Origin of the sequence: Devosia sp. Root105, assembly GCF_001424865.1 — a bacterium.
GTDB lineage: Bacteria > Pseudomonadota > Alphaproteobacteria > Rhizobiales > Devosiaceae > Devosia_A.
On record NZ_LMCR01000020.1, the window covers coordinates 118,443 to 172,028 of the forward strand.

At 65.8% G+C, this 53,586-nt stretch carries 66 protein-coding genes (2 of these 66 running past the window's edge); 28 read left to right on the forward strand and 38 right to left on the reverse strand.

The window, feature by feature from the left end; all coding sequences use genetic code 11:
• The 5 genes from ASC68_RS26075 to ASC68_RS26095 form a co-directional block, all read right to left on the reverse strand.
• Positions 1-343, reverse strand: partial view of a metalloregulator ArsR/SmtB family transcription factor gene (locus tag ASC68_RS26075; protein ID WP_055886630.1) — the 5' portion only. 5 nt of this gene lie to the left of the window's left edge; the window shows 343 of its 348 coding nt (coding positions 1-343); its start codon is at positions 341-343; its stop codon lies beyond the left edge, outside the window.
• 352 nt (positions 344-695) lie between these two features.
• A complete protein-coding gene (locus ASC68_RS26080; protein WP_055886634.1) occupies positions 696-980 on the reverse strand; it encodes a type II toxin-antitoxin system ParD family antitoxin in 285 nt (94 codons plus the stop codon).
• Between the two features lie 57 nt (positions 981-1,037).
• Positions 1,038-1,595, reverse strand: coding sequence for an HNH endonuclease (locus ASC68_RS26085; protein WP_055886637.1), 558 nt, complete (start codon positions 1,593-1,595; stop codon positions 1,038-1,040).
• Positions 1,596-1,690: 95 nt separating this feature from the next.
• On the reverse strand, positions 1,691-2,335 hold the full coding sequence (locus ASC68_RS26090) for a dienelactone hydrolase family protein (protein ID WP_055886641.1): 645 nt from the start codon (positions 2,333-2,335) through the stop codon (positions 1,691-1,693).
• On the reverse strand, positions 2,335-2,985 hold the full coding sequence (locus ASC68_RS26095) for a DNA-3-methyladenine glycosylase (protein WP_055887153.1): 651 nt from the start codon (positions 2,983-2,985) through the stop codon (positions 2,335-2,337). Before ASC68_RS26095 ends, ASC68_RS26090 begins: the two co-directional genes overlap by 1 nt.
• A 24-nt stretch (positions 2,986-3,009) precedes the next feature.
• Between ASC68_RS26095 and gluQRS the strand changes: the two genes are divergently transcribed.
• A complete protein-coding gene (gene gluQRS / locus ASC68_RS26100) occupies positions 3,010-3,855 on the forward strand; it encodes a tRNA glutamyl-Q(34) synthetase GluQRS (RefSeq protein ID WP_055886645.1) in 846 nt (281 codons plus the stop codon).
• Positions 3,856-4,001: 146 nt separating this feature from the next.
• Here gluQRS and ASC68_RS26105 read toward each other — a convergent pair whose 3' ends face one another.
• On the reverse strand, positions 4,002-4,952 hold the full coding sequence (locus ASC68_RS26105) for an NAD-dependent epimerase/dehydratase family protein (RefSeq protein ID WP_055886648.1): 951 nt from the start codon (positions 4,950-4,952) through the stop codon (positions 4,002-4,004).
• Positions 4,953-5,065: 113 nt separating this feature from the next.
• Here ASC68_RS26105 and ASC68_RS26110 point away from each other — a divergent pair, with 113 nt between their 5' ends.
• From ASC68_RS26110 to ASC68_RS26140, 7 genes are all read left to right on the forward strand, one after another.
• Positions 5,066-5,959 (forward strand): LysR family transcriptional regulator, encoded by an 894-nt coding sequence (locus tag ASC68_RS26110; protein WP_055886652.1) that lies wholly within the window; start codon positions 5,066-5,068, stop codon positions 5,957-5,959.
• A complete protein-coding gene (locus tag ASC68_RS26115) occupies positions 5,956-6,150 on the forward strand; it encodes a twin transmembrane helix small protein (protein ID WP_156384780.1) in 195 nt (64 codons plus the stop codon). The genes ASC68_RS26110 and ASC68_RS26115 overlap by 4 nt, the downstream gene beginning before the upstream one ends.
• Positions 6,151-6,217: 67 nt before the next feature.
• Positions 6,218-6,814 (forward strand): cob(I)yrinic acid a,c-diamide adenosyltransferase, encoded by a 597-nt coding sequence (locus tag ASC68_RS26120; protein WP_055886660.1) that lies wholly within the window; start codon positions 6,218-6,220, stop codon positions 6,812-6,814.
• A complete protein-coding gene (locus ASC68_RS26125; protein ID WP_055886662.1) occupies positions 6,814-7,503 on the forward strand; it encodes a rhomboid family intramembrane serine protease in 690 nt (229 codons plus the stop codon). The genes ASC68_RS26120 and ASC68_RS26125 overlap by 1 nt, the downstream gene beginning before the upstream one ends.
• A 91-nt stretch (positions 7,504-7,594) precedes the next feature.
• On the forward strand, positions 7,595-7,771 hold the full coding sequence (locus tag ASC68_RS26130) for a hypothetical protein (protein WP_156384781.1): 177 nt from the start codon (positions 7,595-7,597) through the stop codon (positions 7,769-7,771).
• Positions 7,772-7,788: 17 nt separating this feature from the next.
• Positions 7,789-8,016, forward strand: coding sequence for a hypothetical protein (locus ASC68_RS26135; RefSeq protein WP_055886668.1), 228 nt, complete (start codon positions 7,789-7,791; stop codon positions 8,014-8,016).
• Positions 8,017-8,185: 169 nt separating this feature from the next.
• Positions 8,186-8,797 carry a sugar O-acetyltransferase gene (locus ASC68_RS26140; protein WP_055886672.1) on the forward strand — a complete coding sequence of 204 codons (612 nt, stop codon included), beginning with the start codon at positions 8,186-8,188 and terminating at the stop codon, positions 8,795-8,797.
• A 108-nt stretch (positions 8,798-8,905) separates the two neighbouring features.
• Here ASC68_RS26140 and ASC68_RS26145 read toward each other — a convergent pair whose 3' ends face one another.
• Both ASC68_RS26145 and ASC68_RS26150 read right to left on the reverse strand, forming a co-directional pair.
• Positions 8,906-9,793, reverse strand: a complete 888-nt coding sequence (locus ASC68_RS26145) for a PfkB family carbohydrate kinase (protein ID WP_055886676.1) — start codon at positions 9,791-9,793, stop codon at positions 8,906-8,908.
• A 5-nt stretch (positions 9,794-9,798) separates the two neighbouring features.
• On the reverse strand, positions 9,799-10,458 hold the full coding sequence (locus tag ASC68_RS26150; protein ID WP_055886679.1) for a TlpA disulfide reductase family protein: 660 nt from the start codon (positions 10,456-10,458) through the stop codon (positions 9,799-9,801).
• Between the two features lie 21 nt (positions 10,459-10,479).
• Here ASC68_RS26150 and argH point away from each other — a divergent pair, with 21 nt between their 5' ends.
• From argH to lysA, 3 genes are all read left to right on the forward strand, one after another.
• A complete protein-coding gene (argH, locus tag ASC68_RS26155; RefSeq protein ID WP_055886682.1) occupies positions 10,480-11,922 on the forward strand; it encodes an argininosuccinate lyase in 1,443 nt (480 codons plus the stop codon).
• Between the two features lie 9 nt (positions 11,923-11,931).
• Entirely contained in the window at positions 11,932-12,660 is a 729-nt protein-coding gene (locus ASC68_RS26160) for a gamma-glutamylcyclotransferase (protein WP_055886686.1), read from the forward strand.
• A gap of 86 nt (positions 12,661-12,746) precedes the next feature.
• Entirely contained in the window at positions 12,747-14,003 is a 1,257-nt protein-coding gene (gene lysA / locus ASC68_RS26165; protein ID WP_055887157.1) for a diaminopimelate decarboxylase, read from the forward strand.
• 164 nt (positions 14,004-14,167) lie between these two features.
• Here lysA and ASC68_RS26170 read toward each other — a convergent pair whose 3' ends face one another.
• Together ASC68_RS26170 and ASC68_RS26175 are read right to left on the reverse strand one after the other, a co-directional pair.
• Complete coding sequence (locus ASC68_RS26170; RefSeq protein ID WP_055886689.1) at positions 14,168-14,884, reverse strand: LrgB family protein; 717 nt, start codon at positions 14,882-14,884, stop codon at positions 14,168-14,170.
• Complete coding sequence (locus tag ASC68_RS26175; RefSeq protein ID WP_055886692.1) at positions 14,881-15,246, reverse strand: CidA/LrgA family protein; 366 nt, start codon at positions 15,244-15,246, stop codon at positions 14,881-14,883. The genes ASC68_RS26170 and ASC68_RS26175 overlap by 4 nt, the downstream gene beginning before the upstream one ends.
• Positions 15,247-15,343: 97 nt before the next feature.
• On the opposite strand from ASC68_RS26175, the gene ASC68_RS26180 reads away from it, so the two are divergent.
• A complete protein-coding gene (locus ASC68_RS26180) occupies positions 15,344-16,447 on the forward strand; it encodes a winged helix DNA-binding domain-containing protein (protein ID WP_055886697.1) in 1,104 nt (367 codons plus the stop codon).
• Between the two features lie 4 nt (positions 16,448-16,451).
• Here ASC68_RS26180 and ASC68_RS26185 read toward each other — a convergent pair whose 3' ends face one another.
• Positions 16,452-16,862: a response regulator gene (locus ASC68_RS26185; RefSeq protein WP_055886701.1), complete on the reverse strand. Its 411-nt coding sequence runs from the start codon at positions 16,860-16,862 to the stop codon at positions 16,452-16,454.
• On the reverse strand, positions 16,862-17,806 hold the full coding sequence (locus ASC68_RS26190; RefSeq protein WP_055886705.1) for an MJ0042-type zinc finger domain-containing protein: 945 nt from the start codon (positions 17,804-17,806) through the stop codon (positions 16,862-16,864). Before ASC68_RS26190 ends, ASC68_RS26185 begins: the two co-directional genes overlap by 1 nt.
• A gap of 169 nt (positions 17,807-17,975) precedes the next feature.
• Between ASC68_RS26190 and ftsE the strand changes: the two genes are divergently transcribed.
• From ftsE to ASC68_RS26210, 4 genes are all read left to right on the forward strand, one after another.
• Positions 17,976-18,635: a cell division ATP-binding protein FtsE gene (gene ftsE / locus ASC68_RS26195; RefSeq protein WP_055886709.1), complete on the forward strand. Its 660-nt coding sequence runs from the start codon at positions 17,976-17,978 to the stop codon at positions 18,633-18,635.
• Positions 18,625-19,566: an ABC transporter permease gene (locus ASC68_RS26200; RefSeq protein ID WP_248310607.1), complete on the forward strand. Its 942-nt coding sequence runs from the start codon at positions 18,625-18,627 to the stop codon at positions 19,564-19,566. Before ftsE ends, ASC68_RS26200 begins: the two co-directional genes overlap by 11 nt.
• Before the next feature lie 197 nt (positions 19,567-19,763).
• The gene (locus tag ASC68_RS26205; protein ID WP_055886713.1) at positions 19,764-20,585 is read left to right on the forward strand and encodes a lysophospholipid acyltransferase family protein; all 822 of its coding nucleotides are present in this window, start codon (positions 19,764-19,766) and stop codon (positions 20,583-20,585) included.
• 115 nt (positions 20,586-20,700) lie between these two features.
• Entirely contained in the window at positions 20,701-21,045 is a 345-nt protein-coding gene (locus ASC68_RS26210; RefSeq protein WP_055886718.1) for a hypothetical protein, read from the forward strand.
• Between the two features lie 156 nt (positions 21,046-21,201).
• On the opposite strand, the gene ASC68_RS26215 is transcribed toward ASC68_RS26210, so the two are convergent.
• Positions 21,202-21,756: a gamma-glutamylcyclotransferase gene (locus ASC68_RS26215; RefSeq protein ID WP_055886722.1), complete on the reverse strand. Its 555-nt coding sequence runs from the start codon at positions 21,754-21,756 to the stop codon at positions 21,202-21,204.
• Between the two features lie 72 nt (positions 21,757-21,828).
• On the opposite strand from ASC68_RS26215, the gene ASC68_RS26220 reads away from it, so the two are divergent.
• A complete protein-coding gene (locus tag ASC68_RS26220; RefSeq protein WP_082528502.1) occupies positions 21,829-22,851 on the forward strand; it encodes a DUF2125 domain-containing protein in 1,023 nt (340 codons plus the stop codon).
• A 137-nt stretch (positions 22,852-22,988) separates the two neighbouring features.
• Here ASC68_RS26220 and ASC68_RS26225 read toward each other — a convergent pair whose 3' ends face one another.
• On the reverse strand, positions 22,989-23,972 hold the full coding sequence (locus tag ASC68_RS26225) for a prephenate/arogenate dehydrogenase family protein (RefSeq protein ID WP_055886728.1): 984 nt from the start codon (positions 23,970-23,972) through the stop codon (positions 22,989-22,991).
• On the reverse strand, positions 23,972-25,078 hold the full coding sequence (locus ASC68_RS26230; protein WP_055886731.1) for a histidinol-phosphate transaminase: 1,107 nt from the start codon (positions 25,076-25,078) through the stop codon (positions 23,972-23,974). The genes ASC68_RS26225 and ASC68_RS26230 overlap by 1 nt, the downstream gene beginning before the upstream one ends.
• Positions 25,079-25,218: 140 nt before the next feature.
• On the opposite strand from ASC68_RS26230, the gene ASC68_RS26235 reads away from it, so the two are divergent.
• A complete protein-coding gene (locus tag ASC68_RS26235; RefSeq protein WP_055886735.1) occupies positions 25,219-25,545 on the forward strand; it encodes a hypothetical protein in 327 nt (108 codons plus the stop codon).
• 21 nt (positions 25,546-25,566) lie between these two features.
• Here ASC68_RS26235 and ASC68_RS26240 read toward each other — a convergent pair whose 3' ends face one another.
• Positions 25,567-26,310 (reverse strand): class I SAM-dependent methyltransferase, encoded by a 744-nt coding sequence (locus ASC68_RS26240; protein ID WP_055886738.1) that lies wholly within the window; start codon positions 26,308-26,310, stop codon positions 25,567-25,569.
• Positions 26,311-26,401: 91 nt separating this feature from the next.
• On the opposite strand from ASC68_RS26240, the gene gloB reads away from it, so the two are divergent.
• The 3 genes from gloB to ASC68_RS26255 all read left to right on the forward strand — a co-directional run bounded on the left by gloB (position 26,402) and on the right by ASC68_RS26255 (position 28,112).
• Positions 26,402-27,178, forward strand: a complete 777-nt coding sequence (gene gloB / locus ASC68_RS26245; protein ID WP_055886742.1) for a hydroxyacylglutathione hydrolase — start codon at positions 26,402-26,404, stop codon at positions 27,176-27,178.
• Between the two features lie 3 nt (positions 27,179-27,181).
• Positions 27,182-27,730, forward strand: a complete 549-nt coding sequence (locus ASC68_RS26250; protein ID WP_055886746.1) for a GNAT family N-acetyltransferase — start codon at positions 27,182-27,184, stop codon at positions 27,728-27,730.
• 124 nt (positions 27,731-27,854) lie between these two features.
• Entirely contained in the window at positions 27,855-28,112 is a 258-nt protein-coding gene (locus ASC68_RS26255; protein ID WP_055886749.1) for a hypothetical protein, read from the forward strand.
• A 230-nt stretch (positions 28,113-28,342) separates the two neighbouring features.
• On the opposite strand, the gene ASC68_RS26260 is transcribed toward ASC68_RS26255, so the two are convergent.
• The 3 genes from ASC68_RS26260 to rpmF all read right to left on the reverse strand — a co-directional run bounded on the left by ASC68_RS26260 (position 28,343) and on the right by rpmF (position 30,590).
• Positions 28,343-28,798 carry a hypothetical protein gene (locus ASC68_RS26260; protein ID WP_244488559.1) on the reverse strand — a complete coding sequence of 152 codons (456 nt, stop codon included), beginning with the start codon at positions 28,796-28,798 and terminating at the stop codon, positions 28,343-28,345.
• Positions 28,799-28,906: 108 nt separating this feature from the next.
• Positions 28,907-30,301, reverse strand: a complete 1,395-nt coding sequence (gene fumC / locus ASC68_RS26265) for a class II fumarate hydratase (protein WP_055886753.1) — start codon at positions 30,299-30,301, stop codon at positions 28,907-28,909.
• Positions 30,302-30,407: 106 nt separating this feature from the next.
• Positions 30,408-30,590, reverse strand: coding sequence for a 50S ribosomal protein L32 (rpmF, locus tag ASC68_RS26270; protein WP_055886755.1), 183 nt, complete (start codon positions 30,588-30,590; stop codon positions 30,408-30,410).
• 202 nt (positions 30,591-30,792) lie between these two features.
• Here rpmF and ASC68_RS26275 point away from each other — a divergent pair, with 202 nt between their 5' ends.
• Positions 30,793-31,698 (forward strand): polyprenyl synthetase family protein, encoded by a 906-nt coding sequence (locus tag ASC68_RS26275; RefSeq protein ID WP_055886760.1) that lies wholly within the window; start codon positions 30,793-30,795, stop codon positions 31,696-31,698.
• Between the two features lie 199 nt (positions 31,699-31,897).
• Here ASC68_RS26275 and ASC68_RS29415 read toward each other — a convergent pair whose 3' ends face one another.
• Together ASC68_RS29415 and ispG are read right to left on the reverse strand one after the other, a co-directional pair.
• The gene (locus ASC68_RS29415; RefSeq protein WP_282569976.1) at positions 31,898-32,020 is read right to left on the reverse strand and encodes a hypothetical protein; all 123 of its coding nucleotides are present in this window, start codon (positions 32,018-32,020) and stop codon (positions 31,898-31,900) included.
• The gene (gene ispG / locus ASC68_RS26280) at positions 32,017-33,255 is read right to left on the reverse strand and encodes a flavodoxin-dependent (E)-4-hydroxy-3-methylbut-2-enyl-diphosphate synthase (RefSeq protein WP_055886763.1); all 1,239 of its coding nucleotides are present in this window, start codon (positions 33,253-33,255) and stop codon (positions 32,017-32,019) included. Before ispG ends, ASC68_RS29415 begins: the two co-directional genes overlap by 4 nt.
• A 146-nt stretch (positions 33,256-33,401) precedes the next feature.
• On the opposite strand from ispG, the gene ASC68_RS26285 reads away from it, so the two are divergent.
• The gene (locus tag ASC68_RS26285; RefSeq protein WP_055886766.1) at positions 33,402-33,611 is read left to right on the forward strand and encodes a DUF4287 domain-containing protein; all 210 of its coding nucleotides are present in this window, start codon (positions 33,402-33,404) and stop codon (positions 33,609-33,611) included.
• 7 nt (positions 33,612-33,618) lie between these two features.
• On the opposite strand, the gene ASC68_RS26290 is transcribed toward ASC68_RS26285, so the two are convergent.
• Both ASC68_RS26290 and ASC68_RS26295 read right to left on the reverse strand, forming a co-directional pair.
• Positions 33,619-33,999, reverse strand: coding sequence for a RidA family protein (locus tag ASC68_RS26290; protein ID WP_055886769.1), 381 nt, complete (start codon positions 33,997-33,999; stop codon positions 33,619-33,621).
• A gap of 11 nt (positions 34,000-34,010) precedes the next feature.
• Entirely contained in the window at positions 34,011-34,598 is a 588-nt protein-coding gene (locus tag ASC68_RS26295; protein ID WP_197421419.1) for a TetR/AcrR family transcriptional regulator, read from the reverse strand.
• Positions 34,599-34,710: 112 nt separating this feature from the next.
• Here ASC68_RS26295 and ASC68_RS26300 point away from each other — a divergent pair, with 112 nt between their 5' ends.
• Both ASC68_RS26300 and ASC68_RS26305 read left to right on the forward strand, forming a co-directional pair.
• Positions 34,711-35,019, forward strand: coding sequence for a YkvA family protein (locus ASC68_RS26300; RefSeq protein ID WP_055886775.1), 309 nt, complete (start codon positions 34,711-34,713; stop codon positions 35,017-35,019).
• Between the two features lie 209 nt (positions 35,020-35,228).
• Positions 35,229-35,648, forward strand: a complete 420-nt coding sequence (locus ASC68_RS26305; RefSeq protein ID WP_055886780.1) for an EVE domain-containing protein — start codon at positions 35,229-35,231, stop codon at positions 35,646-35,648.
• Between the two features lie 3 nt (positions 35,649-35,651).
• On the opposite strand, the gene pyc is transcribed toward ASC68_RS26305, so the two are convergent.
• From pyc to ASC68_RS26330, 5 genes are all read right to left on the reverse strand, one after another.
• Positions 35,652-39,092, reverse strand: a complete 3,441-nt coding sequence (pyc, locus tag ASC68_RS26310) for a pyruvate carboxylase (protein ID WP_055886784.1) — start codon at positions 39,090-39,092, stop codon at positions 35,652-35,654.
• An 82-nt stretch (positions 39,093-39,174) separates the two neighbouring features.
• Complete coding sequence (locus ASC68_RS26315) at positions 39,175-39,585, reverse strand: TIGR01244 family sulfur transferase (protein WP_244488567.1); 411 nt, start codon at positions 39,583-39,585, stop codon at positions 39,175-39,177.
• A 116-nt stretch (positions 39,586-39,701) separates the two neighbouring features.
• A complete protein-coding gene (locus ASC68_RS26320) occupies positions 39,702-40,172 on the reverse strand; it encodes a GNAT family N-acetyltransferase (RefSeq protein WP_055886790.1) in 471 nt (156 codons plus the stop codon).
• A 17-nt stretch (positions 40,173-40,189) separates the two neighbouring features.
• Complete coding sequence (locus tag ASC68_RS26325) at positions 40,190-41,689, reverse strand: GGDEF domain-containing phosphodiesterase (RefSeq protein WP_055886795.1); 1,500 nt, start codon at positions 41,687-41,689, stop codon at positions 40,190-40,192.
• 281 nt (positions 41,690-41,970) lie between these two features.
• Positions 41,971-43,056 carry a glycine betaine ABC transporter substrate-binding protein gene (locus ASC68_RS26330; protein WP_055886798.1) on the reverse strand — a complete coding sequence of 362 codons (1,086 nt, stop codon included), beginning with the start codon at positions 43,054-43,056 and terminating at the stop codon, positions 41,971-41,973.
• Positions 43,057-43,339: 283 nt separating this feature from the next.
• Here ASC68_RS26330 and ASC68_RS26335 point away from each other — a divergent pair, with 283 nt between their 5' ends.
• The 3 genes from ASC68_RS26335 (at position 43,340) to ASC68_RS26345 (ending at position 46,306) form a co-directional block, all read left to right on the forward strand.
• Positions 43,340-44,548, forward strand: coding sequence for an ABC transporter substrate-binding protein (locus ASC68_RS26335; RefSeq protein WP_197421420.1), 1,209 nt, complete (start codon positions 43,340-43,342; stop codon positions 44,546-44,548).
• A 137-nt stretch (positions 44,549-44,685) separates the two neighbouring features.
• The gene (locus ASC68_RS26340; protein WP_055886804.1) at positions 44,686-45,624 is read left to right on the forward strand and encodes an SDR family oxidoreductase; all 939 of its coding nucleotides are present in this window, start codon (positions 44,686-44,688) and stop codon (positions 45,622-45,624) included.
• A gap of 34 nt (positions 45,625-45,658) precedes the next feature.
• Positions 45,659-46,306: a TetR family transcriptional regulator gene (locus tag ASC68_RS26345; RefSeq protein WP_055886807.1), complete on the forward strand. Its 648-nt coding sequence runs from the start codon at positions 45,659-45,661 to the stop codon at positions 46,304-46,306.
• A 166-nt stretch (positions 46,307-46,472) separates the two neighbouring features.
• Here ASC68_RS26345 and ASC68_RS26350 read toward each other — a convergent pair whose 3' ends face one another.
• From ASC68_RS26350 to ASC68_RS26395, 10 genes are all read right to left on the reverse strand, one after another.
• Positions 46,473-47,129: an RES family NAD+ phosphorylase gene (locus tag ASC68_RS26350; RefSeq protein ID WP_055886811.1), complete on the reverse strand. Its 657-nt coding sequence runs from the start codon at positions 47,127-47,129 to the stop codon at positions 46,473-46,475.
• Entirely contained in the window at positions 47,126-47,665 is a 540-nt protein-coding gene (locus ASC68_RS26355; RefSeq protein ID WP_082528506.1) for an MbcA/ParS/Xre antitoxin family protein, read from the reverse strand. Before ASC68_RS26355 ends, ASC68_RS26350 begins: the two co-directional genes overlap by 4 nt.
• A gap of 84 nt (positions 47,666-47,749) precedes the next feature.
• A complete protein-coding gene (locus ASC68_RS26360; protein WP_055886814.1) occupies positions 47,750-49,039 on the reverse strand; it encodes a branched-chain amino acid ABC transporter permease in 1,290 nt (429 codons plus the stop codon).
• Positions 49,036-50,037, reverse strand: a complete 1,002-nt coding sequence (locus ASC68_RS26365; RefSeq protein WP_055886816.1) for a branched-chain amino acid ABC transporter permease — start codon at positions 50,035-50,037, stop codon at positions 49,036-49,038. The genes ASC68_RS26360 and ASC68_RS26365 overlap by 4 nt, the downstream gene beginning before the upstream one ends.
• A gap of 5 nt (positions 50,038-50,042) precedes the next feature.
• Positions 50,043-50,747, reverse strand: a complete 705-nt coding sequence (locus tag ASC68_RS26370) for an ABC transporter ATP-binding protein (RefSeq protein ID WP_055886819.1) — start codon at positions 50,745-50,747, stop codon at positions 50,043-50,045.
• A complete protein-coding gene (locus ASC68_RS26375; RefSeq protein ID WP_055886822.1) occupies positions 50,747-51,529 on the reverse strand; it encodes an ABC transporter ATP-binding protein in 783 nt (260 codons plus the stop codon). Before ASC68_RS26375 ends, ASC68_RS26370 begins: the two co-directional genes overlap by 1 nt.
• 148 nt (positions 51,530-51,677) lie before the next feature.
• On the reverse strand, positions 51,678-52,040 hold the full coding sequence (locus ASC68_RS26380; RefSeq protein ID WP_082528507.1) for a methylglyoxal synthase: 363 nt from the start codon (positions 52,038-52,040) through the stop codon (positions 51,678-51,680).
• 42 nt (positions 52,041-52,082) lie between these two features.
• Complete coding sequence (locus tag ASC68_RS26385) at positions 52,083-52,460, reverse strand: DUF1801 domain-containing protein (protein WP_082528508.1); 378 nt, start codon at positions 52,458-52,460, stop codon at positions 52,083-52,085.
• On the reverse strand, positions 52,432-52,731 hold the full coding sequence (locus ASC68_RS26390; RefSeq protein WP_156384782.1) for an antibiotic biosynthesis monooxygenase: 300 nt from the start codon (positions 52,729-52,731) through the stop codon (positions 52,432-52,434). Before ASC68_RS26390 ends, ASC68_RS26385 begins: the two co-directional genes overlap by 29 nt.
• A 130-nt stretch (positions 52,732-52,861) precedes the next feature.
• A protein-coding gene (locus ASC68_RS26395) for a methyl-accepting chemotaxis protein (RefSeq protein ID WP_055886837.1) crosses the window boundary here: on the reverse strand, positions 52,862-53,586 show its 3' end. Its footprint extends 1,696 nt past the window's final position; the window shows 725 of its 2,421 coding nt (coding positions 1,697-2,421); its start codon lies beyond the right edge, outside the window; the stop codon is at positions 52,862-52,864.

Consider the following 53,586-nt stretch of genomic DNA (forward strand, 5'->3'; position numbering starts at 1 on the left):
TCTTCTTGCCCGTAGGGTCGGTCGCCTGCAGCCGCTCGAGCAGCCCGTCGAGCCGGTTGAGGCTCGTATCCCAGAAGCTCGAGAACTCCTCGATCCAGCCGACGGCTTCGCGCAGCGGCTGCGCTTCGAGCCGACAGGGCCGCAGCTGGGCGTTGCGCCCGCGGCTGATCAGGCCCGCGCCTTCCAACACCTTGAGATGCTTGCAGATCGCCGGGATGCTCATCTCGAACGGCGCCGCGATCTCCTTTACCGACGCCTCCCCATCCATCAGCCGCGTCAGGATGGCCCGGCGGGTGGGATCGGCGATGGCGGAAAGGGTGAGACTGAGCTGGTCCGGCTGCACGTCCGTTCCTAACTGATCAGTTAGCTAACTATATGGTTAGATACAGCTAGGCAAGAGTGAGTGTCAACCACGCTCGCGTGCCCATCCCGGGCGTCGCCGCGCTGATCTCGGCGGCGTTCGCCCTGATGCTCGGCACAGCGCTGGCAAGGGGCCGGAAGGCCTAGTCTTCGGGAAAAGGAGCTGCTCGTGGTCGCGGGCATGATGAAGTACGTGCAGCACCTCCACCCGATCTCCGACGACGCGATAGAAAATGAGCTCTGCTGAGGAGAGACGAAGTTTCCGAACTATCGGAGGGCCAGTGCCGGACTTTCTTCGCGCAGGTGTCCGGCGATCTCACGAAAGTCGGCGCGCCCTAGCCGTGACGGCGACGCGATACTGGCTGGTCGGCATCGATCATCGCCTGCAATTCGCCTTCGATCTCGTCGAAGACCTCGTCCAACGAATGGACACGCCCCGCCTCTGCGTCCGCCAGCCCCCGCGCCAGCGCAGCATCAAGCCGCCGGAGCGCCGCCTCGCGCTCCTGCACCAGGCGAACGCCTTCGCGCAGCACTTCGCTCTTGGAGTTGTAGCGGCCGTTCTTGACCAGGACCTCGACCACGGCCTCGAGGTTCGGCCCCAGATCTGCGCTGATTGCCATATCGGCCTCCGTCGGTACCCAACCAATAACAGTTATTGGCGCTACCGGCGTCCAGGCTCACGGCTCCAGTTCGATGTCCCAGTAGAGGTAGTCGAGCCAGCTCGTGTGCAGGTGGTTGGGCGGGAAAGCCCGGCCGTTATTGTGCAGGTCGTGCACGGTCGGCTGGAACGGCTCCTGCATCGGGAACATCTTGATCTCGCGCGGCAGCCGGTTGGCCTTCCTGAGATTGCACGGCGCGCAGGCTGCGACGACGTTCTCCCAGGTGGTACGGCCACCCTTGGAACGCGGGATCACGTGGTCGAAGGTGAGTTCGTCCCGGGCGCCGCAATACTGGCACTGGAATTTGTCGCGCAGGAACACGTTGAAGCGGGTGAACGCAGGATGCCGCGCCGGCCGCACGTAATCCTTGAGCGAGACGACACTGGGCAGCAGCATCTCGAAGCTCGGCGACTTGATCACCCGGTCGTAGTTGGAGACGACGTGGACTCGATCAAGAAAAATCGCCTTGATCGCGTCCTGCCAGGACCAAAGCGACAAGGGATAATAGCTGAGGGGCCTGAAATCGGCGTTCAGCACCAGTGCGGGGCTATTCTCAAGCGACACATGTACCGTCACTTGTCGCCCCCAGATCGGGAATCGCGGCCAGTCATGATCAGCAATATTCTATGCCGACTGTGACACCCCTGTGAAGCGCGATTCGATCAGTCGATTCAGGCGGTTTGCGCCAGCATGAAGGAGGTGGCGAAATCGAGCCCGTCCGGCGCGATGCCATGCGCCGTGCCCGACGAAATGTGCAGCGTTACATCGAATCCGGCGGCCGTCAGCTCGGTCGCCGCCTGCCGGCTGAGCCCGGGATCGACCACCTGGTCGAGATCGCCATGGATCAGCGCCACCGGCGCTTTGTCGATCGCCGGGAACCCCTCGGCAGGAACGAAAGCGCCGGAGAACGCCACGATACCCTTGATCGGACGCGGCAACGCCGTGCCGACATGCAGCGCCATCATCGCCCCTTGCGAAAAGCCGACGAGGAAGGTGTCGGCCGGCTTGATGTCGGTCTGCGTCCAGAGATCGGTGAGAAACTCGATGATCACGGGCGCGGCGTTCTTGGCGCCCTCGATGCGGCCGGCGATCCGATCCACCGCCAGCGGGAACCACTCGAAACCGAATGGGTTGCCGGCACAGGGCGTCGGCGCGTTCGGCGCGATGAACAATGCATCGGGCAGCAGCGGCCCCCAGTGGTGGCCGAGCCCGATCAGGTCGCTGCCGTCGGCGCCATAGCCGTGCAGCAAAATCACTGCCTGCTTCGGGGCGCCGCCGCTTTTGGGCGGCAGCATCGGGCCGGAGAGCTTGGCCATCAGATCGACAATCCTTCCTTGTTCCGCACGGCGCGATAGTAGCGCCAGAGCAGCAATGCGGCGGTGGACCGATAGGGCGACCAGCGCCGCGCCATCTCGATCAAGTCCTTCACCGGCGGCTTGCCGTCAAGCCCGAACGCCCACTCGGCCGCTCGCTGCAACGCGACATCGCCGGCGGGAAAGATGTCCGGATGGGCCGCCGAAAACATCAGATAAATCTCGGCAGTCCACGGGCCGATGCCCTTGAGTTTGGTCAGCGCGGCGATCGCCGCGTCGGCCGGCAGTTCGGCGAGATGTGCGAAGTCGACACTGCCCGCCGCGATCGCCTCGGCCAGCCCGCGCAGCGTCCGGTACTTGCCGCCCGACTGCCCGGCGCCCCGGACGGCTTCCTCACTGAGCTTCAGATAACCGACCGGGTCGAGCGCCCCTTCGAGTTGGGCGAAGCGGCCCCAGATCGCATCGGCGCTGGCGGTCGAAACCTGCTGGCCGGTGACGATCCGCGCCAACCCTTCGAAGCCGCCGGGCGAGCGGCGGATTTCGAATGCGCCGGCGCGCTCGGCAACGCCTGCGAGGCGGGGATCGAGCTCAATCAGGGCGCCCAGCTGGCGCTGCAGCGCCTCCGGCGTATCGAGACGGTCTGTCAAAGAAATATCCTTACGTGCTAGCAGTTTGTCATGCTCAGACCCGTCCTCCGCTTCGCCCCGAGCCCCAATGGCTTGCTGCATCTGGGGCACGCCTATTCGGCGCTGTTCACCTCGGTATGGGCCGAAGCCCTCGGTGGCCGGTTCCTCCTGCGCATCGAAGACACCGACATAACCCGAAGCAAGCCGGAATTCACCGCGGCGATCTTCGAGGACCTCGCCTGGCTCGGCCTCGCCTGGGAACAGCCGGTGCTGCGGCAGTCCGACCGCTTCGCCGTCTATGCCGCTGCGGCCGACCGGCTCAGGGCGCGCGACCTGCTCTATCCCTGCTTCTGCTCGCGCACCGAGCTGGCCGCACAGTCGAGCGGCACCGACCCCGATGGCGCGCCGCTTTATCCCGGCACCTGCCGTCACCTGTCGGCAGCCGAAGTGAAACAGCGTTTTGCCGAAGGGCGTACGGCGAACTGGCGGCTGAGGACCGACGACGCCATGGCGCTCACCGGCATGCTGACCTACAGCGTCGCCGGCCCCACCCCGGCGGATCGGCCGCAGATCCGCTATGCCCGGCCGGAGCGCTGGGGCGATGTGGTGCTGCAGCGCAAAGGCACGCCGACCAGTTATCACCTGAGCGTGGTGATCGACGACGACGCGCAGGGCGTTACCCATGTCACCCGTGGTCGCGACATGGAGCCCTCGACCGATATCCACGTGCTCCTGCAGATGCTGCTCGGCCTCACCTCGCCGCTCTATACTTTCCACAAGCTGATCCTCGACACCGAAGGTAAAAAGCTCAGCAAATCGAAAGGCTCCACATCGCTGCGGAGCCTCCGTGAGGCGGGTCGGACGGCGGACGAAATTCGGCGCGAGCTGGGCTTCTAGGGTGCCGGGCCGGTGCGCTTGACTACCCCTCACCCTAACCCTCTCCCTGGCGGGGAGAGGGGACGCACTTTGCACCGGCCGTGCCACAACGCCCCCTCTCCCCTCTGGGGAGAGGGCCGGGGTGAGGGGCGCCAAGCACACCTGAACTAGGCCGCCAGCTTCTCCGCCGCAAAGAATGGCGCCACCGTCGCCGCCACCGCCGCGTCGAACGGCGTAGCAAAATCCGGGCCGAGGATGGCGTCGAGGCGCGCGTCCTTGAGCTCCATCGGGTTCTCCCACAGGTAGCTCATCTTGCTGACCGCCCGCATCAGCGGATCGACGAGACCCACGACGTTGAACAGCACGCGCGGGAACGTGCCGACCTTGAGCTTCACCGGCGCCGCGGCCACGGCGGCTGCAGCCATCTGCTCGGGCGTCACATAGTTGCCGGCGAAATGGAAATTCTCGAAGGCGCCGAACTCCTTACGGTGCCAGGCGAGCTTCTCGAAGGCCCGGCCGACATCCGGCAGATAGGCCCAGGAGTGGCCGACGCTGGGCACGCCCATCATCGCGAACTTGCCCTTCTTCGCCTCGCGCAGCATGGCGAGATCGAACCAGTCGAACGAACTCTCTGGCCCATAGAAATCCCCGGCGCGGAGGATGATTGCCTGGATGTCGCCGCGCTTCGCCGCCGCTTCATAGAGTGCCTCGACCCGCACCCGGATCTCGCCGCGCGGCGTCTGCGGGCGCTGCTTGAGCTGGGGCGTCACCGTACGGTCGGTGGCGGCGTAGTTGTAGATATTCCCGGGGAACAGCAGGGTCTTGCCGCTCTTGCCGAGCGCGGTGATCACCCGCTGGTTCTGTGCTTCCATCCGGCCCTGGTCCCACTGGTGGTAGGGCAGGTTCAGCGCGTTGACCACCACCTCGGTATCACCGATCGCCGCCCGCATCGCTTCCACATCCTCGGCATCGCCCTTGATGAAGCGCACCCCTGCTATCGGCTGCTTGTTGGACCGCCCGAACCCGGCGACGTCCCACCCGGCGGCGACGAAGGCCTTGGCAATGTGGTGGCCGACATGACCGTTGATGCCGATAACGATGACTTTCTGCGTGCTCATTTGCCTGGCTCCTTGCTGGTGAGGAACAAGGTAGGCGCAACATCAGCGTTGATGAATTGGACAAGATCGTTACCTTGCCATACAGAATTGAATAGCCTGGAGACACCTAGACCATGCCCGATCCCGACTGGTCGCTGTGGCGCAGCTTTGGCGCCGTCGTCGAGCACGGCTCGCTCTCGGCCGCCGCGCGCGCCCTCGGCCTCAGCCAGCCGACGCTGGGCCGCCATGTCGAGGCGCTGGAGCAGGCATTGGGGATGAGCCTGTTCGAGCGGACGCTCACTGGCTTTCACGCCACCGATACGGCGCTGAAGCTCTACGAGCCGGTGCTGGCGGCGCAACAGGCGCTGGCCGAGGCGGCGCTGATCGCGGAGGGGGCGAGCGCCGCGCTCACTGGCTCGGTCCGCATCACCTCGAGCACCGTGATGTGCCACTATGTCTTGCCGCCCTTCCTCAACGACCTGCGCCAAAACTTCCCGCAGGTGGCGATCGAGCTGGTGCCGTCGGATTCGGCCGAGAACCTGCTGCTGCGCGAGGCCGATATCGCCGTCCGCATGTTCCGCCCCACCCAGCTCGAGCTGATCACCCGCAAGCTCGGCGAGAGCCCGATCGTCACCTGCGCCCACGAAAGCTACATCCTGAGGCGCGGACGCCCGGAACGGCCCGAGCAATTGGTCGAGCACGACCTGATCGGCTTTGATCGCTCCGAGCTGTTGATCGGCGCCGCCCGGCGCATGGGGTTCGAACTGAAGCGCAGCGATTTCATCGTCCGCACCGACAGCCAGACCAATGCCTGGGAACTGATCAAGGCCGGCCTCGGCGTCGGTTTCGCCCAGCAGCTGCTGGTGGCCGAGACGCGCGGCATGGTGCCGCTCTTGCCCGATTTCCGCCCGCCGCCCTTGGAAGTGTGGTTGACCACGCATCGCGAACTGTTCACCAGCCGTCGCATTCGTGCCATCTATGACCGACTGGGCGAGGGCCTCAGCCGCTTCCTCGCGAGGACATTATGAACATCACCGGCATCATCACCATCGTCGCGCTCGGCGCGGTCGCCATCATCCTGTTCATGGGGCTGTGGAACATGTTCCGCGGCGGCGACCACAATCTCAGCCAGAAGCTGATGCGTGCCCGCGTCATCGCCCAGGCCGTGGCCATCGTGGTGATCCTGGGGGCCCTCTACTTCTTCGGTCGGGGGAGCTGACCGAAAGCGCTTCGCGCGCCATTCCCGCTGAGCTAGTTTCGACGCCACTGACTCGCGGCGGAACGACATGGTCAAGCTCAACAAGATCTACACCAAAACTGGCGATGACGGCACCACCGGCCTGGTGCGCGGGCCGCGCCGCTCCAAGGCGGACCTCCGCGTCGAGTGCTTCGGCACCGTCGACGAGGCCAACAGCTTCATCGGCATGGCGCGGCTCCATACCGGCTCGATGCCCAAGCTCGACCGGCTGCTGGCGCGCGTGCAGAACGACCTGTTCGACCTCGGCTCCGACCTCGCCACCCCAGGCGCCGATCCGGCCGGGGCACCGCCCTCATTGCGCATCACCGCGCAGCAGGCGGCATGGATCGAAGAGCAGATCGACCACTACAATGAAGGCCTGAAGCCGCTCACGAGCTTCGTCCTCCCCGGTGGCACGCCGCTCGCCGTCGCGCTGCATCTGGGCCGCACCGTCACCCGTCGCGCCGAACGCCTGGTGGTCGAGTTGATTGCGGCCGAACCCGACGTCAACAACGCCGTCATGGTCTATCTCAACCGCCTGTCGGACCTGCTGTTCGTCATGGCCCGGGTGGCCAACGCCAACGGCGACAGCGACGTGCTGTGGGCGCCTGGCAAGTTCGGCCACGAGGGGCAGTCGCGCGGCTGATGTTCATTCCGCTGCACGACCGCAACCCAGTCCGGCACATCAGGTTCCCCTATGTCACCTATGGCATCATCGGGTTGAACGTCCTGGTGTTCCTGATCCAGCTGGCGCATGGCAGCGGGCTCAGTTTCGACCAGTTCGCGCTGAGCTATGCGGCCGTGCCGGCCTATTTCCTGCAGCCTGAGGCGCCGGACCGGCTGGCCTACCTGCCCGACGGGCTGACGCTCATCACCTATGCCTTCTTTCATGCCGACTGGCTGCACCTGGGCAGCAACATGCTGTTCCTCTGGGTGTTCGGCGACAATATCGAGGATGCGCTGGGGCATGTGAAGTTCGCGGCGTTCTACCTCGCCTGTGCCGCGCTCTCCGGCCTGATCTATATCCTCTTCGCCATGGGCACCTACACCTGGCTGATCGGCGCCTCGGGCGCCGTTGCCGGCGTCATGGGCGCCTATATCGTCCTCTACCCGCATGCCCGGGTCTATGTGCTGCTGGGCCTCACCATCCCGATCCCGCTGCCGCTGCCGGCGCTCTGGATGCTCGGCGCCTGGGCGGCGGTGCAGCTGTTCTACCTGTTCTTCGGCGGCAGCAGCCCGGTCGCCTGGTCCGCCCATGTCGGCGGATTGATCGTCGGCGCGGCGCTCTGCGTGCCGCTGAAGCGACGCGACGTAGTGCTGTTCGGCGGGCGCTGATCCGTAAACGATTGATTCACGATCGCACCATTCCGACACAGCTTCGGGAAGGTTTCGTTTACGCCCCGGTCATAAAACCCCGGGGATGGACATGGATCTGACATCGCAGCTGCTTGCCGCGCGCTCCGCCGGGACGCAGCAATCCATTGCCATCGCCGTGCTGAAGAAGTCTCACGAGATGGAGATGTCGCTGATCCAGATGGTCGACAGCGTGGCGCGCTCTGCTCCACCGCCCGGCCAGGGGACCAAGGTCGACAAAACAGCCTGACCAGCCGGAGGGGTGTGATGAACCTCGACACATCGATCTATCGCATGGCCTTCCGCGAGGCCGACACCCTCGGCGTGGCGCAGGTGCTCGTCGCCAAGAAGCGCGCCGATCTCGAACACCACATGCTGCTCAAGCAGATCAACGAAGGCTCCGCCTCCACCGGCGCCGACCTCGAGCGGGCGCTCACCGATATGGAGCAGCGCTCCGACGCGTTTGTCGGCCGCATCATCGACCGCACCGCCTGAACGACTGTTCAGCACCCCGCCTCCCGCCATCCGATCCCTGAACCCCGTCTGAACGGACGGGGCGAAGCGGCGCGCAATTCTGCAAACTGTGCGCTTGCGGGGTCTGTCCCATCGGGGCAGAAGCGACCGCTTTCAGCGGGGGGACACGCTGAACAGGAGATTGGCCCCAATGAGCAAGACGGGCTACGAGAAGATGGTATCGGGCGAGCTCTATGAAGGGCCGGACTGGGACCTGATCGAAATGCAGGTCGAAGCAAGGAAGAAACTCGACCGCCTCAACGCCGTCCCGAACTGGGACATGGCCAACCGCACCGCGATGTTCCGCGACCAGCTCGGCAGCTTCGGCGACAGTTTCGTGTTGAGCCCCATCACCTGGGAATACGGCAAGCACATCCATATCGGCGAGGGTGTGTTCATCAACTTCGAATGCGTCTTCCTCGACGGCGCCGAAGTGCGCATCGGCGACGGCACCGCCATTGCGCCGCGCGTGATGTTTTTGACCGCCGGTCACCCGGTTGACCCGCACGAGCGCGAGCGCCGCGATCCCAAGACCGGCAAGCTGATCGGCGCCCAGTGCATCAACAAGCCGATCAGCATCGGCAAGCACTGCTGGATCGGCGCCGGCACCATCATCGTCGGCGGCGTCAGCATCGGCGACGGCACCACCATCGGCGCCGGCAGCGTCGTCACCCGCGACATCCCCGCCGGCGTGCTGGCCGCGGGTAACCCCTGCCGGGTGATCCGCAAAGCCGACGCCAAGCCGATGCGGCAGGCGGCGTAATCGGGTGCTTGCCGCAGGGCATCGGCAGTCGGCAGCAGGCAATCGGCAGTCGCGGCCCGCCACCGGCCGGCCCTTTCCGACTGCCTACTGCCTACTGCCGACTGCCCCCTACCGAACCAGAAACGCCTCGACCTCGGCGCGCGACGGCGCGCCGAGCCGGCCGCCGAACCGGGTGCACTTGATCGCCGCGGCCGCCGAAGCAAAGGCGATGACGTTGCGCATCGGCCAGCCCTCGAGCAGCCCGACCGCAAACCCGGCATGGAACACATCGCCCGCCGCCAGCGTATCGATCGCTTCGATTTTCGGGGCCGGCGAATGGCGGATCCCGTCCCCCTCGCTCCACCAGCAGCCATCGGCGCCGGCGGTAACCGCAACGAAGCCGCCATGGCTGACTGCGAGCCACCCGGCCGCCTGCTCTGCGGTGTCCGCCCCGGTCACCAGCTTTGCCGCGCTCTCTGATGCCACCACATGCGTCGCCAGCGGCAACAAGCCGTCGAGCACGTCGCGCGCCGCCATATCGGCATCGAGGATCGCCGGAATGCCCGCCGCCTTCGCCGCACCTAGCGCCAGCGCCGCCGCACCCGGCCAGCGCACATCGGTCATCACCGCGTCGATACCACGAAGATCAGGGGCGGCCTCGGGCGGCGCCATCAGCGTCGGATCGTAGCGCGGCACGATCATCGTACTGCCGCTGCGATCCATGAAGATCGAGGAAAAGCCCGAGCGCGAACCGGCGACCCGCCGCACCCGCGAGCAGTCGACGCCTTCGCCCGAAATCTGCTGCACCAGCCGATCGCCCGTCGCATCGTCGCCGGCCGAGGCCCAGAGCGCCGCCTTGCCACCGAGCCGCACGATGCTCGCCGCCTGGGCCGCCGCCATGCCTTCGGCGACTTCGACCGCATCGAGCGGTATGATCTTGCCCGGCCCATCCGGCAGGCGGTCCAGCCGGAAGATGGTGTCCATGGTCAGGGCACCGACGCAGAGGATCCGGCGCATGCGGGTCAGGTCCCGATCAGCGTGTCGATGACGTTGTGACCGTCAGGCGAATCCCACTCGGCCGGCCCCTGCAGCACTGCCAGTTCGCAGCCCTTTTCGTCGAGCAGGAGCGTTGCCGGCAGCCCGATCGCCACCGCCTGCTGCTGCAGCCGCTTGAACGCATCGAAAGTGGAATCCGCATAGAGCGGCAGGTTCTTGAGCCCCTCGTCGGCGAGGAATTTCTTCGCCTTCTCGAGCCCGCTCTCGCCGACATCGAGGTTGATCGGCAGCACCATGAACTGCTCTGAATTGTACTTGGTCGCGATGGCGTCGAGCGCGGGCATTTCCTCGCGGCACGGCACGCACCAGCTGGCCCAGAAATTCACCAGCAGCTTCTTGCCGGCAAAGCTGCCGATCGTGGTCGGCGCACCCGCTGCATCCTTGAACGCCATGTCGGCATAGCCGCGCCCTTCGCCGGTGCCGTTGAGCGCTGCCAGCATGCCGATCGCCGCCGCGTCGATCTTCTGCCCCTTGATCACCTGCGGATCGCACTGCGTCGCCTGCGCCGGCATGAAGTTGCCAACCACGAGGGTAAGGACTAGTGCTACCGCCGCACTGATCAGGGCGACGAGCAGCACCCGCCTGGGGCGCAATCTCCGGGTCGGGGCGGGGCTTTGGTCGGTCATAGGTCTACCGTTGGAGTTGAGATGAGCAATCGCATGTGGGGCGGCCGTTTTGCGACCGGGCCCGACGCCATCATGGAAGAGATCAACGCCTCCATCGGCTTCGATCAGCGACTCTACAAGCAGGACATCGCCGGCTCTATCGCACACGCCACCATGCTGGCGGAAGTGGGCATCCTGACCCAGGCGGATCGCGACGCGATCATCACCGGCCTAAAGACCGTGCTCGACGAGATCGAGACAAACAAATTCACGTTCTCGCGTTCGCTCGAGGACATTCACATGAATGTCGAGAGCCGCCTGAAGGACGTGATCGGCGATGCCGCGGGGCGCCTCCACACCGCCCGCTCGCGTAACGACCAGGTAGCCACCGATTTCCGCCTCTATGTCCGCGACGCCATCGACACGCTGCTGGCGCAGGTCAAAACCCTGCAGCTGGCACTGGTGAAGCGGGCCGAGGAAGAAGTCGCGACCATCATGCCCGGCTTCACCCACCTGCAGAACGCCCAGCCGGTGACGTTCGGCCATCACCTGCTTGCCTATGTGGAAATGCTCGGCCGCGACTACGGCCGCTTCGAGGATGCGCGCAAGCGCCTCAACGAGAGCCCGCTCGGCTCGGCCGCCCTCGCCGGCACCCCCTACCCGATCGATCGCGACATGACCGCCAGGGCGCTCGGCTTCGATCGCCCCACCGCCAACTCGCTCGACGCCGTTTCCGATCGCGATTTCATCCTCGAAACGCTCTCGGCCGCCAGCCTCTGCGCCATGCACCTCAGCCGCTTCGCCGAGGAACTGGTGATCTGGTCGTCGTCGCAGTTCGGCTTCGTCAAGCTCAGTGACAAGTTCACCACCGGCTCCTCGATCATGCCGCAGAAGCGCAACCCCGACGCGGCCGAGCTGATCCGCGCCAAGGTCGGCCGCATCATGGGCGCGCTGACCTCGCTGCTGATCGTCATGAAGGGCCTGCCGCTCGCTTATTCCAAGGACATGCAGGAAGACAAGGAAGTCGCCTTCGACGCGCTCGACTCGCTGTCGCTGTCGCTCGCCGCGATGACCGGCATGGTCGAGGATCTGAAGGCCAACCGCGAGAAGATGCGCGCCTCGGCCAATGCCGGCTTCTCCACCGCCACCGATATCGCCGACTGGCTGGTCAAGCAGGCCAATATCCCGTTCCGCGAGGCCCATCATATCACCGGGCAGATCGTGGCGCTGGCCGAGCAGAAGGGCATGACGCTGGATGGCCTCACCATCGAGGATTTCAAGTTCATCGACCACCGCATCGACAGCCGCATCCATAAGGTGCTGAGCGTCGAAAGCTCGGTCGCGGCCCGCAAGAGTTATGGCGGCACCGCGCCGGAAAACGTCGCGCTGCAGGCCGCCCGCTGGAAGGAAATCCTCACCGGCGTGAAGTCCGAACCGGTCAGTGTGAAGAAATCGGGGGGTCACGGCGATGGCGGAGTGGAGTAGGCTCCGGCAATGCCGCGCCAGCCACGCCCCCTGCACCTCACCGCTGACCATGTCGCCCGCATCCCGGTGATCGAGGATCCGGGCCAGCCGACCTACCCGGGCATTCGCCCAGCGACCGAGGTCGACTACGATGCGGAAGTCGCGCGCATCATCGACACGGCGCCGGAAGGCGAGTTCTGGATCTTCGCGCTGAGCTCGCTGATCTGGAACCCGGCCACCGAGTTCGACCAACAGCGTATCGCCGTCGCCAGCGGCTGGCACCGCAGCTTTTGCCTGTTCGACCAGCGCTGGCGAGGCAACCCCAAACAGCCGGGCCTGATGATGTGCCTTGATCGCGGCGGCAGCTGCCGCAGCGTTGCCTTCCGCATTCCGGCCGGTACCATCAAAGCCAACATGGACAAGCTGGTGCGCCGCGAAATGAGCATGGTGCCTAACGCCTTCCCTGGCCGCTGGATCAAGGTCGCCACCGCCGAAGGTCCGCTCACCGCCCTCGCCTTTGCCATCAACCGCAACAGCACCCGCTATGTCGGCGGCCTCACCTTGGCGGAGCGTGCCGACCGGCTGGCGCAGGCGCATGGCTGGAAGGGCTCGATGGCCGAGTATGTGCTCTCGACAGTGCAGAAGCTCGCCGAATACGGCATCCACGACCGCAACCTGTGGGCCCTGCAGCGGCTGATCGCAGAACGGATCGACCACCACTGGCCCGCGCCGGCCGGTGCGGCGCATCGCGCTTCTTGATCGGCCCTATAGAGAAGTCTCGCTTCCGCTGCCCGGTGTTTTCGCCTAGAGCTTCCGCCCGGATTTCGTAGGGGCGCAAGACCTTGGTGCATCACTTCCAGTATCGCGACGACCGGCTGTTCGCCGAGGAGGTCGACCTCACCGCCCTCGCCGGCAAGGTGGGCACGCCGTTCTATGTCTATTCGGCCGCGACGCTCCGTCGCCACGTGCAGGTGATGCGCGATGCCTTCAAGGGCATCGACACGCTGGTCGCCTATGCCATGAAGGCGAACTCCAACCAGGCGGTGATCAAGCTCATCGCCAAGGAGGGCGCCGGCGCCGACGTGGTCTCGGGCGGCGAACTCGAGCGCGCCATTGCCGCCGGAGTGCCGGCCAACCGCATCGTTTTCTCCGGCGTCGGCAAGACCTTCGCCGAGATGCGCCGGGCACTGGAAGTCGGCATCAAGTGCTTCAACCTCGAGAGCGAACCTGAGCTCGAGCGGCTGAGCGATGTCGCCGTCTCCATGGGGATGACGGCGCCCGTTTCGGTGCGCATCAACCCCGATGTCGATGCCGGCACGCACAAGAAGATCTCGACCGGCAAGGCCGAAAACAAGTTCGGTATCCCGTTCGCGCGGGCCCGCGAGGTCTATGCCCGCATCGCCGCGCTGCCGGGCGTGCGCGCCGTCGGCGTCGATATGCATATTGGCAGCCAGATCACCGACATGACGCCGTTCGATAACGCCTTCGCGCTGCTCGCCGAACTGGTGCGCAACCTGAAGGCCGCCGGCCACGATATCCGCCATGCCGATGTCGGCGGCGGCCTCGGCATCCCCTACCACCACGACGAAGACGCCCCGCCGGCCCCGCCCGCCTATGCCGAGATCGTCAGGAAGCATATCGGCCCGCTCGGCGTGTCGCTGGTGCTGGAGCCCGGCCGGCTGATCGTTGGCAATGCCGGCATCCTCGTCACCAAGGTCGAGTACGTGAAGGAAGGCGGCAAGACCTTCGTCATCGTCGATGCGGCGATGAACGATCTGATCCGCCCCACCCTCTATGAGGCGCATCACGACATCCAGCCGGTGGTGCATTCCAACCTGGCGCAGATCACCGCCGATGTGGTCGGCCCGGTCTGCGAAACCGGCGATTTCATCGCCCAGGATAGGAAGATGGAGGGCGTCAAGGAAGGCGACCTGCTCGCTGTGATGTCGGCCGGCGCCTATGGCGCGGTGATGGCCTCGACCTACAATTCGCGCCCGCTGGTGCCCGAAGTGCTGGTCGACGGCGACAAGTGGCACGTCATCCGCCCACGCAAGTCGATCGCCGAACTGATCGCCCTGGACAGCGTCCCCGACTGGGTGTGAGCCCCGGGGGCGCTGCCCGATCGGGTTGCACCGTCTTCTCCACCCACTCGGTGTCATCCCAGCGAAAGCTGGGACCCAACTCACAGCCCGCGCCAGCGGGTGGATGGATCCCAGCTTTCGCTGGGATGACACCCGGTGAGGGAGGCAAGACCCCGGGCCAATAGCTAAACCAGCCACGCCGCCAGTATCGGCGCCAGCACCGAGGTCAACACGGCGTTGAGCCCCATGGCGATGCCTGCAAACGTGCCCGCCACCGGATCGACCGCAAAGGCGCGCGCCGTGCCGATGCCGTGCGAGGCGAGCCCGACCGAAAAGCCGCGCGCCGCGTAGTCGGTGATCTCTAGGGCGTTCATGATCGGGGTCACCAGCACGGCGCCGGTGACCCCGGTCAGCACCACCAGCACGGCGGTGAGCGAGGGTGAGCCGCCGATCTGCTCGGCAATGCCCATGGCGACGCCTGCCGTCACCGATTTCGGCACCATGGCCAGCAGCACATCCGGCGGCAGCCCGAACAGCCGGCCCAGGAGTACGACCGAGACGATCGCCGTTACCGAGCCTGCCAGCAGCGCGCCGAGCAGCGGCAACAGGTTCTCCATCACGATCTTGCGGTTGGTGACCAGCGGTACGGCGATGGCGACGATCGCCGGGCCGAGCAGGAAATGCACGAACTGCGCGCCCTCGAAATAGCGCCCATACGGCGTGCCGGTGGCGAGCAGCACGGCGCCGACCGCGATGATCGACAGCAGCACCGGATTGACCAGCGGGTTGCGGCCCGATTTCAGCGCCAGCCAATCCGCCCCGACCCAGACGCACAGCGTCACCGTCAGCCACAGCAGCGGCGTCGAGCTGAGATAGACCCAGAGCGCGAACGGATCGTTCATGGCCGCTTCCCGGTCCAGTGCTTTACCGCGAGGAACGCCCCGACCGTCGCCAGCATGGTGAGCACCGCCGAGATGATCAGCGTCAGGACGATCCCCACGCCATAGTCGCCGAGCAGCCCCAGTTGCTGCACCACGCCGATACCGGTTGGCACGAACAGCAGCCCCAGCCCCCCAACGAGGAAAGTGGTGACCTTGTCGAGCAGCGTGCCCTTGAGGTCGGGCCGCCGCTGTACCCACGCCAGCAGCACGATGGCGAGGAGAATCAGCCCGACCACCGGGCCCGGCATCGGCAGAGCCAGCGAGCGCGCCAGGATTTCACCGGCCAATTGGCAGGCGAGCAGCAATGCGAGAATGGCAATCATGCCCGCGACTATCGGAGCGCTCGCCTGCCGGTGCAAGCTGCTGACAAGCCCTGTCAGTACGCTCCGGCTAGTTTATGCCCATACCGAGGAGGTGCAGATGACGAACGCCCTGACCGACCGCCAGCTCAACCGCGCCACCCTGGCGCGTCAGATGCTGCTCGAGCGCAGCGACATGGGTATCACCGACACCATTGCCTGGCTGCTCGGCATGCAGGCGCAGCAGACCCACGATCCCTATATCGGGCTGTGGTCGCGGCTCGAGGGCTTTACCCACCAGGCGCTGACCGCGCTGATCGTCGATCGCACCCTGGCCCGCGCCACCACCATGCGCGGCACGCTCCATCTCCACACCGTCGACGACCTGATCGGCATCCGGGCAGAGATGCAGCCTTTCCTCCGCTCCGTCTGGCTCAGCAATTTCAAGAAGCGTTTCGGCGGCAATGACGAAGCCGCGGTACTGGAACTGGCGCGAAAACTGCTCGACGCCGAGCCGATGACCGCCGGCCAGCTCGGCAAGCGCCTCAGCGAGCGCTTCCCCGTTGGCGAACCGCTGGCCATGACCATGCTGCTGCAATCGACCGACACGCTGATCCAGATTCCGCCGACCCGCATCTGGGGTTCCGGCCATTCGCCGGTCATCACCCGCATCGGCAACTGGCTGCCGGCCCCGTATGAACGCCCGATCGCCCGCGAAGCGCTGGTCCGCCGCTACCTCGCCGCCTATGGGCCGGCCAGCGTCGCCGACATGCAGGGCTGGTCGCGCCTCACCAAGCTCGGCGAAGTGTTCGAAGCGCTGCGCCCCGAGCTGGTCAGCTTCACCGCCCCCGATGGCCGCGAACTGTTCGACCTGCCCGACGCGCCGCGTCCTGATGCCGATACCCTCGCCCCGGTTCGGTTCCTGCCGCTCTACGAAAACGCCATCCTCGGCTACGACAACCGCCGCCGCTTCCTCGTCGCAGGCGACGAACTGCGCGGCGATTTCGTCAACAACGTCAAGCCGGGCGTCTTGGTCGACGGCCTGATGTCGGCCGGCTGGTCAATCGACAGCAAGAAGGGCGCGGCGGTGCTCACCGTCACGCCCTACCACCAGCTCAGGAAAAAGGACGTCGCCGAGATCGAGCGCGAGGGCCTGAAGTTCCTGCGCTTCATGGAGGAGACGGCAGAGACCTTCGACGTTCGCGTGCTGGAGCTCGCGGACTAGCCGTTCACCCCATCATCGCCTGACGTGCCAAAGAGATAATCTCCGGCGGCCGGCCGGCAAGGGCGTCGTCGACTTTTTCGAGCACCTGCGCCAGCGTGAACGGCTTTGGGATCACGTCGTAGATCAGCTGGTCGAGACCGTGCGCGCGCTCGCGCTGGTCGGCAAAGCCGGTCATCAGCATGATGGTGACCTCGGGCCAGGCCGAGGCGACGTTAAGCGCCAGCGCGATCCCATCCATCACCGGCATCTTGATGTCGGAGAGCAACAGGTCGAAGCGCCCCTGCTCTTCCTGCATGACCTCGGCGGCGAGGCCGCCATCCTCGGCTTCCACCACATCGTGGCCCATGTGAGCGAGGGCGCGCGAGACGAACGCCCGCACTCCGTCATCGTCTTCGGCAAGCAGGATTCTGGCCATCAGTGTACCGTCTCTTCAATAATTTCCTTGGTCGCCACGGGCGGGATCGCCGCGACGTTCTGCCGGCTCGAGGCAAAGCCCAGGCGCAGCTGCGTCGCGCCTTTGGGCGGCGACGCCAGTTCGGCGGAAAAGGCCACGGCCTCGCCCGGCTCGACATCCGGAGCCGGTGGCATGACGCTCCACTGGTAGAGCGGCGCGCCATGCGCATCGAGTAGGCTTACCACCACCGGCGGCACCACCACGCCGCGCGCTTCGACGCCGCGGATAGTGGCGGTGACGCTGATCACGTCACTGTCGCCGCGCCGGCTCATCACCGTCGAGACGTCTGAAAACTCCAGGCCGACCACGTTCACGCCCATGCCGAGCGCCGAGTAGACCCCGGCCATCGACGGCGCCAGCCTGACGATCTCGGTCCGGAACAGCAGCCCACCGGCGAGAACCGCCACCAGCAGGCAGACCGCGCCGATGCGGATCATCCGGAACAACTTCGCCGCCGGCAGCCGGCGCGCCACTGCGCGCTGCCGCTTCTCCAGTTTGCCGTTGGCCGCCCGTTCGGCCGCCGTGGGCTTTGCTGCAGGTTCGGGGGCCGGAGTTGGTTCGCCCGCTTTCGGGGCGATGGCAGCTTTGATCTCGGCGATCGAGCGCACCACTTCGGGCGGCGGCGCTCCATCCGGCATCACGCCACGCAGCGAAGCGGGGATTTCGGCGATGCCGGTGCGATGCTCGATCGCCTTGAACTCGCGGTCGAGCGCCTCTTCCTCGGTCGGGGTGAACAGCTTGTCGTCGTCCGGCGGCGCCATCTGGGCTTCCGCCATCCAGGCCTTGCCGCAATGCGCGCAGCTGACCTGCCGGCCGCGCGGCCCGAGCGTCTCGGGCGGCACCTGGTAACGCGTGCCGCAATGCGGGCAGGCGATGACGACCGTCGCTGGCTGGGGTGAGCGCATGGGCGAAAGCTAGCGGCGCCGGGTTAAGTTTCCTCAAACCCGAACGTCGAAACTGCCGCGGCCGAGGCTTCGGCCGACCAAGATTTGGGCTGAATTATGGGTGAGAACCCCGCCCCGGCGGGATGCCGCTGTTATGATGCCTCTCAACTGATTCGGAGCGGATGGCCCGGTGATCGAGTTCTCCAATGTCGGCCTGCGCTATGGGCAGGGGCCCGAGATCCTCCGCGATCTCAATTTCCGCATCGAACCCGGCACGTTCCATTTCCTCACCGGCCCCTCGGGGTCGGGCAAGACCTCGCTGCTGAAACTGCTGCTGTTGTCACTGCGGCCGACCCGCGGGCGGGTCACCCTGTTCGGCAAGGACACCTCCTCGCTCGACCAGGATGCGCTCTTACAGATGCGCCGCCATATCGGCATCGTGTTCCAGGAATTCCGCCTGCTCGACCATCTCACCACCTTCGAGAACGTGGCGCTGCCGTTGCGCGTGCTCGGCGAGCCCGAGTCGAGCTACCGCGCCAACGTCACCGAGCTGCTCGAATGGGTCGGCCTCGGCCAGCGCCTCGATGCGCTGCCGGCGGTGCTGTCGGGTGGCGAGAAGCAGCGCGCCGCCATCGCCCGCGCGGTGATCGGCCGCCCGGACATCCTATTGGCGGACGAGCCCACCGGTAACGTCGACCCTGAACTGTCCTTGCGGCTGGTGCGGCTGTTCGCCGAACTCAACAAGATGGGAACGACCATCATCCTCGCCACGCACGAGCTGCCGCTGCTCGATGCCTTCCCCTTCCCGCGCATGATCCTCAACGAGGGGGAGATCGTCTTTGCCGATTGAGCTGAGGCTCCCCCGTTTCGTCGGGATCGAGAACCGCGAGCGCGCTGCCGCCATCGTGCCGGAGCGCTCGGTCTCCGGCCGCACCCTGGTGCTGCTGATCGCCATCATGACGTTCCTCTCGGGCGTAACGCTCGGCGGCGTGGTGCTGGTGCAGAAATCCGCCATCGCCTGGTCCTCCGATGTCGGCCGCGAGATGACCATCCAGATACGCCCGGTCGAGGGCGAGGTGATGGACTCGAACCTGCGCACCGCGGTGGCGCTGGCCGAAGCCACGCCCGGTGTCGCCTCGGCGCGCGCCTTGACGCTCGAAGAGAGCCAGAAACTGCTGGAGCCCTGGCTCGGCGCCGGCCTCGATCTCACCGCCATCGATATCCCCCGGCTGGTCGTCGTGCAGCTTGCCGACCCCGCCGAGGCCGACGTGGACAAGCTGCAGCGCGACCTCGCCGCAGTGAAGGGCGCCAGCCTCGATACCCACGCTGCCTGGCGCCAGCAGCTCAACGTCATGGCCGGCACCATCGTCGCCTCGGGCCTCCTGGTGCTGACGCTGATCGTCGTCGCCACCGTGCTCGCCATCATCTTCGCCACGCGCGGCACCATGGCGTCGAACCGCGAGATCGTCGACGTGCTGCACTTCATCGGCGCCTCGAACAGCTTTATCGCCGGCGAGTTCCAGGGCCGCTTCCTCACCATCGGCTTCCGCGGCGGCATCTTCGGCGGCCTCGCGGCTTTGCTGTTCTTCCTGCTGGTCGGCGTCGCTGCCGGCTCGATGGTGCCGCAGGAGGCCGGCCAGCAACTGGGCATCCTGTTCGGCCGCTTCGCCCTCGGCATCGACGGCATGTTCGGCATTCTCGCCGTGGTGCCGGTAATCGCCGCGCTGACCGCCATCACCTCGCGCATGACGGTGCGCCGCTTCCTGCAGAAGACATCCTGAGCCTGGTGGCTGCTGCCACCCCCACCCTCAGTTCCTCCCCACAGGGGGGAGGCGATAGGTGCACGGTATAGGTGAGAGTGTCTCCTTCCCCCTTGTGGGGAGGGATCAAGGGTGGGGGTGGCCCCACGCGCCGATTTCTCGCTTGTTCGCCAGCGTCGTAGCAGGCACCCTCCGGCGCAAAACGGGGAGGATCGACTTTGCTCGGCCAGGCGTTGCGCTCGCTGCTGTTCTACGCGGTGTTCTACCTGCAGACCGTGGTGCTGGCGATCGTCGTCGGCATCAGCGCGCTCTGGGGCCGCACCAGGTTTGGCTGGACGCTGGCGCTCTACTGGATCCACTCGCACATCCTGGCGCTGCGGCTCATCGCCGGCATCAAGACCGACGTCGAGGGGATCGAGAACATCCCGGATGGGCCCTGCATTATTGCCAGTAAGCACATGAGCGACTGGGACATCTTCGCGCTCTTGCCCGGGGCGCGGCGTCCCGCCTTCATTGCCAAGAAGGAGCTGATGGACATCCCGTTCTTCGGCCAGGCGGCAATGGCCTTCGACACCATCCGCGTCGATCGCTCGAAAGGCGGCGACGCCATCGCGCTGATGCTCTCCGACGCCCGCCGCTCGCTCGCCAACGGCGCCCGCATCATCATCTTCCCCGAAGGCACGCGCAAAGCGCCGCTCGAGCCCTACGACTATCGCTACGGCGTGGTCCGGCTCTATGAGGGCCTGAACATTCCGGTGGTGCCGGTGGCGCTCAACTCCGGCCTGTTCTGGGGCCGCAACAGCCTGCTGCTCTGGCCCGGCACCGCCCGCGCCCGGTTTCTCCCCGCCATCCCGCCCGGCCTCGCGGTCGAGGAGTTTCGCGGCCGCCTGATCGCGGCGATCGAAGGTGAAACCAACCGATTGATCCTTCAGGCCTATGATGAGGGCCTGAGCCGCCCGATCAGCCCCGAGCTGCGCGACCGGCTCGAGAAGCTGAAGCAAGGGATAGCGCCCGGACCGCTCGAGACCACTACATCTTGACGGAATCAGCGACGCAGCCCATAGGTGTAGATGTCACGCCGGGCGGTGCTTGACATTTAGCTCAAATTTGTTCTATATTCGTTCTCTTTCGCCTTGTATCGAAGGAGCCGGGGGCATGGTGCCGACACTCGATCGTACGCTGCTGCAGCATGCCACCGCGCATCCGGTGAACTGGCGCGGCCGCTCTGGCCGTTTCTACGCGCTCGAGCCGCTGCGCTTCGACGATTTCAGCTTCAAGGCCGATGAGCTTTACCTGATCGCGCTCGGCCCGCACGTCATGTGGGCGGGCGGCGCTGCCGATCTCGTCGAAGACCCGGTAAGCCGCGCCCGCTTCCGCCTCGCCATGGATTGCGCCGACCGCGTCTTCCACGTCGAAACCAGCGCCGACGCCATCGAACGGCTCACCGTGGTGTGGGATCTCGAAGGCGCCGAACCGATCATCGGGCTAAGCGCTGCCTGAGGGCAACCGAGAGAGACGGCCCCCTCCCATCCTCCCCCATGAAGGGGGAGGTGCCGCACCTGTGCGTGGGGCACGATTTCGTCGAAAGCACCAGCCTTCCTTCACCTCCCCCTTTATGGGGGAGGCCGGGAGGGGGCCGTCTGCTGCAGTCAGCCCCTACGCCCCCGCCACCACCGGCACATCCGTGCCGTTCAGCGCCGCCACCACCTCGTCGAGATAGCGGTCGGTGATCCCGAGCTCATGCAGCTTGCGTGCTGTTTCCAGCACATATTCCGGGTTGGCGCCGGACTCGCCCACCCCGGCGCGCACGATCCGCACCTGCTCGGCGATGGCGAGCTTGCCCGCATATTGCAGGTGCCGCGTGTCAGCGAGGAAGGCCAGCGACGGCACCAGACCGCCATCGGCGAGTTCGATCTGCCGCGTCGCCTCGCGGTAGACGCCGCGATCCATCTCGCGCTCGCTGAGATAGGCGTGCACCCCGTCCCATGCTGCATCATCAACCTCGAACGCCATGCCACGGCACGAGCCGCCCGGCATCAGTCCGAACACCAGCCCCGGCTGCGCCTCGGTGCCGCGATGCCGGTAGGAGTAGACGCAGAGCCGGCGATGCACGCCGCGCAGCAGCGCCGGCATCTGCCGGAGGAAGGCAAAGCCCGGCCGCCAGATCAACGAGCCGTAGCCGAACACCCAATGCGTTGAATTCTGCTGCACGAAACGTCCACTCGCCTTGCCGCGGTCACGTTCCTACCGATACGGTCCGCGCCGCGCAATCGGTGCGCCGGAATGGGAGACCTGACGTTGCGGAAGTTCATGTGGCTCGCCATCGCGGTGGTCGTCCTGGTCGGGCTGTGGACCGCCGGCTGGCTCTGGGCCGCCGGTGAGGCAACGCGGCAAATCAGGCTCCTGGCTGAAGCCGACGGCGAAACCGCGCCGAAGCTCACCTGCGGCACCTTCGATGTCTCCGGCTTCCCGTTCCGCTTCGACCTCGAATGCCTCGACGCCACCCTGGTCGATCAGGACCTCACGGCCAGTTTCGCCGGTCTCAAAGGTTCGGTGCTGGTCTACGCGCCATCGCACCTGATCTTCACTGCCAAGGCGCCGTTCAGCCTTGCCGACGCCTTTTCGGGCAGCCAGCGCCGGCTCGATTTCGGCGCCATGGAAGGCAGCCTGCGGCTCACCTCAACCGACCTGATGCGCGGCCTCAGCGGCGAAGGCTGGCGCATCGCCCGCTTCTCACTGGTGGCCGATGATCTGGTGCTGACCGATACCGTCGCCGGCGAGATCGTCGAGGCGCGCAGCAAGCACCTCGAAGCGCACCTGCTCGATGTCCCCGAACTGCACGACAAGGCCGCCGGCACTGCAGCGCTTCGCGGCTACCTCTCGACCACGGCGCTGGACCTGCCAGGGCTGCAGGTCGCAGCCGCCGACACCAGCGCCGAAGTCGAGCTCACCGCCATACCTGACGATCTTCGTGCCTTCGGTGAGCCCGACGCGCTGCGTCGCTGGCAAGCGGCCGGCGGGGCGCTGACCCTGACCAAACTGGCCGGCAGCCAGCCACAGCCCGACGAGCGCTTCGAGATCTCAGGCACGCTGAAGCTCAATGGCGGCGGCTACCCGGAGGGCGAGATCAGCTACACCACCAAGGGTGTGCTCGATCGCTTCGCCCAGTTCCTGCCGGTGATGCAGCTCGCCATGCTGCGCGGCGCCCCCAATGCCGATGGCAGCTTCCGCAACAGCCTCACCATCACCGATGGCCAGGTGAAACTGCTCGCCGTGCCTTTTGCACAGTTGCTGCCGCTGTTCTAGGGCGCGAGAGCTGCCCCCCTGCACGGAGTCATTCCCGCGAAAGCGGGAATCTCTGTTTTCGATCGTGCGGCAGACACCGCAAACGGAGTTTCCCGCTTTCGCGGGAATGACCCGGTGGTTGGTTCAACCAATCCGGATCAGGCGTCCTCGCCGCCGCCATGCTCGCGCACCATCACTGGCGACACGTCGGTCGGCGGAACCACGGCGGCTTCCGGCGTGCCGTGCGGGCGGCCAAAATCCGGCGCCGCGGTTTCCTGGCCAGCGGTGATGATCGAGCGGCGGATGGCGCGGGTGCGGGTGAACAGCGCCTGCATGCCTTCGCCATCGCCGACCCGCACCATGCGCTGCAGGCTCGACAGATCCTCGAGGAAACGCCCGAGCATTTCCAGTACCGCCTCGCGGTTGGTGAGGAACACGTCGCGCCACATCACCGGGTCACTGGCGGCAATACGGGTGAAATCTCTGAATCCCGAGGCCGAGAACTTGATCACCTCTGATTGCGTTGCCGCTTCCAGATCCGCGACCGTGCCGACAATATTGTAGGCGATGAGGTGCGGCACATGGCTGGTGATCGCCAGCACCAGGTCGTGGTGCGCGGCATCCATCACTTCGACGTTCGAGCCGAGCGCCCCCCAGAACGACACCAGCCGGTCGACCGCCACCGCATCCACCTCCGGCTTCGGCGTCAGCACGCACCAGCGCCCGACGAACAGGTCAGGGAAGCCGGCGGATGGGCCGGAATGCTCGGTACCGGCAATCGGGTGGCCGGGGATGAAGTGCACGCCCGCCGGAACCATCGGCTCCAGCGCCTTCATCACCTGGCCCTTCACCGAACCGACATCGGAGAGAATGGCGCCAGGCGCCAGGCGCCCGCTGATCTGCTGCATCACGTCGGCATAGACGCCGACCGGAGTGCACAGGATGACGAGATCGGCGCCCTCGACCGCCTCGGCGGCGTCGAGCGTATAGATGTCGCCCAGCCCCAGCGCCCGCGCCTCCTCGAGCGTCGCCGACTTGCGCGTGGTGATGGCGATGGTTTTGGCGAGGCCCTTGAGCTTCACCGCCCGGGCGATGGACGAGCCGATCAGGCCGATGCCGATAAGCGTCAGTTTTTCGAACATCAGTTGCTTGCCCCCGGCGCCCCGAACGCCTTCAGAATTTCCACCACGGCGCGCATATGCTCCTCGAGCCCGATGGAGATGCGTAAGCCGTCGGGTATGCCATAGCCATGCATTTCGCGCACCAACAGGCCCTTATCGCGCAGCGCGGCGAACGCCGCCTTCGCCGTCGCCACGTCTTCGAACAGCGCCAGAATGAAGTTGCCCTGGCTCGGCGGCACCCGGATGGCGTTCGACTGGAGCGCCCCGGTGAGCCAGCTGCGCCAGCGTGCATTATGTTCGCGCAGCCTGGCGGTGAACGCGACATCGCGCGCCGCGGCGGCGGCCGCCGCTTGTCCCGACAGCGACACGTTGAACGGCCCGCGGATGCGGTTGACCGCGTCGACGACGTGATCGGGTCCATACATCCAGCCCACCCGCTCGCCGGCAATGCCCATCTTCGAGAAGGTGCGCACCATCACCACATTGTCCGAGGCGTTCACCAGGTCGATGCCTTCAGCGTAATCCTCGGCGGTGACGTATTCCGCATAGGCGCTGTCGAGGACGAACAGGATGTCCGGCCGGAGCCCGCGCTGCAGCCGCTCGACTTCCGCTGCCGGCAGGTAGCTGCCGGTCGGGTTGTTCGGGTTGGCGAGGAACAGCATGCGGGTGCGCGGCGTCACCGCGGCAAGCAGCGCGTCGACATCGGCCCGGTAGTCGGTCTCGGGCACCATGATGATCTCGGCCGAGGCGCCGCGGGTGATGATCGGGTAGACGTTGAAGCCATACTGGCTCATCACCGCTTCGTCGCCCTCGCCGAGATAGACCTGGGCGAGGAGGTGGAGGATGTCGTCCGAGCCGAAACCGCAGACGATGCGGTCCGGCGCCAGCCCGTGCACCTCGCCCAGCGCCATGCGCAGATCGCGCGACGAGCCTTCCGGGTAGATCTCGATCCGACCAGCCGCCTCGCGCACCGCTTCGATCGCCTTGGGGCTCGCCCCCAGCGGCGACTCGTTGGCCGAGAGCTTCACCAGCTTGACGCCGGCGGGCGTGTCGGAACGGCCCGGGACATAGGGCGCGATCTTCAGGATGCCGGGCTGCGGGACGGGGCGTTTGGGCGTGTCGGTCATGTCTGAAGGGGAAGCCGGGTCAAAAATCGGCCGGACCATAGGGGATGGCGCCCACGCTTGCAAAGGAATCCCGGCCCCAGTTGCCCCGACATCTGCTAGGATAGGGGCGCGGCGTACTTGTCGAGACGGAGGAGGATCCGATGACGGCAATGAACATCGTGCATATGCGGGTAAAGCCCGGCCGCGAGGAGGAGTTCATCGCCCTCCACCGCGATATCGTGAGCTCGGACATGGCGGGCCTCCGCAATTTCTGGGTGGTCAAGACCGGTGAGCGCGACTTCTGTGTCGTCGGCGACTGGGCGGAGATGAGCAATCTGGTGCAGTCCCGGCCCCAGATGATCGCCATGCTCGACCGCTTCCGCGGGCTGCTCGAGGACCTTGGCGGCGGCCGAGGCGTCACCGAGCCCTGGTCGGGCGAGGTCGCGGTCCATCTGAGGCCGGAAATGAACGTCGAGAGCGCGCTCTAGGCGGCGCAAGAATGCGGCTCGTCAGCGCTCTCGCGGCAGCTTCATCGCCGCCTGCGGCGCGAGGGCTGGCACCTTGATCAGCCGCTCGGCTTTCTTCCGCCGCGGCACCGCCGGGAACAGCTCCTTGCGGGCGAGCACGCAGTGGACGCCTGCAAAGGTTGGCCCGAACATCCGGCCGGCCCGCTCGAAAAAGCGCGTCGATTTGAGCACCAGCGCGTGCTGCGACGGCGGCACATAGAGCGCATCGCGCCATTGCTCGGGCACGAAGCTGTGGTCACGCAGCAACCGCTCCAGCTGCCCGCGCGAGAACGGGTGTCCGTCGCCGAAGGGCGTCGTGTCGATCGACGACCAGGTGCCGCGGCGTTTCGGCACCACGACGATCAGCCGCGCATTGGGCGCCGAAACCCGCCACAGCTCGCGCATCAGTTCTTCGGTGTCGCTGACATGCTCGAAAGCGTGCACCGCGATGATCAGGTCGACGGCGGCATCGGTGAGCGGCAATTCCAGCGGGTCGCAGAGCACGGTGTGCGACGGGCCTTCGCGCGGCCAGGCCGAAGCGCCCTGCCGGGCCGGCATCACGGCGATCACCCGTTCGGCCTTTTCCAGGGTGAAGCGCATATAGGGCGTCGCAAAGCCCAGCCCGAGCACCCGCAAGCCCCGCACATTGCCGGCAAAGCGCAGCACCTCCTCGCGCAGCAGGGCGCGGGAGATCTTTCCCAGGGGCGACTTGTAGAAGCCGATCAGCCGCTCGACATGCGAGGTCATGGCGTTGTCCGAAAACCTTCTCTAGTTTCTGTCATGCTTCGCTGCCGCATGCCACCCGCGCGGCGCGCGCCTGACCCGGAGACTCCCCCACGTGCCCCTGCTGATCGACGTTTTCCTCTGCCGTTCCGACAATTTCGGCTACCTCGTCCACGATGTCGCCAGCGGCCGCACCGCCGCGATCGACGCACCGGACGCCAAGGCCATCAAGGAAGCGTTGCAGCGCCGCGGCTGGAAGCTGACCGACCTGTTCATCACCCATCACCACACCGACCACGTCGAAGGCATTCCGGCCCTCAAGCGTGAATATGGGGTGCGCGTCGTCGGTCCCAAGGCCGAAGCGTCGAAGATCCTCGGGCTCGAGGTGCTGGTCTCGGCCAGCGATACCGTGTCGCTTGGCGATACCGACTTCATCGTCATCGAGACCCCGGGGCATACGCTCGGACACATCGTCTATTACGATCCGTCCGGCCGGCACCTGTTCTCTGCCGATGCGCTGTTCTCGCTCGGCGTCGGCCGCATGTTCGAGGGCAAGCCCGGCCCGATGTGGAACGGCCTCGAGGAGTTGCGCGCCCTGCCCGACGATACGCTGGTCTATCCGGGCCACGAATACACCGCCTCCAACGCCGCCTTTGCCCTGAGCGTCGACCCGAAAAACCCGGCGCTCAACATCCGCGCCACCGAGGTCAGGCGCATGGTCGAGGCCGGCAAATACACCATCCCGGTGACGCTCGGGCTCGAAAAGGCCAGCAACCCGTTCCTCCGCGCCGATCAGCCGGTACTGGCCAAGGCCATGGGGCTGGCCGCCGATGCGGAACCCGCCAAGGTGTTCGCCGCTTTACGCAAGGCCAAGGACGAATTCAAAGGGTAGCGGATGCCCGATAAGCTGGCCTTCAAGCCGGTCACCCGGTCAACGGCCAAGGATTTCGAAGCGCTGTTTGCTGGCCCCGGCGGGCCGAAACCCTGCTGGTGCATGACCTGGCGGGCCACGCCCGAGGAGATCAAGGACAACCAGGGGCCGGCGCGGCGCCAGCAGATCCTCGGCCGCATCGAGGACGGCGTGCCGGTCGGGCTGCTCGGCTATGCCGATGGCGAGCCGGTCGCCTGGGTGTCGATCGCGCCGCGGGACAGCTTCCGCAACCTCGGCGGTCCTGACCAACAGGCGGGCGAAGCGATCTGGTCGCTCACCTGCATGTATGTCCGCCGGCAGTTCCGCGGTGAAGGGCTCGGTCGCCAGCTCATCGCCGCCGCCATTGCCCATGCGCGGAAACGCAAGGCCGACATCCTCGAAGCCTACCCTGTCGCCCCTTCGTCCCCCAGCTATCGTTTCATGGGGTTTGTCCCTGCCTTCGAGGGTTTGGGCTTCGTCGAGGTGGGGAAAGCCGGTACCCGCCGGCACGTGATGCGGTTAACCCTTTCTTGATGAAACACGGGAAACTGCCAACGAAACATTGCAACCTCTCCCGGTCATGGCGACGTTACTCCCATGGTCCGAGCGAGGCAGCCTAACGCGGCCGTCGCGCCGGACCGACACCAGGTCCGAGGCGATGGACGACAACGGGACGACAAAGCAGGTGTTCACGCTGCCGGTGGTGCAGGAAGCACCACGTGAGCGGCTGATGCTCGTCCACACCCCCGCGCACGCCGATTTCCTCAGCCAGCTGATCGCCGCCCGCCAGCACCTCGCGCCACAGCGCGAGCGCCGCCGCGCCCCGGTTGGCCAGGCGGTCGACGCTTATGCCAATGGCAGCAAGATCACGGTCCGGCGCATGCCTGCCGGCTACCGCAAGACCATCGTCACCTGAGCTGTTGCCCGACGAGGGCTCGAACTTTCCGCATCCACGGTGTCAGCCCGACGAAGGTCGGAGCCATCCTGAGATGCCGAAATGATCCTTGGCCCAAGGCACCGCCTGCAGCACCCTACCATGGGCCCGCCATACCACCGGCGTCATCCCCGGTAGGTGGGCACGGCAATAACTTTGCGACTTATGGGCTTCGCCGGGATGACACTGTAGTTGGGGCTCTTCGGGCGGCCTCAGCCGCCCATGGTCACGTCGCGGCCGGCGCCGGTGATCGAGACGGTAAAGCCCGCCACCACATCGACGATCGCCATCATCATCAGGATGAAGAACACCGAGCTGGCCGCCGCGCCGACGAGCAGGAATTCGACGAGGAAGATCACGAACACCACCACCGAGAGCATGTGCTCGATCACCGAGTTGCGCCCGGTATTGGTGGATTTCAGCACCTCGAAGAACAGGCACACGAGGCCCACCACGAGGATCAGGTCGCCGGCCGTCAGCGACCACGAGACGCCCGAGACCATCGGAATGGTCAACAGCTGCTGGCTCCAGCCCGCCGGATTGCCGCCCATGAACAGGAAGGCAAAGAAGTTATAGGCGATCAGCGGGATCAGCAGCAGCGGCGGAATGAAGGCGCCGTTGCGCGCGGCGCGGCCACCCTGGGGGATGAATACCGTATTGTCGGACATGGCGCGTTCCCTGATCGGTTAGTGCGGGGCACAATGCCAAAGCCGGGCCGCCCCCGCCAGCCCCGCCGTGCGCTTTCGCACTGATGCCCTAAGAGCCCTGCCCCTGGATCAGAGCTTGAGCGGGCCGACCATCTGCTCGGGTTTCACTTCGGCGTCGAATTCCTCGCCGGTGAGGAGGCCCAGTTCGATGGCGCTCTCGCGCAGCGTCGAGCGCTTCTTGTGCGCATGCTTAGCGATCTTGGCCGCATTGTCATAGCCGATCTTGCGGTTCAGCGCCGTCACCAGCATCAGCGACTGATCGACCAGTTGCTTGATCCGGTCACGGTCCGGCTCGATCCCCACGGCGCAGTGATCGTTGAAGCTCTTGGCCGCATCGGCGAGCAGCCGTACCGACTGCAGGAAGTTGTAGGCGATTACCGGCTTGAACACGTTGAGCTCGAAATTGCCCTGGCTCGCCGCAATGCCGATCGCCGCATCGTTGCCCATCACCTGCACCGCAACCATGGTGGTCGCCTCGGCCTGCGTCGGGTTGACCTTGCCCGGCATGATCGACGACCCCGGCTCGTTTTCCGGAATGGTGATCTCGCCCAGGCCCGAGCGCGGGCCGGAGGCCAGCCAGCGCACGTCGTTGGCGATCTTCATCAGCGCCGCCGCCAGCTGCTTCAGCGCCCCGGACGACCCGACAAATGCATCGTGCCCGGCCATCACCGCGAACTTGTTAGGCGCGGTGACGAATGGCTGCCCGGTGAGCGTCGCAATCTCCGCCGCGACCGTCTCGCCGTATTTCGGATGCGCATTGAGCCCGGTGCCGACCGCGGTGCCGCCCAGCGCCAGCTCATAGAGCTGCGGCAGCGTGGCGCGGATCGCCTTCAGCGCCAGGTCGAGCTGCGCCACCCAGCCGGAAATCTCCTGCCCGAGCGTCAGCGGCGTCGCATCCTGCAGGTGCGTGCGGCCGATCTTCACCACGCCCATGAACTCGGTCGCTTTGGCGTCGAGCGTATTCCTGAGCAGCATGACCCGGTCGACCAGGTAGTTCTCGATCGCCTCGACCGCCGCGATATGCATCGCCGTCGGATAGGTATCGTTCGACGACTGGCTCATGTTGACGTGGTCGTTCGGGTGCACCGGCTTCTTCGAGCCCATGACGCCGCCGGACATCTCGATGGCGCGGTTCGAGATCACCTCGTTGACGTTCATGTTCGACTGGGTGCCCGAGCCGGTCTGCCACACCACCAGCGGGAAGTGCTCGGCGAGCTTGCCGGCGATCACCTCGTCGGCCGCCGCGACCACCAGGTCGCGCGTCGCCTGGTCCATCAGCCCCAGCTTGTGGTTGGCGAGCGCCGCTGCCTTCTTGAGGATGCCGAAGGCCCGGATGATCTCGGTCGGCATCTTCTCGCCGCCGATGTCGAAATTGGCCAGCGAGCGGGCGGTCTGCGCCCCGTAGTACTTTTCCGACGGCACGTTGATCGTGCCCATGGAATCCGATTCGACGCGCGTGCCCATAGCCGGAAAAACCTCTGGAACAAATGGAAACGGCCGGCTCCCTGATCTGGGAGCCGGCCGCGAAATATCTATCGTTTGGTGCGCAAGGGAGCGCCGGCCCGAAGGCTTACGAGCTCTTGGGCTGCAGAATCTGCCGGCCGCGATACATGCCGGTCTTCAGATCGACGTGGTGCGGACGACGCAGCTCACCCGAGTCCTTGTCTTCGACATAGGCCGGGGTGGCCAGCGCATCGGCGGAGCGGCGGAACCCGCGCTTCATCGGCGAGGTCTTGCGCTTTGGCACTGCCATGGTTGTTACTCCTGGATCAATAGCGTTTCGCCGAAGGCGTTCCGGCGTCTAACAGACAGGGTCTGTCGGGAATTGGGGGCGTCTATAGAGCACAATCGCACGGATGGGAAGGGGCGAAATTGGCTCATCTCAGGGTTTGCGGCGCAGTTCCTGCACCAGTGCAAATCCGCTACAAGCGCTCGACCCTCCCGGACGCTCCAACGTGACCTACAGCTTTCCCGACGAACTCGCCAGCACTGCCAGCGATATCGAGCAGGCGCTCGACGCTCTGCTCACTGCCCCTGCCCTTTCTGGCCCCGGTATCCCGGCCGACCGCCTGATCGCGGCGATGCGCCACGGCAGTCTCAACGGCGGCAAACGCCTCCGTCCCCTGCTGGTTCGCCAGGCCGCCGGCGTCTTCGGCACCGCGCCTGCCACGACCATCCCTGCCGGCCTCGCCGTCGAGATGATCCACTGCTACTCACTGGTGCATGACGACCTGCCCGCCATGGACGACGACGATCTGCGCCGCGGCCAGCCCACTGTCCACAAAGCCTATGACGATGCCACCGCCATCCTCGCCGGCGATGCGCTGTTGACCCACGCCTTCGCCCTGCTCGCCGATGAGGCCACCCATCCCGATCCCGCCATTCGTGTTCGTCTCGTCACCGAGCTCGCGACCTGCGCCGGAGCCGGCGGCATGGTCGGCGGCCAGATGCGCGACATCGAGGGCGAGACGAGTTTCCTCACCGAGCGCGCCATCGCCCAGATGCAGGCGATGAAGACCGGCGCCCTGATCCGTGCCGCCGTGCGCCTCGGGGCCATCCTCGGTGGCGCCTCGAACGCCGACCTCACCCACCTCACCAGCTACGCCGAAGCTGCCGGCCGCGCCTTCCAGCTCGCCGACGACATCCTCGACGTCACCGCCTCCGCCGAAGCGCTGGGCAAGGCCACCGGCAAGGACGCCGAAAAGGGCAAGCAGACCATCGTCGCCCGCATCGGCGTCGAAGCCGCCCAGCGGCAGCTCGGCGAGGTCATCCACGACGCGCTCACCGCACTGCTCCCTTTCGACCAGAGAGCGGATGGGCTGAGGGCGACAGCGCGGTTCTTCGCCGAACGCGAGAGCTAGCGGCTGATCACTGTTAGCGCTGGTGGCTGTGGACCCCCACCCTTGATCCCTCCCCGCAAGGGGGAGGGAGACGCTGACTGCGATATCAGTGTGCTCCCTCCCCCTTGCAAGGGGAGGGGACAGGGGTGGGGGTCAGCCCGCACCGGCGCCAGAGAGGTCTTGGACACAGGACTCCAAAGGCGAGCCGCCGCCCGCTGCCCTACTGCTGCCTGAGATTGCCCGTCAGCCACAGCACGATGAGCAGCAGCGCCAGCACGCCGAGCCACAGCCAGCGCCGCCGCGCCGCTTCGCCGGTGAACAGCCAGTCGCGCAGGCGGCTCATTCGGCTGCGGTCTTTTCGGCCGTGCCGAAGCGCTTCTCGATATAGTCGGCGACCATCACCTTGAACTGCTCGGCGACGTCGGCGCCGCGCAGCGTGGCGACCTTCTGGCCATCCACGAACACCGGCGCGGCCGGGGTTTCGCCGGTGCCGGGGAGCGAGATGCCGATATTGGCGTGCTTGCTCTCCCCCGGGCCGTTGACAATGCAGCCCATCACCGCCACCGACAGGCTTTCGACGCCCGGATAGCGTTCCTTCCATTCCGGCATCGACGCACTCAGGTGGTCCTGGATTTCCTTGGCCAGCACCTGGAAAGTCTGCGACGTGGTGCGCCCGCAGCCCGGGCAGGCCGCGACCACCGGCAGGAACTGCCGGAAGCCCATGGTCTGCAGCAGCTCCTGCGCCACCCGCACTTCCTGCGTGCGGTCGCCGCCCGGCTCGGGCGTCAGCGACACGCGGATGGTGTCGCCGATCCCCTGCTGCAGCAGGATCCCCATGGCTGCCGACGAGGCGACGATGCCCTTCGAGCCCATGCCCGCCTCGGTCAGCCCCAGGTGCAGCGCATAATCGCAGCGCGCCCCAAGGTCCTGGTAGACCGCGATCAGGTGCTGGACGTCCGACACCTTGGTCGAGAGGATGATGTGATCCCGGGCGAGCCCGAGTTCTTCGGCCCGTTGCGCCGAGAGCAGCGCCGACTGGATAATCGCCTCGCGCTGCACCGCAGCCGCCGAAACCGGCGTCGTCGAGGCCGAGTTCTCGTCCATCAGCCGGGTCAGCAGCTCTTCATCGAGCGAGCCCCAGTTGACCCCGATGCGCACTGGCTTGTCGTACCGCATCGCCAGTTCGATCAGCGTCGCGAACTGTGTGTCGCGCTTCGCCTTGAAGCCGACATTGCCCGGGTTGATCCGGTATTTGGCCAGTGCTTCCGCCGCTGCCGGATGGTCGGTCAGGAGCTTGTGGCCGATATAGTGGAAGTCGCCGACGATCGGCACAGTGATGCCGCGCGCTGCCAGCCGGTCGCGGATATGCGGCACGGCGGCCGCTGCCTCGTCGCGATCGACGGTGATGCGGACGATCTCCGAGCCGGCGCGCCACAGCTGCGCCACCTGGCGCACTGTCGCCTCGATATCGGCGGTATCGGTATTGGTCATCGACTGCACGACGATCGGCGCGCCGCCGCCCACCATCACGCCACCGACATTGACGCCGACCGAGTGCCGGCGGGGAGAAATGCTCATCGAAAACCCCTGGAGCGCTTCAGCAGGAGCAGGAGACTCTTCCAGCTCGAAAGCGCGACAATCGTGGACTTGTCGCCTCAGCAAATAGGCCTTTGAGGTTGAGGGCGCAATGTTACGATTGCGTGACCGATTGAAGCGAGCCGCCCATGACCTTCCAAGCCTATCTCGACAATATCGAGAAGCAGACCGGCGTCACGCCGGACCAGTGGATCAGCCTCGCCACCGCGAAAGGCTTTATCAAAGCCGGCACCAAGGCCACACAAATCACCGATTGGCTGAAGGCCGACTACCAGCTCGGCCACGGCCACGCCATGGCGATCGTCAAGCTGTTGAAGGATCGCGCCGGACTGAAGTAGCACCGCTTCAGTCGACGGCTATCGCCTCGATCTCGACCAGCAGTGGTGGCGCAGCCAGCGCCTTCACCACCAGCAGCGTCGTCGCCGGTGGCGGTGACGGCAAGCCACCGCCGGCCGCCTGCATGAAACCGGGGATCAGGCTGTCGTCGGTGAGGTAGATCGTTACTTTGGCGAGGTTGGCCGGGGTCATTCCCGCTTCCGCCAGCACGGCATTGAGGTTGGCGACGGCGATCTGCGCCTGCTCGCCGATATCGGCGCCCATCCGACCGGCTGCATCGACGCCGACCTGCCCCGAAATGTAGAGCGTTCGCGTGACGTTGGTGGCGAGGGCGCCGTGGCTGTACGGAGCCTCCGGGGCATTGCCGCCGGGGTTGAGCATGGTCAGCATCGTGGATCCTCTCACTGCTTCTTGTTGTGTTGGGCACGGCTGGCATGCAGCCGCTCGAACGTGGCGCTGACCGCCCCACGCATCGCTTCGAGGCTGGTGCCACTGCGCGAAAGCGTCAGCACGCCGTGGTAGAGCAGCACCAGTTGCATGGCCTCGCTTTCGGCGCCGACCGAGCCGATCTCGCGGGCCAGCACGCTCGCAATCCCCTCGCGCACCAGCGTCAGCGTTTCGGCAATGCCATCCGACGCAATGCCCGGTGCAGTGCCGAACTCGATGATCGAATTGTTGACGAGGCAGCCGTAGCCATCCGACAGCGGCGGTTCCAGTACCGAGAGATACAGCTGCTCCAGCTGTTCGAGCCCCGCATCCGCCCCGGCGAACGCGGCGACCCGTTGGCGCACGAAGCCATGCACATAGTGCTCAAGCGCCGCCCGGAACAACCCGGCCTTGTCCCCGAACGCATTGTAGATGCTGCCCGACACGAGCCCGGTTGCCCGCTCCAGCTCGGCGATCGAGGCATCGCGATAGCCATGCTGCCGGAAGGCATTGCCGGCCGCTGCAAGGACGGCGTCGCGATCGAAGCTGCGTGTTCTAGCCATAGCGGAATTATAGAACATACATTTTAGAATGCAAATTCTAAAATGTACACCGAGGCTGCGACCGTCTGCAGCACCCCTTGAAGCCGTCATCGGCCGAGACCATTTCTACGGCATGAACAGGTTCTCGCTCCTCGCCCGCTTCCTCACCTTCCGCAAGGAACTCATCACGCTCTGGCAGGCCTTCGTCTCTTCGGAGACGCCGGTGCACCTGAAGGCGCTGATGTTGCTGGTGCCGGCCTACCTGTTGAGCCCGATCGACCTGATCCCCGACATGATCCCGCTGCTCGGCTGGGTCGACGATTTCATCGTCGTGCCGCTGCTGGTCAGCCTGATCGTGAAGCTGCTGCCGCAGAAGGCGCCGGTCTACCGGCGTACGGCCGACGGCGCCAAGGAGATCGACGGCACCTATCGCCGGCGCTGAACATGGCGCTCAGCTCAGAACAGTATGGCCGCGACAAACCCCAGTCGCTGAGACACTGGCTGGCGAGCTTCCTCGACGGGCTGCTGGATCGGTTGCCAGTCCTCTAGGCTGCGCATGGGGCGATGGACGGCAAGCGCTATTCTGTGCTCACCACTGCCGAAAACTGACAGTTACCCGGTCCAGGGTCTCCGCGATGACGGAGACCGACCATGACCAAGTACTGGATCGCAGTGGCCTCAGCCGAACACGCCCGTCGCGGGCGCGCCGGCTTCATGCAGGTGAACCACGGCAAGAAAGCCCCGCTGCAGCGCATCCGCGCCGGCGATGGGGTCACCTACTACTCGCCGGCCGAGACCATCGGCGGCAAGGACCGGCTGCAAAGCTTCACCACCATCGGCCGGGTGCGCGACGAAGCGCTCTACCAGGGCGTGATGGGCGGCGACTTCACACCCTGGCGACGCAATGTCGATTACGTCGAGGCAGCCGAAGCCCCGATCGCGCCACTGCTCGAGCGGCTCGAGTTCACCCGCGGCAAGGCCAACTGGGGTTACCAGATGCGCTTCGGCCTGTTCGAGATCAGTGAGAGCGACTTCCGCACCATCGCCACGGCGATGGGTGCGGAAGTCTGAGGCTTATTCGAACCGGACCAGGAGGTCCTTGGCGTCGATCTGGTCGCCTGGCTTCACCGTGACCTCGGCGACAATGCCGTCGGCTTCGGCGTGGATGGCGGTTTCCATCTTCATCGCTTCGATCGACAGCAGCACGTCGCCGGCCACCACCTTGTCGCCGACCTTGATGCCCAGCGACGAGATCACGCCCGGCATCGGCGCGCCGATCTGCTTGGCATCGCCCAGGGCCGCCTTGGCCCGGACCTTCACCTCGCCGACCTTCAGCCGGTCCGGCACGGTGATGGTGCGCGGCTGGCCGTTGAGATCGAAGAAGACGCGCACTTCGCCCTTTTCGTTGGTCTCGGTACGGCCCTGGTAGGTCAGCACCAGGGTCTTGCCCTTCTCGAGGTCGAGGAACACTTCCTCGCCCTCCTTGAGACCATAGAAATAGATCGGCGTCGGCAACACCTCGGTGGGGCCGTACTTGTCCTGCGTCTTGACGAAGTCCGCGTACACCTTGGGATACATCAGGTACGAGGCGAGCCGCTTGCCATCGACCTCACCGCCGATGTCCTTGACTACCTTCTTGCGCTCGGCCTCGAGATCGACGTCTTTGAGGTATGAGCCCGGCCGCTCGGTCAGCGGCTTCTTGCCCTTCAGCACCTTCTTCTGCAGGGCGGCGGGGAAGCCACCCGGCGGCTGGCCCAGGTCGCCGGCAAAGAACCCGACCACCGAATCCGGGAAGGCGATATCGCGCTGCGGGTCCTCGACATCGGCGCGGGTCAGCCCGGCCGACACCATGGCCAGCGCCATGTCGCCCACCACCTTGCTCGACGGCGTCACCTTCACGATGTCGCCGAACATCTGGTTCACGTCGGCATAGGTCTGCGCCACCTGGTGCCAACGGCTTTCCAGACCAAGGGAACGGGCCTGCTCCTTAAGGTTGGTGAACTGCCCGCCCGGCATTTCATGCAGGTACACTTCCGAGGCGCCGCCCTTCAGGTCGCTCTCGAAGGCGCGATACTGGTTACGCACCGCTTCCCAGTAGAACGAGATCTCGCGGATCACCTTCTGGTCGAGCCCGGGGGCACGGGGCCCATCCTTCAGCGCCGCGACGAGCGAGCCGAGCGTCGGCTGCGACGTCGTGCCCGACAGCGCGTCCATTGCCGCATCGACCGCATCGACGCCGGCATCTACCGCCGCCATGATCGTCGCGGAAGCCGCGCCCGAGGTGTCGTGCGTGTGCAGATGGATCGGCAGGCCGATTTCCTGCTTCAGTGTCTCGATCAGTTTCTTGGCCGCGGCGGGCTTCAGCAGCCCCGCCATATCCTTGAGCCCCAGCACATGCGCGCCGGCGGCTTCGAGCTCCTTGGCCAGCCCCACATAATATTTGAGGTCGTACTTGGCCCGATCGGGGTCGAGCAGGTCACCGGTATAGCAGATGGCGCCTTCGGCCACCTTGTCGGCCTCGATCACCGCGTCGATCGAGACGCGCATGTTCTCCACCCAGTTCAGGCAGTCGAACACGCGGAACACGTCGACCCCGCCCTTCGCCGCCTGCGAGACGAAGAACTTCACCACGTTATCGGGGTAGTTGGTGTAGCCGACGCCGTTCGAACCGCGCAGCAGCATCTGCGTCAGGATATTGGGTGCGCCCTCGCGCACTGCCGCAAGCCGCTCCCAAGGGTCTTCGTTGAGGAAGCGCATCGACACATCGAAGGTCGCGCCACCCCAGCATTCGAGCGAGAACAGGTTCGGCAGCCCGCGGCTATAGGCGCGGGCGATACGCGTGATGTCGAACGAGCGCATGCGGGTGGCGAGCAGCGACTGGTGCGCATCGCGCATCGTCGTGTCGGTGAACAGCACCTGTTCCTGCGCCTTCATCCAGCGCGCCAGGCCCTTGGGTCCGTCACGGTCGAGAATCTGCTTTGATCCCTCGACGACGATCAGCGGCTCGTATTCGGGCACCACCGGCGCCGCGGCGTCGGCCGGCGGCCGCGGCCGGTCGCGCACTTCCGGGTGGCCGTTGACGGTGACGTCGGCGATATAGGTGAGGAGCTTGGTCGCCCGGTCCTGCCGCTGCTTGAAATCGAACAGCGCCGGCGTCGTGTCGATGAACCGCGTGGTGTAGCGGTTCTCGATGAAATCCGGGTGGGTGATGATGTTCTCGAGGAACGCCAGGTTGGTCGCGACGCCGCGGATGCGGAACTCGCGCAGCGCCCGGTGCATGCGGGCGATCGCCTCGTCAGCGGTCGGCGCCCAGCAGGTGATCTTTTCTAAGAGCGGATCGTAGAACCGGGTGACCACCGCACCGGCATAGGCGGTGCCGCCGTCGAGGCGCACGCCGAACCCGGTCGCCTCGCGATAGGCGGTGATGCGGCCATAGTCCGGAATGAAGTTGTGCTCCGGATCCTCGGTGGTGACGCGGCACTGGATGGCATTGCCATTGAGCCGGATGTCTTCCTGCTTCGGCACGCCGGATTCGGGCGTGCCGATCACCGCGCCCTCGAGCAGCCGGATCTGCGCCTTCACGATATCGATGCCGGTGACCACTTCGGTCACCGTGTGCTCGACCTGGATGCGCGGGTTCACTTCGATGAAGTAGAATTTGTCGGTATCGGCATCGAGCAGGAACTCGACCGTGCCGGCGCCCCGGTAGTTCGCCGCCTGGCCCAACCGGATCGCCGCGCCGGTGAGGTCGTCGCGCACCTGTTGGCTGAGATACGGCGCCGGCGCGCGCTCCACCACCTTCTGGTTGCGCCGCTGCACCGAGCAATCGCGCTCGAACAGGTGCACGAGGTTCCCGTGGTCGTCGCCGATCAGCTGCACCTCGACGTGGCGGGCCCGCTCGATCAGCTTTTCGAGATACATCTCGTCCTTGCCGAACGCCGCCTTGGCTTCGCGCTTGCCCTCGGAGACTTCGTGGACCAGCGTCGACTCGTCCATGATCCGGCGCATGCCGCGACCGCCGCCGCCCCAGCTCGCTTTCAGCATCAGCGGATAGCCGATCGCGGCGGCCATGCGCTTCACTTCATTCATGTCGTCGGGGAGCGCCTCGGTCGCCGGCACCACCGGCACCTCGGAGGCGATCGCCATGTTGCGCGCCGCCACCTTGTTGCCGAGGTCGCGCATCGTCTGGGCCCGCGGCCCGATGAAGATGATCCCTGCATCCTCGCAGGCGTCGGCGAACTCGGGGCTCTCCGAGAGCAGGCCATAGCCCGGGTGGATCGCGTCGGCGCCCGAGATGCGGGCGATGCGGATATATTCGTCGATCTGCAGATAGGCTTCGACCGGGCCCTTGCCCTTTCCGATCAGGTACGCTTCGTCGGCCTTGAACCGGTGCAGCGCCAGCTTGTCCTCTTCGGCATAGCAGGCGACCGTCTTGATGTTCAGTTCGTTGGCCGCGCGAAACACCCGGATGGCGATTTCGCTGCGGTTGGCGACAAGGATTTTCTTGATCGGCATTGATTTAACCCGAGCAGGAGGGGGCGAGGCACGCGAGTGCCGGCAAGGGAGACGAGGGCCGCGGCCCGAGGGGCCGCTGCCCCTATTTCTGGCTCAGATGTCCCGCGAGGTGGGACATGTCGTAACCCGCATTCGCTGCCGCCGAGATGATCTCGGAGGCCGGCGCCTTGCCGGCCTGGCTCAACGCCCACAGGGTTGTCGAGCGGGTGCCGGAACGGCAGTAGCAGAACACGGGGCCGGTGCTCCCCTCGAGCACCTGTTTGGTCTCCTCGACCATCTGGGCGCTGATGCCCTCGCGGCCGAGCGGAATGTAGTGATAGGCGAGGCCGGCGTCGTGCGCCGCTTGCTCGATCGTCGCGCCGGAAGGCTGGTCCGGGGATTCCCCGTCCGGCCGGTTATTGATGATAGCGACGAAACCCTGGGCCTTGATGGCGGCCACATCCTCGGGGCTGATCTGCGGGGACACGCTCACGTGGTCGTTGATCCGCTTCACGTCCAAATCACATACTCCGATAGATATGCCTGGGTCTTCCCGGAAGCCTTTATAGACATCGGCCTCGTCGGGAGGCAAGGCGCGCCAGCGCCAGCCCTAAGTCTCACGACTTTGGATTAGGTCTCATGCAACGGCTTCCGCATATAGACCGCCTTGCCGTTGAGGAAATCCTCGATCCGGTCCACGACGAAACCGATCCGCGTGTACAGCGCGATATTGCTCTCGAACGCTCCGTTGGTGACGAGCCGCAGTTCGGGATGACCGGCCGCGATCGCTCGCTGCTCGGTAGAGGCCAGCAGCATGCGCCCGATGCCACGGCCCTGCGCCGCCGGCGCCACCGCGACATTGTCGATCCACAGGTGGTCGGGGTGCGGCACCGTTTCGATCAGCCCGAGAATGGTCTCTCCCTCGACCGCCAGGTCGAACCGGTGCTCGCGCACCGCCTTCTCGTAGTCGACCCGCATCGGCATCGGCTCGCGCCCGATCAGCGGCACCCATTTGGCATAGGCTGCCACCACGATGGCAGCGATGGCCCCCGCCTCATGCGGCTCGGCGATGCGGATCTTGATGGGGTCTCGGGTGATCATGGCCTAGAGCTACGCCCTCAGGCGGCGGAAGCAAAGCGCGACCGCAGCGGTTCCGGCCGGGCCAGCAAATAGCCCTGCAGCGCCGTTACCCCGGCTTGTTGCAGGAACAGCAGCTGCTCGGCGGTCTCCACCCCCTCGGCGATCACCTCAACCTGCATCGACTGCGCGATCTTGGCGATCGAGGTGACGATCAGCCCGTCGATCCGGCTGCCCGGCAGGTTGGCGACGTATGAGCGGTCGATCTTGATGATGTCGAACGGAAAGCCCCTGAGATATTCGAGACTGGCGAAACCGCTGCCGAAATCGTCGATCGCCACCCGTACCCCGAGCGCCCGCAGCGCCTCGATATTGCTCAGTTCCACCGTCCCGGATTTCAGCGGCAGCGACTCGGTGATCTCGATGACGATCTGGCTGCCGCTGATTCCGGCTTCCATCAGGATATCGGCAAAGCGCTCGGCGAAATCGCCGCGCCTGAGCTGCACCACCGAAACATTGATGCCGACATGCGGCGTTCCGAGCGCCACGAGATCGGCCGCGGCGCGCCGCAATACCCAGTCGCCCAGCTTGTCGATCAGGTCGGACTGCTCGGCAATGCCGATGAAATCGCCGGGCGGCACCTGCCCGCGCACCGGATGCTGCCAGCGCACCAGCGCCTCATGGCTGCAAAGCGTCGTGCCGTCGACGGCAAAGATCGGCTGGTAGTGCAGCTCGAGCTCGTTGAGCAGGATCGCCGCGCGCAGGTCGCGCTCGACGAAGCGCTTGTGCCGCTCGTCGGCCATCAGCTCACTCTCGAACGCCACAGTCGCGGCCCGGCCTTCCTTCTTGCCCTTGTAGAGCGCCAGGTCCGCCTTGGAGATCAGCTCATCCAGCTCGGCCGCGTCCTGCGGCCACAGCGCCACCCCGATAGTGGCCGAGAGCCGGATCGGCCGCCCGTCAATGCTGATCGGCTGGCCCAGCGTGGCAAGAATTTGGTCGCCCAGCCGCACCAGCGCCGGCCGGCTGTCCTGGCCGATGAGCGCAATGCCGAACTCGTCGCCACCGAGCCGGCCGATCAGCGCATCCGGCAGCAGGGTCTTCAGCGTCTTCACCAGGTGCACCAGCGCCGCGTCGCCGGCGCCATGGCCGTGCGAGTCGTTGAGCACCTTGAGCTTGTCCATGTCGATCTGCAGGTAGGCGACCGGCCGGTCGTTGCCATAGAGGCTCTGCTTCAGCGCGCTGAAGAAGTACGAGCGCGTGTGCGCCCCGGTCAGCGCGTCGCGATAGGCGAGATCGAGCAGTTGCCGCTGTTCCTCGGCAGCACTCGCCAGCTCCTGCCGCAGCCGCACATAGCCCCAGCGCAGCAGCAGCAGCAGGCTGGCGCCGGCCAGCACGCGCACCACCACCATCTCGATGGCGCGGGGATCGGTGAAATAGCCGATGAGCGCGATCACGCCCGTCACCACGATCAGCGCCGCAACCCCGGCGAACACCAGCCGGTAAGTCCTGATGACATGCTGCAGTGAGGCTTGGCGTTGCAACGAAAGGGCCTCCTGGCTCCGCCGGAGCGCTTTGAGGGAAAGTTGAGAGACTTTTCCCTCGCGAAAGCGCGACAAAACAATCGATGACACGCGGCCTGCCGCGCACAATCGTGCGGCAGCCTCCTCCCAGAAGCTTTCGGAAGGCCTAACGACGAAGAATTATGACAACGAATACAAGCGCCTAGGGCGATAGCGCCGAATGATCGGCCCAGCAGGCTAGCCAGGCTTCATGACAGTGCAGCAACTGTCGCCCTGGTGCCGCAAGCGTGGCTAATGAAGCGTTACTGCGGCGCCGGCTCGGCCGGCGGCTCCAGTGGCGGCAACCCGACCCACGGCCGCCAGATTTCGCTGCGTTCGGCGATAAACCGGTCGGCCACGGTTTCCACCGTCGCTCCTGCCTCGCCCAGTTGCTGCAACATCAGGTTCATTTCGGCGAACGGCATGCGCGCCCGACCGAAATAGGCCGCGACCTGCGGCGCGTCGAGATAGACCCACTCGGCCAGCGCCACCACGACCGGGTCCGGGGCAAAGCCGGTCGGCGTCGGGGAAGCGCAGGTGGTGCGCCCCATGCACAGGAACGCATCTCGGTCATAGGCGGCGAGCGTCACCGGCTTGAAGGCGAACTGCGCCAGCACCGCATTGGGCTGCCAGTAATAGAACAGGATCGGCTCGTTCCGTCCTACCGCCTCGGCGATCAGCGTATCGAGTTCGAACCGGTTGGCCGGCTCGACGATGTCGAACAGCTGGTCGAGCCCATAGGCGCGCAGCATATTGCGGTTCACCACCGCGCAGCCCCAGTCGACCGGACAGGAGATGAACTTGCCGCGCCCATTGCCGTCGCCGAAATCGGCGGCATGCGCCTTGAGCCCCTCGATCGTGGTGACCTCCGGCCACTGGATCGCGGCGTATTCGGGCACGAACCAGCCTTCGAAAGTGATATCGGCATAGGGCGCTCCGGCCTGCCGCACCTTCTGGCCCTTCATCGCGGCATTCCAGATATCGGCGATCCGGCCGATCCACAGCTCCGGCGCCACCGCCGGCTGGCCGGTGGCGCCCATCGACGAGCCCGTGGCGGCCAAGTCGCCTTCCTGTACCGCGACGTTGCAGAAATAGTTGGCAGTGAGGAGCCGCGAATGCACCTCGGCCAATAGTGCCGAGGATGGCCAGGCCATACGCGCGATGGCCAGTTGCTGCGTGCCGCAGGGCGGCGGAGGCGGCGCCTCGCCGATCGCCGGATCGGCCGCCGCGCCCTCTGCCGGAGGATCGAGCGTCTGCACCGATTCCTGTGCGGGAACCGCCTGGGCCAGGACGCCCTGCAGCGACAAGGCCAGTACGAAAATGGAGAGGCAGCGGAACAGCTTTATCATCGGACCGGCGCGAGGAACGGATCAGGGCTCGAACTTATAAAGCGCGATCAGGAAAAGTTGCAGACTTTTCGGTCCGATCTCGCGACGCAGCATGAACCTGGAACCCCTTCAGACAAATGTCCGGCGGGGCTTTTACCACTTGATCAAAAGCGGATGACTCGCCTTCGCAATTTATGCAATATCGCCCGCAGCGGGGCACGGGTTGTGCCCCCGTTGATTGTTGCTTCGGTGGAGACGGCGGTAAACAACGCCGCACGGCGGAGCGACGTTGCAGAGGGACATCATGAACAAATCCAGTATCCTTGGCCTCGCCGTTGCCGCGACCGTGCTCGGTCTCGCAGTTCCGGCGCTCGCCGAAGACGTCAAGATCGGCATTCTCGGCGATCTGACCGGGCCGATCGAAAGCCTGGCGCCGCCGATCGTCGCCGGCGCCCAGTTGGCTTTCGACCAGGTCAACGCCCAGGGCGGCATCCTCGGCGGCGGCAAGATCGTCTCCGTCACCGGTGACTCCGCCTGCGATCCGTCCGTGGCCGGCCCGGCCGCCGACAAGCTCGTCAACACCGATCAGGTGACCGCCATCGTCGGCGCCTTCTGCACCGGCGCCACCATCGGCGCTGCCACTGCTGCCGGCATCCCGGGCGGCGTCGTGCAGATCTCGCCGTCGGCTTCGGCGCCGGCGCTCACCACGCTCGAAGACAATGACCTGGTCTTCCGCACCACTCCGTCGGACGCCTTCCAGGGCGTCAAGCTTGCTGACCTCTTGACCCAGAAGGGCATCAAGGACGTTGCCGTCACCTACGTGAACAACGACTACGGCAAGGGCCTCGCTGACGTGTTCGTCGCCCAGTTCACCGCCAATGGCGGCACTGTGTCGGCCAACATCGCCCATGAAGACGGCAAAGCCGACTATCGCGCCGAGCTCGGCCAGCTGTCCTCGGGCGGCTCGCAGAACCTGGTGATCCTCGCCTATGCTTCGGGCTCGGGCAAGACCGTGCTGCAGCAGGCCATCGAAGGCGGCGAGTTCACCGCATTCGTCGGCGGCGACGGCATGATCGGCGACGACCTGGTGACCGGCCTCGATCCGGCTGCCGTCAACGGCAAGATCATCGCCACCCGCGCTGGCGCCTATACCGGTGCCTCGGCCGACACCTACATCAAGCTGGCGACCGATGCCGGCCAGGACCCGGCGGCGACCTATGCGCCGCAGGCTTATGACGCCGCGTTCCTCCTCGCCCTCGCGATCGAGAAGAACGGTTCGGCCAAGCGCGAAGGCCTCTCGGCCGCTCTGCGTGAAGTCGCTTCGGCTCCGGGCGAGAAGATCCTGCCCGGCGAGTGGGCCAAGGCGCTCGAGCTGATCAAGGCCGGCACCGACATCGACTATGACGGCGCCGGTGGTCCGGCGGACTTCGACAAGGCCGGCGACGTCGACGGCATCATCGTTGAAGTCGGCGTCACCGACGGCAAGTTCGTCGAAGTCGGCCCGGTGAAGTAAGCACCACAGGAGGCCTTTAGCCTTCAGCAATTCTGAGGCCCGGGAGCGATCCCGGGCCTTTTTCTTTTGGCGGCACCTTGCAAACAGACCGACGGTCTCTTAATTGAAGACCATCGTTCTCTTATTGAGGTGCAGCCATGAGCTGGTCGACCAAAGACATTCCGGATCAATCGGGCAAGCTTGCCCTCATCACCGGCGCCACCGGCGGGCTCGGTTATGAAACTGCACTCGCCCTCGCTCGTGCGAACGCGGACGTGGTGCTGACCGGCCGCAATGCCGACAAGGGCGCCGCCGCCCTCGCCCGCATCCGCGCCGAAATCCCGCGCGCCAGAGTGTCGTATGAGAGCCTCGATCTCGCCGCTCTCGCCAATGTCGCCGCCTTCACCGAGCGCTTTGCCGGGACGCACGACCATCTCGACATCCTCGTCAACAATGCCGGCGTCATGGCCCTGCCCACCCGACAGCTCACCGTCGATGGCTTCGAGCAGCAGTTCGGCACCAACTATCTGTCGCACTTCGCCCTCACCGCGCAGTTGCTGCCGCTGCTGGCCCGCGCCAAAGCGCCGGTGACGGTGCAGCTCTCCTCGGGCTACGCGCATTCCGGCCGCATCGATTTCGACGACCTTGAGGGCGAGCGGCTCTACCGGCCGTTCAAGGCCTACGGCCAATCCAAGCTCGCCATGTTGATGTTTGCGCTGGAGCTGCAACGCCAGAGCGACCGCGCCGGCTGGCGGCTCAAGTCCACTGCGGCGCATCCCGGCTATGCCCGCACCGAACTGATCCCCAACGGTCCCGGCATCACTGGGCTATCTGGGCTCGCCGTTCGCATCCTCTCGCCGCTGATGAGCCAGACCCCGGCCGAAGGCGCCTTGCCGCAGCTCTTCGCCGCGACCTCCCCTGCCGCCGTGCCCGGCGGCTACTATAGCCCCAGCCACCGCTTCGAGCTGGTCGGCCCGCCCAAGGACGGCCGCATCCCGGCCCATGCCAAGGACCAGGCAGTCGCGGCGCGGCTCTGGACCGTGTCGGAGCAACTGACCGGCACGCGCTTTCCGGCGCTGGCCGCGCTGCCGGCTTGACAGCGGCATCGACGCGCCGCACCACAGGCACCTGATGACCAGCACGAACTTCCAGCGGGCCCGCAAGCCCGAGGAAATCCAGGCCCGCCGCGACACGCTGCTCGCGGCGGCGGCCGAGCTGTTCGATGCCGAGGGCCCGCTCGGCGCCGGCCTCAACGCCATCGCCGCCCGCGCCGGCTTCACCAAGTCCAATGTCTACCGCTATTTCGAAAGCCGCGAAGAGGTGCTGCTGAGCCTGTTCCTCGCCGAGATGGAACAACTGGTCCCTGCCCTCGCCGCAGCCATCGCCGCCACCCCCGAAGGTGACCTCGACGGGCTGGCGCGTGCCGTGACCGAGCAGTTTGCCTCCCGTCCGCGCTTCGGCCACCTCACTTCGATTCTCTCCAACACCCTCGAGACCAATGTCTCCGAAGACACCATCGTCATGGTGAAGCGCACCATGGGCGGCATGGCCGGCGAGATGGCCGCGGCGCTCCGCACCCGGCTGCCCAAGGCCTCGGCCGAAGATACACTGTGGGCCATCACCATGATCGGCTCGCTGGTGGCCGGCATGTGGCCGGGCGCCCACCCGGCCCCGGTCGCCGAGCGTGTACTGTCGCGCCCGGAATTCGCCCGACACCGCCCCAACATCGAACGCGACCTGCCCCGCGCGGTACGAGCGATCCTTGCCAGTATTGCTTAGCGGGTAGGTTGCTGCCGCCGGTGGCTGTGGCCCCCCACCCTTGATCCCTCCCCGCAAGGGGGAGGGAGACGCAAACTGAGGGGGTTGTGTGAGGGTCTCCCTCCCCCTTGCGGGGAGGGGACAGGGGTGGGGGGGCAGCCCGCACCGGATCCAGCGAGGTTAGCCCCTAAGCCCCCAGCCGCCTCGCCTCGATCCGCTTCTCGCCGACGCTGACCGTCACCTCGAGATGCTCCGCCTGCACCACGTCGAGCACCTGGCTCGGCCGATAGGCGCAGACATTGCTGCCGCCGCGGTGGCGCACGCTGTCATAGAGCACGCCGTCTTCTCCAGCAGCCCGCAGGCCTTCGCCGAACGCCTGCCCCGCCGCATAGCTGTCGGACGCATGCAGCTCCGGTTCGCTCCCGCGGATATCGCGATAGCTGCCCGCGAGCCGCGCCGTATAGCTGCGGAAGGTGCGCTGCAGCGTCTCCGTGCCGCGGGCCAGCGCTTCGCGCCTCAGGTGATGCCCGACCTCGGCGATCGCCGTGACCAGCGCCGCCGCGGCGTACCAGGCGCCGAGCTCCGGCCCGTTGAAGCGCGAACCGCCCGGCGCTGCATGCAGGAACGCCGCCATGACTATGCTGGAATTGGCCCGGCCGAACACCCACTCGTGCTGCGGCAGGCGCGCCAGCCGCTGCCTGACCAGCCGGTCATTGGTCCAGCCGGCGAGCTCCATCACCGCCTCGGCATCGGCAGTGGTGGCGACGGAGTCGAACAGCCCGATCGGTGGAAATCGCGACGGGATCAGCCGATGGCTCGGCTGCGGGGCGGGCGCCTGCATCAGCGGATGACGATGTCGCTGTCTTCGTACGGGGTGAACGCCGCATCCAGCGCATTGGGTGGCATGTAAAGCCCGCCGCGCGCCGCATCGAGGAAGCGCCGCACCGCCATCAGCCCGTCCTGCGTGCCCGAGGTGACCAGCGTCAGCGGCGGTTGTCCGCCGAACAGCGGCGCCAGATGCGGCCCCTTGAGCCAGCGCACCCCTTCAGCCTCGTCAGCAAACAGCACGCCCAGCGCCTGATGGATGCCGAACACCGCCGAGATGCGCAGCAGCGCATCGAGATCGAGCGTGAACGGCTGCAGCTCCCGCGCCAGCTTGGCCCAATGATGGTAGGTCGAGCGCGAGGGATAACCGAGCACCAGCCGCCGCTGCTCCTCATTGAGGCCCCAGAGCTCGGCGATGTTGAGGAACGTCCGGAGCGCCGGCCCGCTCAGCCGGCGCCGGTTGGGCGCCGTGAACCGGCCGAAATCGACGATGTCGTCGCTGCCATTCGCCGGTACGAACGCCGCCCGCGGCTTTTCACGGAACCCGAACTGCATGATACGCTCCTTGTCCGGATCAAGACATAGTCCAAATCCAGACAACTTACAAGCGCACCCTCCGGATCTGGCCCGAGCCTGTCGCTACGCCTCGCGCCGCACCACTTCCGGGATCAAGCCACGCGGCGCGTAGCGGAGCGCGATGGTGATCACCACGCCGAGCACGAACACTCGCATCTGGCTGGCGCGCGACTGGATTTCTGGGATCGCGCCCCAGCCCATATCGGTCGACCAGTTCGAGATGTTGTTGAACAGCCATTGCGACACCGGATCGGAGATCATCCAGGTGATGTAGATCAGCAGCGCGCCGAACACTGCGCCCCAGTTATTGCCCGCCCCGCCGACGATCACCATCACCCAGATCAGGAAGGTGTGGTTGATCGGCTGATAGGCGCCCGGATCGTAGATCTGCTGGAAGCTCACCAGCATGGCGCCGCCGATGCCCATCAGCACCGAACCGAGCACGAAGATCTCGAGCTGCCGCCGGGTGACGTTCTTGCCCATCGAGGCCGCGGCGATGTGGTTGTCGCGGATCGCCCGCATCATCCGGCCCCACGGCCCGCCATAGGCGCGCTGCACCAGGAAGAAGGCGACGGCGAGCACGAGGATCACGAGGCCGAGGAAGCCCAGCCGCGCATAGATGAACGACTCCGAGATCGACACGCCCTGCGCCTGCAGGTCCTGCGGGATCGGCGTCGGCCACGGGATCGGCGACACGGTCAGCGTGCCGCGGGTCAGCCAGTCCATGTTCTTGAGCAGCGCCCGGATGATCTCCGAGATGCCAATGGTGGCGATGGCGAGGTAGTCGGTGCGGAGCCCCAGGCAGATCTTCCCCACCACATAGGCGACACCGGCTGCCAGCACCCCGCCGAACAGCCAGCCGAGCACCGGATGGAGACCGAGCCCACCGACCCAGCCGCCGCCGGCCGTCTCGATATAGGCCGCCGCCGGATCGATCTGGCTGCGATAGACGATGTAGGCGACGATCCAGGCAAGAACGGTGACGACGCTCTTCCACCGCCCCTTGATGCCGATGCGATCGGCGTGCCGCGCCCCCCAGACCAGCAGGAACCCGGCGAGGAACGCCAGCAGCGCCTTGCCCAGCATCAGCGGCCCTTCCGAGCCCCAGAACTGCGCGTTGACCGGATAGGAGATGAAGGTGACGGCCGCGCCGCCCAGCATCAGCATGCCCATGATGCCGAAGTTGAACAGCCCGCCATAGCCCCACTGGATATTGAGGCCGAGCGCGATCAGTGCATAGGCAAAGCTCTGCACCAGGAGCAGCGAGATATTGGCCGCGCCGAGGAACCAGCCGATCACCGTGAACAGCACGAACAGGCCGGCGAACATCACGAGGGAGCGACGCGCGATCATGTCGAGGCTCCCTTGAAGATACCGGTCGGGCGCCACAGCAGCACTACCACGAGGATCACGAAGGCCACCGTCAGCTTGTATTCGGTCGGCACGATTGCCAGCGTCGCCGGCAGCTCGAACGGCAGTGAGCCGGCCACAGGCCTGAGCAGCACCGACCAGTTGAAGATCGCCAGCGTCTCGGCAAAGCCGATCAGGAAACCGCCGGCGATGGCGCCGTAGGATTGCCCCAGCCCACCGACGATTGCCGCCGCGAAGATCGGCAGGACGATGTTGAACGCCAGGTCCGGCTTCAGGTTGACGTCGAGCGCCAGCATGGTGCCGGCCATCGCCGCGAGCGAGCCGGCAATGATCCAGGTTACCCGCACCACCAGCTTGGTGTTGATGCCCGAAACCTGCGCCAGGTCGGCATTGTCAGCCATCGCGCGCATCGCCTTGCCGAGCCGCGAGCGGGTGAGGAAGAAGTGCAGCGCCAGCACCGCCACCGCGGTGCAGAGCACCATCAGCAATTGCGGCTGGGTGAAGTTGATGGTGCGGGTGACGCCCTCGAGCGGCACCGGGATGCGCACCAGCTGCTTCTGCTCGGTCTCGAAGAACGAGTAGGTGCCCGAACCGAAGAACAGCCGGATCATCCCCTGGATGATCAGCGTCACGCCGATCGAGGCGATCAGCATGGTCACCGGTCGTGCCCCGCGTTTGCGCAGCGGCGCGTAGAACCCCTTGTCGAGCCCCAGCGCGATGATCGCGGCGAGGATCATCGCCAGCGGCAGCACCAGAAAGCCGGTCGGCACCACCGGGGTGGTGATGCCCAGCGCCGTTGCCGCCATGGCGAGCAGGAACGCGATGAACGCCCCCATGGTCATCATGTCGCCATGGGCGAAATGCGCGAAGCGCAGGATCCCGAAGATCAGCGTCACGCCGATGGCGCCGACCGCATAGATCGAGCCCAGCACCACGCCGGCGACGACGACGTTGTTGAAAAAGAAGATCAGTTCATTCATTGCCGTCAGCCCCCCAAGAAGCTCTTGGCGACTTCGGGATCGGCGATGAGCTCGGCGCCCGTGCCGGTGAAGCGGTTCTTGCCGGTGGCGAGCACGAACCCGCGCGAGGCAAAGGCCAGCGCCTGCCGCGCGTTCTGTTCGACCATCAGGATGGCGACCCCCGCCTTGTTGACCTTGACGATCTGCTCGAAGATTTCGAGCACGTAACGGGGGCTGAGGCCTGCCGACGGTTCGTCGAGCAAGAGGAGCTTGGGCTGGCTCATCAGCGCCCGGCCCATCGCCACCATCTGGCGCTGTCCGCCAGAAAGCTCACCAGCCGGCTGCCGGCGCTTTTCGCGCAGCACCGGGAACATGTCGTAGACCCATTCCATCGTCGGCTTGAAGTCGTCGGTCCGGGTGAACGCCCCCATCTCGAGGTTCTCTTCAACGCTCATCGAGGTGAAGACGTTCTTTTCCTGCGGCACGAAGCTCAGCCCCTTGGGCACCAGCCGGTCCGGCAGCGAGTTCTGGATCGCTTCGCCATGAAAGCTGATCGAGCCTTCGGTGACTTTTAAGAGCCCGAAGATCGCCTTCAGCGTCGTCGACTTGCCGGCCCCGTTCGGGCCGACGATCACGCCGATATCGGACTGTTCGATCGCGAGGTTAACGCCATTGAGGATCGGCGCGCCGCCGTATCCGCCGACGACGTCCTTGATGTCGAGCAGTGCCATTACGCGGCCTCCACCGGAGAGCCGAAATAGGCCTCGATAATCTCGGGGTTGGCACGGATCTCGCTCATCGGACCCTCGGCGATCTTCTCGCCCTGCGCCATGACGATCACCGGGTCGCACAGCCGCCCGATCAGATCCATGTCGTGCTCGATGACGAAGAAGGTGTAGCCGAGCTCCTGGTTCATCCGCTCGATATTGGCGGCCAGATCCTGCAGCAGCGTGCGGTTGACGCCGGCCGCCACCTCGTCGAGCAGCACCACCTTGGCGTCGACCATCATGGTGCGGCCGAGCTCCAGGAGCTTTTTCTGCCCACCCGAGAGGTTCCCAGCGAGCTCGTGCTTCACATGCCCGAGCTTCAGGAAATCGATGACGTCGAGCGCCTTCTGCCGCACCGAGCGCTCGGCCTGCTTGATGGCGCCGGGCATCAGCCAGGTCTTGACCAGGCTCTCGCCCGGCTGGCCCGAGGGCACCATCATCAGGTTCTCCAGCGCTGTCATGTTGGAGAATTCATGCGCGATCTGGAAGGTGCGCAGCATGCCGCGGTGAAACAGCTGATGCGGTTTCAGCCCGGTAACATCCTGGCCATCAAAGATAATCTGTCCGCTATCGGGCACGATATTGCCCGCGACCAGGTTGAACAGCGTCGATTTACCGGCGCCGTTCGGCCCGATCAGCCCGGTGATCGAGCCGCGCTCGACCCGGAGCGAACAATCGTTGACTGCGCGCAAGCCGCCAAAGCGCTTGCTGACGTTCTTCACGTCGATGACTGCGTCGAAGGACACCCCGCCCCCGTCCTGATGAAATCGTTCTTCTTCGCGGCTTATGCCGGTTTTGCGGTCATCTGCGCATATGCACAAACACCGGTCAACCAAGCACCGCGTTTCGATTGGGGGCGGCTATTATAGGGTTGTGGAGACTTTGACCAGACGGTCAAAGCGCCGCGAGCACTGCGTCGGCCGTTCTGTGGTTTGGCGCCAACAGGATGTTGTAGAGCGTCGCCAGCCGCGTCAGCGATTTGATATCGACGTCATGCGGCATGGCGGTCAGCGGATCCTGGAAGAACACCAGCGCATCGAGACGGCCCTCGGCGATCATTGCGCCCAGCTGCGCATCGCCGCCCAGCGGCCCGCTGAGCAGCCGCGTCACCGGCAGCCCGGTGCCGTCGGTCACCCGTCCACCGCTGGTGCCGGTGCCCCACAGCTCATGCAAGGCGAGCTTGTCCCGGTTGAGCTTCGCCCAGGCGACCAGTTCGTCCTTCTTGTCGTCGTGCGCCACGAGCCCGATCCGCGCCATGGGAAATCTCCGGAGGTAGTCGTCGGAGGTTTTCTGCACGGCTCAAGCCTTGAGCGCAATGGCCTCGGCAAGCAGGATCGCGATCTCGTCCTCGGGGATCGGCGTGCCCGGTTCGAAGCGAATGAAGCGCACCTGCTTGCCGTCGCCCTCGAGCAAAGGCGAACTCAGCAGCCGCCCATGCTCGAACACCAGCGAGACATGATCCTCCATCGGGAAGATGGCGCAGACGAACCCGGCGGTGGGGTGCCGGTAGTTGACCGAGCCCCAGCCGAGCCGAGCCTTGGCGTCGAGGTCTGGCCGCACCGAGAGCAGCGTCAGCGCCAGGTTCTGCGCGAGATCCGCGACGGGTTGCGGGAAGGACCGTACGATTTGCAGGAGGTCGGCGACCATTTCAGTCGACCGAGAGTCGGATTGTGCCATGGCTCATCTCGAGGCCCATTGGATCGATCATGGTCATGGCCTCGCTCTGGGCCATCTCTTCCATCATTTTGCCGCTGGCCGCCAGTGCGGCTTCGTGCGTCTGCCAGAACACGATGTCGACATAGCTGCCGTCATCCCGCTCGGCCAGGTGGCGCGACACGAACCCCGGCTGCCGCTTCAGCCAGTCGCTGATCGCCGCATTGGCATCGATGAACTGCTGGCCGCTGCCGCGGGCCAGCCGAAAGGTGACGAGCTCGAGTGTCTGGGTCATGAACAAAACCCTCTCCGTTGTAACGCGGAAGAGGGTTTCGCATGGATCACCTGACACCGAGTGTCAGGGTTATCGCTGGCGGCTCACAATTGTGAGCCGCTCAGCATTTGTCGAAGCAGATCCGGGCGGATCAGAACTCCGCCCAGTCCTTGTCGATCGCGGCATTGCCCTGGCTCAGATACGAGCTCGCGGCCTTTTTCACCCGCTCCTGCAGGCCCTTGATGCCGCGGGCCGGCGGCGCCACCTGCACCACCCGCTGCGGCGCGGCGCCCGAGATGGTGAAGATATCGACGATCCGGTCGAGCTCGTTCACCTGCCCGTCGGTCTGCTCGATCGCCGCGTTGGTCTCCTCGACCAGCGCCGCATTGTGCTGCGTCATCTCGTCGAGCTGGCGCACCGCGGTGTTCACCTCTTCGATCGCCGAGGCCTGTTCGCGGCTGTCGCGTGCAATGCCGTCCATCAGCAGGTTGCTCGAACGCGCTGCCTCCAGCATGGCGACGAGCCGCGCTGCGGCGTCCGCCACCAGCTTCGAGCCAGTCTTCACTTCCGTGCCCGATTGCTCGATCAGCGCCTTCACCTCGCTCGAGGCGCTGGCGGCCGACTGCGCCAGCCGCCGCACTTCCACCGCGACCACCGCAAAGCCCTTGCCGGCATCACCGGCGCGCGCCGCTTCCACCGAGGCGTTGAGGGCGAGAAGGTTGGTCTGGAAGGCGATGTCGTCGATCAGCCCGATGATGTTGGAGATCTTTGCCGACGACTGGGTGATCCGCTCCATCGCCGCGTTGGCGTCGCCCATCACCTGCCCACCTTCTTCGGCGGTACGGGTGACGGTGCTCGCCACTTCGCTTGCTTCGC

Excerpts from the sequence above, each read along its gene's own strand:
- ASC68_RS26295 (WP_197421419.1), bottom strand. The coding sequence starts at position 34,598 with ATGGCTAGAACACGCAGCTTCGATCGCGACGCCGTCCTTGCAGCGGCC.
- ASC68_RS26145 (WP_055886676.1), bottom strand. The coding sequence starts at position 9,793 with ATGCGCCGGATCCTCTGCGTCGGTGCCCTGACCATGGACACCATCTTC.
- ASC68_RS26240 (WP_055886738.1), bottom strand. The coding sequence starts at position 26,310 with ATGACCTCGCATGTCGAGCGGCTGATCGGCTTCTACAAGTCGCCCCTG.
- ASC68_RS26380 (WP_082528507.1), bottom strand. The coding sequence starts at position 52,040 with ATGGCGCGGATCGGGCTCGTGGCGCACGACGACAAGAAGGACGAACTG.
- ASC68_RS26250 (WP_055886746.1), top strand. The coding sequence starts at position 27,182 with ATGCCCGATAAGCTGGCCTTCAAGCCGGTCACCCGGTCAACGGCCAAG.
- ASC68_RS26235 (WP_055886735.1), top strand. The coding sequence starts at position 25,219 with ATGACGGCAATGAACATCGTGCATATGCGGGTAAAGCCCGGCCGCGAG.
- ASC68_RS26390 (WP_156384782.1), bottom strand. The coding sequence starts at position 52,731 with ATGACCCAGACACTCGAGCTCGTCACCTTTCGGCTGGCCCGCGGCAGC.
- ASC68_RS26135 (WP_055886668.1), top strand. The coding sequence starts at position 7,789 with ATGAACCTCGACACATCGATCTATCGCATGGCCTTCCGCGAGGCCGAC.
- ASC68_RS29415 (WP_282569976.1), bottom strand. The coding sequence starts at position 32,020 with ATGAGCCGCCTGCGCGACTGGCTGTTCACCGGCGAAGCGGCGCGGCGG.
- ASC68_RS26140 (WP_055886672.1), top strand. The coding sequence starts at position 8,186 with ATGAGCAAGACGGGCTACGAGAAGATGGTATCGGGCGAGCTCTATGAA.
- ASC68_RS26330 (WP_055886798.1), bottom strand. The coding sequence starts at position 43,056 with ATGATAAAGCTGTTCCGCTGCCTCTCCATTTTCGTACTGGCCTTGTCG.
- ASC68_RS26180 (WP_055886697.1), top strand. The coding sequence starts at position 15,344 with ATGACGAACGCCCTGACCGACCGCCAGCTCAACCGCGCCACCCTGGCG.
- ASC68_RS26225 (WP_055886728.1), bottom strand. The coding sequence starts at position 23,972 with ATGTTCGAAAAACTGACGCTTATCGGCATCGGCCTGATCGGCTCGTCC.
- fumC (WP_055886753.1), bottom strand. The coding sequence starts at position 30,301 with ATGGGCACGCGCGTCGAATCGGATTCCATGGGCACGATCAACGTGCCG.
- ASC68_RS26175 (WP_055886692.1), bottom strand. The coding sequence starts at position 15,246 with ATGATTGCCATTCTCGCATTGCTGCTCGCCTGCCAATTGGCCGGTGAA.
- ASC68_RS26105 (WP_055886648.1), bottom strand. The coding sequence starts at position 4,952 with ATGAGCACGCAGAAAGTCATCGTTATCGGCATCAACGGTCATGTCGGC.
- ASC68_RS26120 (WP_055886660.1), top strand. The coding sequence starts at position 6,218 with ATGGTCAAGCTCAACAAGATCTACACCAAAACTGGCGATGACGGCACC.
- ispG (WP_055886763.1), bottom strand. The coding sequence starts at position 33,255 with ATGAGCATTTCTCCCCGCCGGCACTCGGTCGGCGTCAATGTCGGTGGC.
- ASC68_RS26285 (WP_055886766.1), top strand. The coding sequence starts at position 33,402 with ATGACCTTCCAAGCCTATCTCGACAATATCGAGAAGCAGACCGGCGTC.
- ASC68_RS26185 (WP_055886701.1), bottom strand. The coding sequence starts at position 16,862 with ATGGCCAGAATCCTGCTTGCCGAAGACGATGACGGAGTGCGGGCGTTC.
- ASC68_RS26080 (WP_055886634.1), bottom strand. The coding sequence starts at position 980 with ATGGCAATCAGCGCAGATCTGGGGCCGAACCTCGAGGCCGTGGTCGAG.
- ASC68_RS26170 (WP_055886689.1), bottom strand. The coding sequence starts at position 14,884 with ATGAACGATCCGTTCGCGCTCTGGGTCTATCTCAGCTCGACGCCGCTG.
- ASC68_RS26360 (WP_055886814.1), bottom strand. The coding sequence starts at position 49,039 with ATGATCGCGCGTCGCTCCCTCGTGATGTTCGCCGGCCTGTTCGTGCTG.
- ASC68_RS26255 (WP_055886749.1), top strand. The coding sequence starts at position 27,855 with ATGGACGACAACGGGACGACAAAGCAGGTGTTCACGCTGCCGGTGGTG.
- ASC68_RS26115 (WP_156384780.1), top strand. The coding sequence starts at position 5,956 with ATGAACATCACCGGCATCATCACCATCGTCGCGCTCGGCGCGGTCGCC.
- ASC68_RS26230 (WP_055886731.1), bottom strand. The coding sequence starts at position 25,078 with ATGACCGACACGCCCAAACGCCCCGTCCCGCAGCCCGGCATCCTGAAG.
- ASC68_RS26190 (WP_055886705.1), bottom strand. The coding sequence starts at position 17,806 with ATGCGCTCACCCCAGCCAGCGACGGTCGTCATCGCCTGCCCGCATTGC.
- ASC68_RS26160 (WP_055886686.1), top strand. The coding sequence starts at position 11,932 with ATGCCGCGCCAGCCACGCCCCCTGCACCTCACCGCTGACCATGTCGCC.
- ASC68_RS26355 (WP_082528506.1), bottom strand. The coding sequence starts at position 47,665 with ATGCAGTTCGGGTTCCGTGAAAAGCCGCGGGCGGCGTTCGTACCGGCG.
- ASC68_RS26365 (WP_055886816.1), bottom strand. The coding sequence starts at position 50,037 with ATGAATGAACTGATCTTCTTTTTCAACAACGTCGTCGTCGCCGGCGTG.
- ASC68_RS26335 (WP_197421420.1), top strand. The coding sequence starts at position 43,340 with ATGAACAAATCCAGTATCCTTGGCCTCGCCGTTGCCGCGACCGTGCTC.
- ASC68_RS26125 (WP_055886662.1), top strand. The coding sequence starts at position 6,814 with ATGTTCATTCCGCTGCACGACCGCAACCCAGTCCGGCACATCAGGTTC.
- ASC68_RS26210 (WP_055886718.1), top strand. The coding sequence starts at position 20,701 with ATGGTGCCGACACTCGATCGTACGCTGCTGCAGCATGCCACCGCGCAT.
- ASC68_RS26150 (WP_055886679.1), bottom strand. The coding sequence starts at position 10,458 with ATGACCGACCAAAGCCCCGCCCCGACCCGGAGATTGCGCCCCAGGCGG.
- ASC68_RS26260 (WP_244488559.1), bottom strand. The coding sequence starts at position 28,798 with ATGTCCGACAATACGGTATTCATCCCCCAGGGTGGCCGCGCCGCGCGC.
- ASC68_RS26300 (WP_055886775.1), top strand. The coding sequence starts at position 34,711 with ATGAACAGGTTCTCGCTCCTCGCCCGCTTCCTCACCTTCCGCAAGGAA.
- ASC68_RS26370 (WP_055886819.1), bottom strand. The coding sequence starts at position 50,747 with ATGGCACTGCTCGACATCAAGGACGTCGTCGGCGGATACGGCGGCGCG.
- ASC68_RS26290 (WP_055886769.1), bottom strand. The coding sequence starts at position 33,999 with ATGCTGACCATGCTCAACCCCGGCGGCAATGCCCCGGAGGCTCCGTAC.
- rpmF (WP_055886755.1), bottom strand. The coding sequence starts at position 30,590 with ATGGCAGTGCCAAAGCGCAAGACCTCGCCGATGAAGCGCGGGTTCCGC.
- ASC68_RS26220 (WP_082528502.1), top strand. The coding sequence starts at position 21,829 with ATGGGAGACCTGACGTTGCGGAAGTTCATGTGGCTCGCCATCGCGGTG.
- ASC68_RS26305 (WP_055886780.1), top strand. The coding sequence starts at position 35,229 with ATGACCAAGTACTGGATCGCAGTGGCCTCAGCCGAACACGCCCGTCGC.
- pyc (WP_055886784.1), bottom strand. The coding sequence starts at position 39,092 with ATGCCGATCAAGAAAATCCTTGTCGCCAACCGCAGCGAAATCGCCATC.
- ASC68_RS26385 (WP_082528508.1), bottom strand. The coding sequence starts at position 52,460 with ATGGCACAATCCGACTCTCGGTCGACTGAAATGGTCGCCGACCTCCTG.
- ASC68_RS26110 (WP_055886652.1), top strand. The coding sequence starts at position 5,066 with ATGCCCGATCCCGACTGGTCGCTGTGGCGCAGCTTTGGCGCCGTCGTC.
- ASC68_RS26320 (WP_055886790.1), bottom strand. The coding sequence starts at position 40,172 with ATGATCACCCGAGACCCCATCAAGATCCGCATCGCCGAGCCGCATGAG.
- argH (WP_055886682.1), top strand. The coding sequence starts at position 10,480 with ATGAGCAATCGCATGTGGGGCGGCCGTTTTGCGACCGGGCCCGACGCC.
- gluQRS (WP_055886645.1), top strand. The coding sequence starts at position 3,010 with ATGCTCAGACCCGTCCTCCGCTTCGCCCCGAGCCCCAATGGCTTGCTG.
- ASC68_RS26130 (WP_156384781.1), top strand. The coding sequence starts at position 7,595 with ATGGATCTGACATCGCAGCTGCTTGCCGCGCGCTCCGCCGGGACGCAG.
- ASC68_RS26340 (WP_055886804.1), top strand. The coding sequence starts at position 44,686 with ATGAGCTGGTCGACCAAAGACATTCCGGATCAATCGGGCAAGCTTGCC.
- ASC68_RS26345 (WP_055886807.1), top strand. The coding sequence starts at position 45,659 with ATGACCAGCACGAACTTCCAGCGGGCCCGCAAGCCCGAGGAAATCCAG.
- ASC68_RS26090 (WP_055886641.1), bottom strand. The coding sequence starts at position 2,335 with ATGGCCAAGCTCTCCGGCCCGATGCTGCCGCCCAAAAGCGGCGGCGCC.